The organism is Chryseobacterium tongliaonense, assembly GCF_041224435.1.
Taxonomy (GTDB): domain Bacteria; phylum Bacteroidota; class Bacteroidia; order Flavobacteriales; family Weeksellaceae; genus Chryseobacterium; species Chryseobacterium tongliaoense.
In genome coordinates, this window is sequence record NZ_JBGFFD010000001.1 from 173,014 (window position 1) to 230,684 (window position 57,671).

A 57,671-nucleotide genomic window follows, 5' to 3' on the forward strand; every position below is an offset into this window, starting at 1 on the left:
GGGAGAGATCATCACACCTACGCTGTAAACGAAGTAGCCGATTATTATTCAGATAATCTCCGTATGGATTATGATAAGATCTATTTTGATTTTCATACCCCTACAGAAACAATAAAAGATTTCATCTGGGAAATTCCGGGCATTCATAATGTGGAAAATGCTACCGTTGCACTGGCTATTCTCCACAATTTAGGTGTTGACTTTGAAACATTGAAAAAAGCGATCGCCAATTTTAAAGGAATTAAAAGAAGATATACCAAACATAATTATCAAAACGGTAAAATCTATATCGATGACTATGCGCACCATCCCACAGAGATCAATGCCGTAGTAAGCTCGATAAAGACATTTTACCCGGATAAAAAGCTCCTGGTGGTTTTCCAGCCGCATTTATTCAGCAGAACAAGAGATTTTGCAGATGGTTTTGCAGAAAGCCTGAGCAATTCCGATGAACTGATCTTACTGGATATTTACCCGGCAAGAGAACTTCAGGAAAACTTTGAAGGAATTACTTCAGACTGGCTGTTGGAAAAAGTGACACTGGATAAAAAACAAGTATCTGCTTTATCAGATGCATTTGAAAAAATAAAAGAAAAAGATTTTGACATCCTTCTCACCGTAGGCGCAGGAAATATAGACACCCTGTATGATCCTATCTGTGAATGGCTAGGTTTTGTACAAAGTACATTGTAAAATGTATTTTGTATAAAAAGTGAAAAATAATAATATAACATAATTAATACATTGTACTTTTTACATTATACATTGTACATAAAAATATGAAGAATAAATACAGAATATTAAAAATTGCTATCACAGTAATCATTCTAGGATTCCTGCTGAGTTTCTCGTTGAAGAGATTCAGTGGTCAGAAGATTACGGATAATAAGATTTCTGTAAAAATGAATGAAAAAACTCCGGTATACTTCATTGATGAAAAGGATATTAAAGAAATTGTAAAAAAAGAAAACCCGTCTGGAAAAGTAGGAGAATTGAATATTCCGGCTCTGGAAAAGAAAATCAATGCCCTTCCGGCAGTGGACAGTGCCAATGTATATTTGAACCTGAATGGAAAGCTCAATCTGGATATCAAGCAAAGAGTTCCGGTTTTCAGGTTGAATAAAGACGGAAAAGATTTTTATGTAGACGGAAAAGGAGTGGAATTTCCGATCTCCAGAACCTACTCACATCCGTGTATGCTGGTAACCGGAAATGTAAATCCGGATGAATATAAAAAACTGGCTGAACTGGTTGGGAAAATTGATAAAGATGATTTCAGTAAAAAGTATTTCATTGGAATATCAAAATATAAAGATGATTACAATCTTTTGACCAGTGAAGGAAATTACAGAGTGGAAATCGGCGATTTAGACAATATTGAATTTAAAGTAAAAGGCTTTAAAACATTTGTTGAAAAATATCTGGTCTATCAGGATCCTCAGAAATACAATATGGTCTCTGTAAAATACCAGAATCAGATTGTAACCACTTTAAATCCTTACTTCAAAGAAAACGACAGTATTCTGAAAGCAGGAAATAAAGAGCTGGCAAAAGCTCCGGCGTCGGCAGCTGTAAAGAAAACAGAAGTAAAACCAAAGCCGGCAGAAATAAAAAAATCAGGTTCTGCTTCATCAAAACCGAAGGAGAGCACAAAACCTAAAGCAACAAGACCGAAGGAAACAAAAAAAGCAACGGAAAAGAAACCGGCAGCAAAGCCGAAAGCAAAAGTTAAAATAGAATAAAAGAGTCCTGAAAGGACCATTTAATAAAAAATAGGATGCAAACCCTATTAACAGAATAAAAAATCAAATCGATATAGACAAATGGAAAATCAAGAGTATTCAGTAGGTCTGGACATCGGGACAACAAAGATAGTCGCGATTGTCGGAAGAAGGAATGCACACGGGAAAATTGAAGTTCTCGGTGTAGGGAAGGCCAAAAGTCTTGGAGTTCATAAAGGGATTGTGAATAACATTTCACAAACCATTAATTCAATCAAAGCGGCTGTGGCTGAAGCACAGTCCAGCGCAGGAGTTCCTATCCGTAAAGTAACGGTAGGTATTGCAGGAAAACACATCCGTTCACTGCAGCACTCCGATTATATTATGCGTGAACATCCGGACAAATTTATTACAGATGACGACATCGAAGCATTAAAAGATCAGGTCAAGAAGCTGGTCATGCTTCCCGGTGAAGAAATTATCCATGTACTTCCTCAAGAATATAAAGTGGATTCCGAAGGTGAAATTCAGGAGCCTGTGGGTATGCACGGTAAACGTTTAGAAGCTAATTTCCACGTTGTAGTAGGACAGATGGGAAGTATCCGGAACATCGCAAGATGCGTAAGAGAAGCCGGACTGGAAATGGAAGCCCTTACTTTAGAACCGTTAGCCTCTTCTGAAGCCGTTCTTACAAAAGAAGAAAAAGAAGCCGGAGTTGCCATCGTAGACATTGGTGGCGGTACTACTGATATCGCTATTTTCAAAGACAATATCATTCGTCATACCTGCGTAATTCCTTATGGTGGCGGGATTATTACTGAAGATATCAAAGAAGGCTGTTCCATTATTGAGAAACATGCAGAACAACTGAAAGTAAAATTCGGATCCGCAGTTCCGGAACTGGAAAAAGACAGCACTTTTGTAACCATTCCCGGGCTTCACGGCAGACCGGATAAAGAAATTTCCCTTAAAACCCTTGCTCAGATTATCAATGCAAGAGTAGAAGAAATTCTCGAAATGGTCAATACTGAGCTGAAAGCTTACGGAGCCTTTGAACAGAAGAAAAAACTGATTGCAGGAATCGTTCTTACAGGAGGTGGTTCCAATTTAAAGCATCTTCGTCAGCTGGCAAACTATACAACAGGTTTTGACAGCAGAATCGGTTTTGCCAACGAATATATCGCCAACGATAAAAACCAGTATCTGAAAGGTCCGGAATTTGCAACTTCCATTGGATTATTAATGGAAAGTTTAAAAATCAGGGATAAAAAGCAGAATATAATAGATGAAGAAGAACCAATTCAGGAAAAACCTCAGCAGGAAACTGTCGTAAATTCTCCTGAAACTTCTGCAGCTATTCAGCAGACAATGCCGGTTCAGGAACAGGAAGTTGTCAACCAGCAACAGGAAAACAAAAGAGCGAAGCTGACATTCGGCCAGTCGCTAATGGAAAAAGTAAAAAAATTCTTTGAAGAAGTAGAATAAAAATAGATGATGAATGATAAAAGATTAATGATTCTCTCATCAACTATCATTTATTATTTATCGATTATAAATTTTTAAAAATTATAATTATGGAAAATATAGGGACACAAGGATTTTCATTTGATTTACCAAAAGGAAATTCATCGATCATAAAAGTAATTGGTGTTGGTGGCGGTGGAAACAATGCCCTGAAACACATGTACGAAAAAGGGATTCACGGTGTTGATTTCGTGATCTGTAATACAGATGCCCAGACTTTAGATAATAATCCCGTTGCCAACAAGGTTCAGCTGGGAACTACAATCACAGAAGGACTTGGTGCAGGCGCCGATCCTGAAGTTGGAGAGAAATCTGCGATCGAAAGTATCGAAGAAATCAAAGCTGCCATGGGACAAAACACCAAAATGGTTTTCATTACTGCAGGAATGGGTGGTGGAACCGGAACCGGTGCAGCTCCTGTTATTGCAAAGGTGGCAAAAGACATGGGCATCTTAACGGTAGGAATCGTTACCGTTCCTTTCAGCTTTGAAGGTAAAAGAAGACTTGAACAGGCCGAAAACGGTCTTGATAAATTAAGAAACAACGTTGATTCATTAATCGTAATCAACAATGATAAACTGAGACAGCAATTCGGAAACCTTGGTTTCAAACAGGGATTCTCAAAAGCCGATGAAGTTTTAACCAATGCCGCTAAAGGAATGGCAGAAGTTATTACCGGTTACTTTGATGTAAACATTGACTTTAGAGATGCTAAATCTGTACTTCAGAACTCCGGTACGGCCCTTATGTCTACAGGTACGGCTTCAGGAGAAAATAAAGCCGAAGAAGCAGTAAGAAAAGCTCTTGATTCCCCGTTATTGAATGACAATAAAATTACAGGTGCCAAGAATGTATTGCTATTGATCAGAAGCGGTGCGGAAGAAGTAACGATGGACGAGATCGGTATCATCATGGATCATATCCAGAAAGAAGCAGGAAATACTGCAGACATCATCTTTGGAGTTGGTGCCGATGAAGAATTAGGAGATGCAGTAAGCGTACTTGTGATTGCTACCGGTTTTTCAAATGATAACCAAAAGTTTTCAGGACCGACGGAAAAAATCAGAATCGGTTTAAATGACAGATTGGAAGCTCCTAAAACTTCCCCTTTTAAAACAAGAGAAGAAAGAGAAGTTGTTCCTGAGCAGGGATATGATTTTGGAGGGAAAAACCTTTTCAGATTAGATGACGAAGACCAGGAGAATCCAAAATTCACGGTTACGTCTACTGAAAAAAAAATGATTATCGAGGATGAAGACGTTAAAACGGAAATAAAATCTTTTGATAACGAAGAAGATACACTTGACAATCCCGTTCAGAGCTGGAGAAATGAAGACGTAAGCGAGGACGACTCTTATAACTTATTCTCTTTTGATGAAGACCATGATCCTAATGATTTAGAGATCCAGTCGTTCTCATTTGAAACAGAAGAAAAGAAAGAAGAGCCTAAAACAAATACTTTCACCAATACTTACTCTGAAGAAAAACCGGTAGAGTTCAGCTTCTTTGTGAATGAGCCTGTCAGCAATGAGCCTAAAACCGATTTTGGACAGCCAAAAGCCGAGTTTAATGCTCCAACTGCTGCTGTTACTCAAATCGCAGAAGAAACTACTCAGAAAGTCGAAAGTTTCTTTCCTGCAAAAGAAGAACCTAAGGTAGAAGAAAAGCCTGTTTTTGAAAATAAAACAGAAATTGAAACTCCAAAGCCTTCTGAAAGTGAATTCACTTTTGTGAATAAAACGGTAGATCAGGAAAGAGTAATAGAAAGAAGAAATAAGTTAAAAGAATTCAATTCCCGTTATCAGAGCTTTGATGCAACGAATGAGTTCGAATCTGTTCCCGCTTTCAAAAGAAAAAACATCTCTATTGACGGAACGAATGCTTCAGACCAGAATATCAATACTTATCTGTCTGAAAATAATGGTTCCATGCAGGTGAGAGAAAACAGATTTTTAAATAAAGACGTAGACTAGAATTAAACGTATTAATGTACTTATGTAAAATGTATTAATGATCTTAAGTACTTATTTTACATATTTAATCGTTACTACATTAATACATTTTACATAATACAAATTGAATAAATGAGTTTAGAAAATACCATAAGTGAAGCCATAAAAACGGCAATGAGAGAAAAAGACAGAGTAGCTCTGGACTCTCTTCGTGCCGTAAAAGCCCAGATCCTTCTTCTGAAAACGGAAGCCATAGGTGCTGAAGTTTCAGCAGAACAGGAAATAGCAATTTTACAAAGAATGATCAAGCAGCGTAAGGATTCTTACGAGCAGTTTTCCGCACAGGGAAGACAGGATCTTGCGGAAGTAGAAGAAGCTCAGATGAAAGTTATCGAACAGTTTCTTCCAAAACAGCTTTCTGCAGAAGAACTGGAAGCTGAAATGAAGAATATTATTTCAGAAACCGGTGCCGAATCAATGAAAGATTTAGGAAAGGTAATGGGAGTTGCCTCAAAAACATTAGCCGGAAAGTCAGATGGAAAAAGTATTTCCGAAATGGCTAAAAAACTCCTTTCATAGTTGAGGATTAAAAGTTGAGAGTTGTCGGAACCTTTCTTTCAACAATCAGCCGGAAAGAATCAATTATTTTAAAAAGGATATTCAACCTTTGCATATCGATTTGATTAAAGAAGCCCGGAACTTGTCAGTTCCGGGCTTCATTTTATTAAAAGTTTTCGATTTAATCTGCTTTCTTATACAGAATTAAATACGTCATTAGGTCGAGGGAAGGGGTTAAATACTTTTTTCATGGTTATTTGTTTTCAGAATCATTTCAAATTTAATAATAAATTTTCACTATTCATAGTATTAATTCATAATATTTTCAATATAGTTAAGTAATCATCAGAACGACGGTTTTTTGTCATTCTGTTTTCCTAACGATTTAATAGTTTTTATAAATTGAAGAAAAGTAAAGAATTGTTTAACTTTGCATTGATTAAAAAACAAAAATATGTATCCAACAGATTTAGTAATGCCGATGAAGGCTGAACTTACAGATAAAGGTTTTGAAGATTTAACAACTCCTACACAGGTAGAAGAAGCTTTAAAACAATCAGGGACTACTCTATTAGTGATCAATTCCGTATGCGGGTGTGCAGCAGGAGCAGCAAGACCGGGAGTTGTATATTCTTTAACCGGAGATAAAAAACCTGATCATTTAACCACTGTTTTTGCAGGCTTTGATACAGAAGCTGTAGTAGAAGCAAGAAAACATCTGGCACCATTTCCTCCAAGCTCACCATGTGTGGCGCTTTTTAAAGACGGAGAATTGGTTCATATGTTAGAAAGACATCATATTGAAGGAAATCCTGCAGGAGCTATTGCAGCCAACCTTCAGGCAGCTTATGATGAATACTGCTAAGAAACAATAAATCCAGATATTTGACCGTTACATATTTTGTAGCGGTTTTTTATTTTTCACAATAAAAATTCGCTGAAAATCCAAATATCATTATATTTGTTGTAATGGCAACGAAGGCACTTTTCAATACTGTGGTTAACTGGTTTATCCGCCAAAGGATAGATCAGATACAGAATTTCATGAACCATCCTATTGAAACCCAGAAAGGTATATTATTTTCACAGTTATTTCATGCTGAAGATACTGAATACGGAAAACTGTATGGATTCAACTCTATCTCAAGTTATCAGGACTTTAAAAACAAAGTTCCGGTTGTTACTTATGAAGATTTTGAACCTTATATTGAAAAAGCCAGACAGGGTCATAAAGATGTAAGCTGGCCCGGCAGCATCAAGCATTTTGCTAAATCTTCCGGAACCACCAATGCCAAAAGCAAATTTATCCCCATTTCAGCTGAAAGCCTTGAATATTGTCACCTGAAGGCGGGAAAGGATATGGTTTCCATCTATGCCAATAACCATCCTGAAAATCAGCTTTTCACCAATAAAAATTTACGTTTGGGCGGAAGCTCTGAGCTCTACGCTGATTTTAATACAAAATTCGGCGATTTATCCGCTATTTTAATTGATAATCTCCCGTTCTGGGTAGAAATTACTACGACTCCCAGTAAAAAAGTTTCGCTGATGGGTGAATGGGAAAGTAAATTAAGAGCAATTATCTCAGAAGTTAAAAATGAAGATGTAGGAAGTATCCTGGGAGTTCCAAGCTGGATGATGGTTCTTTTACAAAGGGTTTTAAAAGAAACTGATGTTAAAAATATTTCAGAGCTATGGCCTAACCTGGAGGTATTTTTCCATGGCGGAATCAGCTTTAAACCTTATAGAGAGCAATACAGAAACATTATCGGAAAAAACATCAATTACTATGAAATCTATAATGCTTCCGAAGGCTTCTTTGGAATCCAGGACAGATCTGACAGTGATGAAATGCTTTTAATGCTTGATTATGGTATTTTTTACGAATTTATTCCGATGGATCAGTTTCATTTTTCCAATCCGAAAGTCGTAAACCTGGAAGAGGTGGAAATCGGGAAAAATTATGCAATGGTCATTACCACTAATGGCGGACTGTGGAGATATTTAATCGGAGATACCGTTATATTTACCTCCATCAATCCTTTCAGAATAAAAATCACGGGAAGAACCAAGCATTATATCAATGCTTTTGGGGAAGAATTAATGATCACCAATGTAGAATCAGCTCTTTCAAAAGCTTGTGAGGTAACGGGTGCCTGTATTACAGATTTCACGGGAGCGCCTGTTTTTATGAAAGAAAATGAAAGCGGTGCTCATGAGTGGATTTTCGAATTCAGTGAAAAACCGAACGATTTAGAATGCTTTATCGATTCTTTTGACCAGCATTTAAAAGCCATCAATTCCGATTATGAGGCTAAAAGATATAACAGTATGACCCTAAAAAGACCGATCGTGCATATTGCAAAGCCTAATTTATTCTATCACTGGCTCGAATCTAAAGGAAAGCTCGGCGGACAGAATAAAGTTCCGAGGTTAAGCAATGATAGAGAATATATCGATCCTTTATTGGAATTAAACAAATAAAAAACCGCAGTCAATTCTGCGGTTTTCTTTTATTTCTTTAAATCCTCTTTTAATTTTTTCGCTCCTTCCTCTACTTTTGAAGCTCCTTTGGCCGCAGCATCTTTTACGTCTTTTCCTACTTTGTTGGCTTCGGTCTTAATATCCTGCCCTGCTTGATGAAGATCTTCTTTCGTCTTGTCTGCAGTTGCGTCAATCTTATCTTTCGCTTTCTGAGCAGCCTCGTCTATCTTATTTCCGGCTTCATCAACTTTGGTCTGAACATTTTCTTTGGCCTGGTTAATTTTTGCCGTATCAACACCTACTCCATCTTGAACGGTTGTTGTGGTAGTGGTAACCGATCCGTCAGGATTTTCTACCTGTTCCGTTTTTGTTGTTGATTTTTTACAAGATACAACGATTACTGAGATCATTAGCGCAGTTAAAATTTGTTTTTTCATACTTTTATATTTAATGTTTTTATTTAAATTAATGAAAGCTTTATTTAAGTGGAAGCTCCCGGTTTCTGAGCCAGCTGTTTTTTCTCCTGCTCATTTTTCTTTTTTTCTTCTTCCTGCTTTTTCTTATTCTCTTTTTCCAGCTCTTCTTTGATACGCTTTTCTTCTTCCTGAAGTTTTAAGGCTTCTTTTACCGAATCCTGGTATTTCTGGGAAGACATTCTGATCTGGCGTACAACATCTATGGAAGTTGCTCCCGACGAGAAAGAATCAATCGCAGTAGTATCATAATGCACTTTTACCTCTTGTCCCATATCTACAGCTGCCGACTCTTTTTTAGAACAGGCCGTAAGCAAAACGAAAAAAGTAAAGGCTGCAAATAGCAAATTTTTCATGGAACTAATTTAGCAGAAATTCCGCAATTACCGGATAATGATCAGATAATTTAACAGAGCTGTCTACTTTGTAGCTTAAAGGAATGATATCTTTTGAAGTAAAGATATAATCTATTCTCAAAGGAACTTTATAATCATGAAAGCTGGATGACTGCCCGTTTCCTACTTTTAAAAAAGCATCTTCCAGGTTTTTCCCTAAATTATAATATTCATAGGAATTGGGAACTGAATTAAAATCACCCGCCAAAATCACCGGATACGGAGAATAATCTACCGCCTTTCTGATTTTTTTAATCTGATCTTCATGAGCTTTAAACGTGGGCGTCATATGAGAAAGCAGTGTCCCTATCTTTTTCGATTCCTTTTCAAAGCCATTAAATGCAAACATAGATTTATTGAGTCTGAATGGCTCCAGATAGATATTTACGACCCTTACAATCTTGCCATTAATATCTACATCGGCATAAAAAGAATTCCCTCTTGATTTATCATCTATCAGCTCTTCCTGTCTTACGATTTTATGCTTCGTTTTTAAGATTACCGTTGGATATTTTACCATATCCTGTCTTAAGGCCCTGTTGGTATCTTTTTCCTGAATCAGAATAATATCTGCATTCTGATCACGGATGTATTTCTTAACCTTATCCCAACCGAATTCTCCGTACTTCACATTAAAGGTTAGCACTTTGATATCCCGTATTGATTTATAATTTTCGCTTTTTGGAGAGAAATTAATCCATCGTCTTATAGGATTGTAGAAAATAAAAGTTCCCAAAAGAAAAACTATAGCAATTTTTTTTCTTTTGAAAGCCCAAACCGCCGTTAATATAATGTGGGCAAGAATCAGATATGGAAAGCCAAGAGAAAGCAGATTCAGGTTCCCTAAAATATTAGGTGGCACCCAAGCATTCCCTAAAGTACACAAGAGTAAAACAATAATTGCAATATGTGAAAATAGCAGTATCTGATTCGGCTTCATGAAAAAACGGTCTAATTCCTTATTTTTATCAAAAACCCTACCATTATTTTAAAAGTTAACTAATTTTATGAAAATCAATCATTTAATTTAAAATCAGCAATTACAGGATAGTGATCGGAAAGCTTTACAGAACGGTCTACACGGTAGTTTATGGGCTGTATCGATTTTGAGGTGAAAATATAATCAATCCTCAACGGAAATTTATAATCATGGAAACTGGTTCCGCTTCCTCGTCCTACCTTAAAAAAGGCATCTTCCAAACCTTCCGACAAATGATAATATTCATAAGAATTCGGAACGGAGTTGAAATCACCGGTTAAAATTACCGGATAAGGAGATTCATCTATTCCTTTTCTAATCATGGCAACCTGCTCCTGATGCATTTTAAATGTCGGAATAAGTCGTTTAACAATATTCTTCAGTTTCTGCTCATCTTTATCGCTGTCTCCATTCAGTTTAACCATGCTTTTTTCAAACTTAAACGGCTGCAGATAGGTATTGATAAAACGATAAGTTTTCCCTTTTATTTCAATATCCGTCTGATCTGCAAAAACATTATAACTCTTATAATCTCCTATTAGTTCCTTCCTTTCAACAATTTTATATTTTGAATAAATGGAAACAGCTGCCATTGTTTTGTCTCCTGTTCTTAAATCTTTAAACCCATATTCTTTACCAAAATCTTCCTGTAATAACAAAATATCCGCTCCCGAATGATCAATATATTCTTTAATATTTTTAAGCCCGAAAGTGCCTCCCTTTACATTGAGAGAAATAATCTTAAGATTGGGAGTCTCTTTAGGTACAGAAGAATAATTAACCCATCTTTTAACGGGATTTATAAAAAAGAGGCCTAAAAGCATAAACAGGAAAACTCTTTTTTTCCAACTGAAAAGCCAGAAAACAGTTAATAAAATGTAGGTTATCATTAAAACCGGAAATCCCAGCGAGAGTAAATTAAACCATGGAAATACTTTCGGAGGGACATAAGCATTAAGCAATACGCACAATAAAAGAAGGAATATCCCTGAATGAAGTATTAAAAGTATGAGTCTGAAAACTTTCACAAGATTATTTTTAATTAAATCTGTATAAATGTTTTCTCCATATTCTGGCCAGTAAGAAACCTACTATAGCTCCTCCTACATGGGCTAAATGGGCAATACCCCCGGCATTTCCGGAAATACCCAAAAAGACAGAAACCACAATAACAATGGGTAACAGATACTTTACTTTAATAGGAATAGGAATAAACATCATCATAATTTTTGCATCAGGATACAACGTAGCAAACGCTGCAATAACCCCGAAAATTGCCCCTGAAGCACCCACCATCGGCGTTGACATTATAGCTTTTAGGTTTTCTACCAATCCTTGTTGCTGAGTAATTGACTCAGCGGTCCCTGTAAATCCTACATGTGCTCCTGACAGGAAACCATCAACATTAAATCCAAGGCTGTTTAAACTTGATGAGATTTGCTGAACTTCAACAAAATTCCATAAATTAAAGAGAAAGAAAGCTCCCAAACCACTCAGAAAATAAAGAATCAGGTATTTCTGTCCGCCCAGCCTCTGTTCCAGTATAGGACCGAAGCTCCACAATGTCAGCATATTAAACAAGATATGCATGAGGCTTCCGTGCATAAACATGTGTGTGATAATCTGCCATGAATGGAAGAAAGGCGAAAACGGATAAAAAGCAGCTAAATAAGCGATTAACCTATCCTGAAGTATAAAATTGGCAACAATAAATACAATCACATTGATAATGATGATATTTCTTGTAATCGGTGGTATATTGTTAAACATTTCTCTTTAAAATTTGTTTTTAATATCGTTAAACGGAACTTCATAAAAGCATCTTTTCCCGTTCGGTAAAAATTCAGGGAAACCTAATGTAGTGAAGTCTTTGATCAATTGTTCCGCATCTTTTTTATAAATGAAATCAAATCTCGACTTAGACTGCATCTTATGCCATTGGTTCTGATAATACTGCATAAATTCGTCTTCCGTTTTATATTCCAGAACCTCAAACAGGTTTTCCAGGAACTTCATGACCTGTGTTTCCTTTAGTCCTTCAGGAACCATGTCAATCCTTAAAACGTTTTCATGGGCGATTTTCATATCAAACCCAAGCTCAGGAAGGTATTTTTTGATTGATTTATATTTATTCTTCTCAATTTCATTCATATGATATTCCAGAGAGAAAAGCAGCGCATGACCGTTTGCACTTCCTTTTTTTACCGGTTTGGTACTTTCGGAAACAACCAGCCTGTGCATTCTTCCCAGATCCAGCATCAGCGTCCGGTCTCCTTTATTGAACAGCCAGTATCCGTTCGGCAGCCTCATCAGGTCCTCATCAAAGTCTTCATCTTCAAATAAATTAATTTTTGACGGCTCTGCAGAGATATTCTGATGGTACATTTCCGCAAGATTCTGGATTTCAGACTGTTTCACGCCTCTTTCTTCCAAAAACGGGTTGTAGTCTTTATCTACAACAATCTCAGGCATTTTGATGCTTACATTATTTCCTTTACTCGGAAACGATTTCTGCATCATTTCATCCAGCTGCGGATCTCTTTCAAAATCCAGACTTGGGGCCACATTGTAAATTCCTAATGATCTTTTTATGGTAGACCGGATCAAAGCAAAAATAAGATGTTCATCTTCAAATTTCACTTCTGTTTTCTGTGGGTGAATATTCACGTCAATTTTCTCCGGATCAAGCTCAAGGAAAAGGAAAAAAGTAGGGATATATCCAGGTAAAAGCAACCCTTCAAATGCTTCCTGAACAGCTTTATTAAAATACGGACTTTTAAAAAACCTCCCGTTAACAAAAAGAAACTGCTCGCCTCTTGTTTTTTTGGCGCCTTCAGGTTTTGCAACAAACCCGTGAAGCTGACACCAGATGATGTCTTCTTTTATCGGAATAAGCTGTGGCTGAAGTTTTCTTCCGAAAATATCTACGATACGCTGCATCTGACTTCCTTTTCTCAATCTGAAAACCGGCTCATCATCATGAAACAATGAAAATTCCAGATTTTCATGGGCTAATGCAACACGTTGGAATTCATCAATCACATGACGGAATTCGATATTGTTGTTTTTAAGAAATTTTCTTCTTGCCGGAACATTATAGAAAAGATTTTTAACCAGGAAATTAGATCCGTCGGCAGTCTGTACAGGATCCTGAAACTGAAAGACTCCGGCTTCAATATAGATATTGGTTCCTATTGTTGATTCTTTCTGTTTCGTTTTCAGCTCAACCTGGGAAACGGCAGCAATAGAAGCTAAAGCTTCACCACGGAATCCTTTTGTTGCGATTTTAAAAATGTCTTCCGTTCCTTTGATTTTAGACGTGGCATGTCTTTCAAATGCCATTCTTGCATCCGTTTCAGACATTCCTTTACCGTCATCCACCACCTGAATAAGGTTTTTCCCGGCATCCCTTACAATGAGTTCAATTTTGGAGGCATCTGCATCGATGGCATTTTCCAAAAGTTCCTTCACAATGGACGCAGGTCTCTGCACCACTTCTCCTGCTGCAATCTGGTTAGCTACATGATCCGGTAAAAGCTGAATAATATCTGACATAAAAAAACGAAAATCAACTTACAAAAATAGTCAATGAAAACGGGAATAAAAATAATAAAAACGGGAATTAAGATTTAATTATCAACAAATCAACAATCTTGCCGTAAATCTCTGCAAAGCATATCTCTTTTTTACCCGGGTTTCAAAAAAAGTCAATCCCCTAATTGACTTTTACAAATAGAGGATTGATTCACAGCTAGTTTACACAAAATTAATACTGATCGTATTTATATTTTATCCGTCTGAGGATATTTTCAATCATCAAACACAAGTTTTCTTTTTTCTTGTCTTTTTTCTTTTATTTCCGGAATTCCGTGAATTTTGTCATACAGATAAGCAAAAACGCTCTGCTTTTTATAAATCCTGCTGTGTCTGTATTGTGTATTAAAATGCCTTAAGTGAATTTTATAGGCATCATATCCGATCACTACCAAAAGACACAGGCTTATCAGATAAAACACCCTGAATTCCAGATAATAATACGTTAATCCTGAAAATACCGCTCCTAAAACATAAGCGATCATGATGCTTGTAAGCAGTTTTGCCCGGGCAATCAATTCGCCGTTTTTTCTGAATTTTTTCTGCGTAAACATTGAAAAAAGGATGCCAAGATCAGTAGTGGTCCCGGTAAGATGGGTCGTTTTTACTGAAAAGTTGGAGATGCTTGCAGTCAGTCCGTTCTGTAAACCCGTTGCAAAAAGCATCAGGGCAACTAAATATTCCGTTTCTTCCAATGTTTTCTGATAGAAAAACTGTCCGTAAATTCCTACAAACAATAAGCATATTATTTCCAGGACAATTGGCATTGCATGGGCAAAGTATTTACTTCTTTTATTAAAATTGATGACAATGAAGTTGGATAAAAAGCTTCCGAAGAAGAAAAGGAAAATCCATCCGCCTACGATACCAACCTGCGCCCAGTTTCCTTTACTTATTTCCGCGGCCAGAATAGCATAATGCCCCGTTACGTTTGAGGTAAAAGAGAGAAATATTAATAGAGATGCAATATTTATAGTTCCTGCCGTGAAGGCGGTCAGCGTCCCCAACCTGATGTTATCTCCCAATGTCCTGCTGTTACTATAATTTCTTAACATTTTTTAATTTTTTAAAATATTGTTTATTTCCTAAACCTCAACGAAGATCTCAGCCAGTCTTCCTCTTTCAGGAAGCCTTTCAGTAGTTTCAATTGCGATTTCGCGGGATTCCAGGTCTCTGCATTTAATGATGTAAGGAATCATATCGAATTTTCCTTTGCTTTTACTTTTAACCGATGAAGAATAATAAGCTTCTTCAATGTTTTCAGCCTTTACATAATTATTGAATGTCCTCTGAAAGCTTCCGGTAAAAACATCACAGGTAATTTTGGCGATCAGATGCGGGTATTTATTCTGAATGATCCCGTAAGCATCACAAAACTCCTGTGGCCTGATCTTGTTAAAGATGGTACTTTTCGTAGTAAACAAAAGATCCCTGATAGAATCTCCCATATCATAACCTGATACCAGAAGAATGTTATATTGATTTGTGTCTTCCGAAGCGTCTTTCTCTTTCAGTACTTTTTTTAATATATTCAAAGATTCAAGAGAATAGTCTGTGGCAATTAAAATTGTTTTGGTCATATCTTTTAGATTTAGTTCCGTGTTATCTTTTGATGATACAAAACTATAGCGACCAAATTAGAAGCTCTTTGGAATGGAATTAAAATGTCATTAAAGAGATTAAAATGAGATTAGAAAATTGTTAAGGCCTGTTAATATTGAAAGAGTGAGGCGAAAGGCGGAATTGCTGAATTGCTAAATCGTAAAACTGTAAAATTGCTAAATTGCTTTTATAACAGGACGTTGGGAACGTTCTCTTCTATACTGTTTTTTCTTCGGTCTGTGTGTTGTAGAAATTAGGAAAACGCATCTGCACAGTGGTTCCCTGATTTTCGTAAGAGCTTACGATGAGCTCACCGTGGTGCATCCTGACGATATTGCGGGCAAGGGGAAGACCGATTCCGTAACCTTCATAGTTTTTGGTATTGGATGCCCTGAAAAACGGATCGTAAATTTTATTCATTTCTTCTTCAGGAATTCCTATTCCATAATCTTTTACAATAATATAAACATCAGTATCCGTAGCACCCAAAGATACTTTCACCTGCTGGAAATTAGAATATTTACACCCATTCTGAATAATATTGGTAACGGCAAGGTGCAATAACTGTTCATTCCCCTGTACTTTCAGCTTTTTGGGGTTGTCCGGCAGCATGCTTACATCCAGATAGATATTATTCCGGGTATCGATTCTTCTTAAGGTTTCAATCACATCCCAAAGCAGCTGATCAATACGTACTTTATCCATTTTCTGGATTTTACCGTCAAAGCCGGTTTGGGCGATCATTAATAAAGCTTTGATCTTTTTATCTAATTTTTCGGCTTCATCCAGGATAATTTCAAGGGTTTCTTTGTATTCATTGCCCGTACGGCTGATGGAAAGGGCAACATCAGCTTCTCCCATGATGGAAGTTAAAGGGGTCCTCAATTCATGGGACACATTTCCGATCAGGTGATTCTGGGTTTCAAAAGAGGTTTCGATACGGTTGAGCATATCATTAAACGTATCTACCAATTCATTCAGCTCCTTATTATCCGGCTGGGCTTCGAGTCTCAAATGAAGGTTTTCAGAGCTTATTTCCTTTACTTTTCCGGTAATCTTTAAAATAGGTTTGAATAAAGTTTTCGATAAATAAAAAGAAAAGATCATACTGAAGAAAAGCGAAAGCACGATACAGGTGATCAGTGTCCTTTTCAAAAATCCTAAATAATAAACCACATAATGGTTTTTAGCGGAAGCTATTGCAATGTATTCTTTATCATCAGATTTGAAAGACTGCCCGATATAATAAAATTCTTTGTCATTGTAATTGGACTCCCCATTTTTTATGATATTTTTAAAAAAATAATCCGGAATATGTACTTCCTGAGAGATCTTTTTAAAATTGGAATCTGTGGGAACAGCAAATACATAATCTTTTTCCATTGGCAGTTCCTCGTCATTCAGGCTGTTCAGAACATAATTTTCAGGAAGATCAAGGTGTTCTTTGCTTTTTTCAATCTGTACAATCGTTGTGGTACGGATTTTAAGCAACTCATAAAATCTCTGATGTGAAAAGTTAACAATAGAGAAATACACCAAACCACTGAACAGCAAAATAATGGCGGTAAAAACCAACATTAAAAGCACCATCGTTTTGGTCTGATTTGTAATCACTTTATAAGGCATCCTCTACGGTTTTTTCAGCACATATCCCATTCCGATAACGGTATGAATCAGCTTATTATCTTCCTGCTGATCGAGTTTTTTTCTTAAATAATTTACGTAAACATCCACCACATTGGTGCCCAGCTCATAATTGACTCCCCAGACCGCATCAAGGATTTCTGCACGGGAAATCACTTTCTCAGGATTAGTAAGGAAATACATCAGCAATTTATATTCCGTGGAAGTAAGGGAAACTTCTTCTCCCGCCCGGGTCACCTTTTTGGTGTAATTGTTAACCATTAAATCGGAGAATTGAAAAACGTGCTCATTATCGATTTCAGGTTCGGCAATTTCCTGTGCCGGGTTGTTATTGCTTCTTCTTAACAGCGATTTTACACGGGCCACCAATTCAATAAACTTAAATGGTTTTACCAGATAATCATCACCTCCGCTTTCGAGGCCGAGAACAATATTTTCTGAAGTGCCCAGTGCTGTTAAAAAAAGAATCGGAACATGTTTATTCGTTTTTCTTATTTCTTTACAGACATCCAACCCATTCATTTCCGGTAACATAATATCCAGAACGACGAGATCGAAATCGTTTGACTGTACCAATTGTACTCCGGTACGGCCGTCAAAAGCCACAGAAACTTCGTAGCTATTTTCCTGCAGTCCTTTTTTAATAAAAGATACCACACTCGTTTCGTCTTCGATCAGGATTATTTTTTTCATAAGTAACGAATATCACAAAAATAGCAAATTTTATTTTGCCCGGAAGCAGGGACCCGGAAGAAGGGAAGATTAAAATCATTCTTTTTTGGAGGTCTAAAATTAAAATATCTTTCCTTGCTAAAATCCATAACTCCATTATTCTTAAGGGTTAAGAATTTAAAAATCAATATAATAATTTTAGTTAATGATTCTAAACTTTGTAAAACTATATAGAATTAATGCTACATTTGCGGTCACTAATAACGATGAAAATAATAAAGGTTAAACCTTAATGAGTATGAATGATTTTTTAATAGGTATCGGAAAGAGATTAAAGGACATTAGAAAAAAAAATAATTTAACCATTCATGAACTCGCGTTCAAAGCCAATGTGAGTAATGGATTGGTTTCCCGGATTGAAAATGGCAGAACGATTCCCTCTCTTCCCGTTCTTCTGGATCTGATCCAATCCCTGGAGATCGATGCCAGCTATTTTTTTGAAGGCGTAGAAAAAAAATCAAATGCTAAATTCATTCATCTTCCCAAAGAAAGTCAGCAGCTTATTGAAAAGGAAGTAGAAGCAGAAGGCTTTAAATACATGCATATTTTCAGTAAAAGCCTACATTCACTGGGTTTTGAAGCTGTTTTATTAACCCTTGAGCCGAATTCCAGAAGGGAAAAGGTAATTACAGACGCCTGGGAATTCAAATATGTTCTGAAAGGAAAAGTAAAATATGTGATTGATAATGAAGAGGTCTTTTTACGAGAAGGCGATTCTCTCTATTTCAACGGGAAATTTCCACACGTTCCTGTGAGTATAAGCGATGAAAATTGCATCATGCTTGTTCTTTATTTTTATTCTGATAAATAATACATTTGGGAGGCATCTAAATTCAAAAGTTTACAAATATTCAACTTTTGCTTTTTTAACATACTTCAGAATTAATATACAATTAACCGGAACCACTTAATTTTTTAAGTGGTTTTATGAGTTATTCTGTTTCTCAATTATAGTCAAAACTTCCTTTAAATATCTGTTTTAAAGAGCTTTTATTATTTTCTTCTTTTTTCAATGAAAAATTTAATGTTAACCCATTTGTAGTTTTCCCTTAAAAATTATTAAACATTACTTAATATGAAATTATTACATATATTAAAATTAATAGCTTGTTTTGCATAAAAAATTTAATATATGTAAAAATGAAAACAAAATTAGAGAAATTACTTATTCTTGTTTTTGTGTGTATGATTACTTGGGTTTCTGCACAAAAACAATCTATCATAGGAATCATCCTTGACGAGAGCCAACCCCTTCCCGGCGCCTCTATAAAAATAAAGGAATCTTCCAAAACAGCATCGACAGATGTTGACGGTAAATTTTCCATCAATGATGTAAAAGCCGGAACTTATGATCTGCAGGTAAGCTATATCGGTTATGAAACCTCAAGCATCAATGTGGAAGTAAAAACAGGAGAAACCGTAGATCTGGGAAATGTAAAGCTGTCCCAGAAACAAAAAAATATTGATGAAGTTGTTGTCACAGGTACTTTAAAAAATACTGAAGCAAGGGCTTTAAATCTTCAAAAAAATGCAATTAATATTACCAATGTTATTGCATCGGACGGTATCGGAAAACTACCGGACAGAAATGCAGCAGAAACGGTTCAACGTGTTCAGGGAGTTTCCATAGAAAGAGACCAGGGCGAAGGAAGATTCGTTTCTCTCAGAGGGCTTCCTCCATTCTGGGCATCGACAACCATCAACGGGAACAGGCTTCCGACAGCGGAAGAAGAAACCACTTCCAGAGCAACAGCATTTGATTTTTTCCCGACGGAACTTATTTCCTATGTACATGTAAATAAATCTTTTACTCCCGATATGGAAGCGGACGGAATTGGCGGTGGTGTTAATTTCATCACCAAAACACCTCCTATGAAAACCGAGTTAAAAATCACATTAGGAAGTGGTTACAACGCCAAATCGGATAAAGGCGTTTACAATTTGGGGTTACTGTACGGTGGAAGAACAAAAGATAAAAAATTCGGGTATTTATTTAACATTGCCCATTTCACCAGAAACTGGTCTACCGATAATTTTGAAGCGAGAAGAAGTGGTGATGAAGGAGTTTTCAGACTGGAACTGCGTGATTATAACGGGGTAAGAAAAACTACCGGAATCAATACTGCCTTTGAATATGTTCTGTCTCCTAAAAGTACTTTTTATCTAAAAGGAATGTACGGAACATTAGCCGATGATGAAACCCATTACAAACACAGGATCAGATTTGATAAATTCAGCTCAACCAATAACACGGCAAGAGTTGAATTGCAAAACATTCACAATCTATTGATTACAGAATTAACATCCGTTTCATTAGGTGGAAATCACCGTTTAAATAAAGGAAAAATTGATTGGGATCTCTCTTATTATGACAACCGGTTTAAATATGGAAACATCCCTGACAAACAAAATAATTCTTATTACGTAATAAAATATACCCAGTCCGGTGTCGGGATCAACCCGAATTATATCGCTGATCACGGAAACGGACCAAGAGCTTACTGGAAGGCAGACGGCGGAAAATTAGATTATAAAGATCCGGATGCATTATTCGGTTTTTACAGCAATCCGGATTTTAAAATGGATGCTTCACAGATGAAATTTACCGATCTGGAATTTTACAAAGTTTTCGTGGAGGAAAAAGATAAAATTGTAGCCGCCTTCAACCATGAGATCAATGTTTCTGATCAACTCACTCTAAAATATGGTTTCAAATACCGCGACAAGGAACGTAATGCAAGGTTCTCAGATATTTTTTATAACTGGAACAACGGGAATGCCCCTTTTTTATCTGATTTCGGACAGTACATTACAGCCCAGCCGAATGGTACAAAGTATTTAAGTGAAATGAATGCCCACATCGGAAATACATTCGGTCCGGTCTTATCAACATCCGGAATGGACCAGTTCTGGTATCAGAATCAGGGAAATTTAAAAATAAATACTGCGGATTCAGAAGCACTTGAATATAATAAAGCACTGGGAAGAAATTTTGATGTTTTTGAAAAACACGCCGATGCCTTTGGAATGGGAACGTATAAAATCAATGACCGGATTACCGTCCTGGGCGGGATCAGGTTATCAAACACGCATACAAGAGTAAAGGGTTACAACGTCATTGAAGATGTTTTAACACCTGTTGAAAACACTAAAAACTATCTTGCTGTTTTACCGATGCTACATCTGAAGTATACATTAAATGATAAAACGAACTTGCGTTTTGCAGCAACAAGAACTTTTTCAAGACCGAATTTCGGTGATTTAACTCCTGGCGGAACTTATATAGAAGCTGATAATGAATTTAAAGGCGGAAACCCGAATCTGAACCCAACGTATTCATTAAATTTTGACCTGATGGGTGAGTATTATTTCTCGAATGTAGGGATCCTGAGTGGCGGAATATTTTATAAATCTATTACAGATCCTATATTCCAGGATTCTTTCATCAGCTCTTATAACGGAATCAGCGGGGTACAATTCACAGCTCCAAATAATGGAAAAAGAGCGTGGCTGGGCGGTTTTGAACTGGGAATTAACAGAAGGTTTGACTTCCTTCCCGGATTCCTGCAGTATTTCGGAACCCAGCTTAACGCCACCCTGATGACTTCCGAAATGGAAAAACCAGGCGGAAGAAAAGTAGCACTTCCCTATCAGGCTAAACAGCTATATAATGTGCAGCTTTTCTTTGAGAAAAAAGGATTCAATGCGAGGCTGGCCTATAATTATAAAGGAAAATATGCGGTGGAATATGCGGAAGAAGACCTCAACGATTCTTACTACGGAAAATACAGCAGTCTTGATTTCGGCGGATCTTATCAGTTTACAAAATATTTAATGCTGTACGCAGATGTAAACAACATCCTGAATAAGCCATTGATCTATCATTTCGGAAAAAGTGAGGACCGTCCTGAGCAGGTAGAATATTACGGGGTAAGATTCAATCTCGGCATAAAGCTTAATTTCTAATACAATAAAAATGGCTGAAAACAATAATAAAAACATAGGAATAACTCTGAAAGCGGCATTTGCTGCTTTCGGGGTCTACTTCTGCATGTATGGTTTTAGAAAACCGTTTACTGTGGCTTCGTTTGAAGGTCTTTCTTATTTCGGGGTTGAGTATAAAGTACTGATCATCATTGCTCAGGTCATGGGATATTTCATCTCAAAATTCATCGGAATCCGTTTTATTTCTGAATTAAAACCTGAAAAGAGAATCTCTTATTTATTTATTTTTATTGTCATTGCAGAGCTTGCTTTACTTGGGTTTGCCGTTGTTCCGGCTCCTTATAATATTCTTTTTATGTTTATCAACGGGATGCCGCTGGGAATGATCTGGGGAATTGTCTTCTCCTATATTGAAGGAAGGAAAACAACGGAGATCATCGGCTTATTTCTCTGTTCAAGTTTTGTCGTCTCTTCAGGATTTACAAAATCTGTCGGAAAATTTTTAATGGATACTTTCGGAGTTTCGGAGTTCTGGATGCCTTTTACCACAGGATTGCTTTTTATCATTCCGCTTATTATTTTCGGTTTTATGCTGGAAAGAATTCCCCAACCTACAGAAGAAGATGTTTTACTGAAAAACAAAAGACACCCGCTTCATAAAAAAGAACGAAAAGCTCTGATCCGTCAGTTTTTTATCCCTATTATCTGCATCACTTTTCTATATGTAAGCCTTACTGTTTTGAGGGATTTCAGAGATAATTTCAACCGTGAGATCTGGGACAATCTGAATATCAGGTTTGACAGCTCTATTTTCACCATAACCGAAATCCCTATTGCCATTATGGTATTGCTGGTCTTGAGCTTTATGGTGAAAGTAAAGAACAATAAAAAAGCATTTGCTTATTATCATTATATTCTTTTTACAGGAATAGGAATTGTAGGCCTTTCAACCTATCTTTTCCAACATGGCTTAATGTCGCCTTTTTTGTGGATGGTACTTTCGGGTTTTGGAATGTATCTTTGCTATATTCCCTTTAATGGAATTTATTTCGACCGGATGATTGCTGCTTTTGAAATCAAAGGAAATGTGGGGTTCCTGATTTACTTTGTAGATTCTTTCGGGTATCTGGGAAGTGTTCTGATCCTGCTTTATAAAAACTTCGGATCAGCCAGAACTTCATGGCTTAATTTTTATATCCATCTGAATTATATTATCGTCATCATTGTTTTCATCTCATCTTTGATTGCTTATTTAAGCTTCAGAAAAAAATCAAGACCCAAATCAAACCATAATAATCCATACATCAATTTCGACACCCGGTCGAAAATGATCTAAAAAAATACAGTAAAATGACAACAAAATTCGATTTAATCGTTGTGGGCGGTGGAATTTTAGGAACATTCCATGCTTATCATGCTTTAAAAAGAAACCTGAAAGTAGCCTTGCTTGAAAAAAATTCTTTGCCACAAGGTGCTACGGTAAGAAATTTCGGACAGGTAGTTCCATCCGGAATGGATCTGAAATGGCAGAATTTCGGAAGAGAAAGCTTAGCCCTATATAATGAGTTACAGGCTCAAACCGACATGACGATCCGGAAAAACGGCTCGGTTTATATTGCATCCAACGATGAAGAAATGCAGCTGATCCATGAGCTTTATGAAATTAATAAGAACAATGGTTATGAATCTGTTCTTTTATCTAAAAATGATTGTATTAAAAAATACGATGGCTTGCGTTCCGATTACTGCAAAGGCGGATTATTTTTCCCGCAGGAATTATCAGTTGATTCTGCAGAAATGATTGTGAAACTTCATGAGTTGCTAAAGGAAAAATCAGGTTTAAAAATATTCTACAACACTACAGTTGTTGAAACATATGAAGATGATCGTCAAAGCATTGCCATCACGGCAGAAGGAACCATATTCAATGCAGAAAAAATAATCATCTGCGGCGGACATGAGTTTAAAACATTATACCCGAAAGTGTTTAATGAAAGTGATCTTGAAGTAAGCAAACTGCAGATGCTTCAGACAAAACCCCAGGGAATTTATTCTTTACAGGGCAATATCCTGACCGGATTATCCATCAGACGGTACGAATCTTTCCAGGAATGCCCTTCCTATGAAAAGATCAAATCGCTTGAAAAACCGAATTCTTTTGAGAAAAAATACGGAATACATATTTTATTCAAACAGGCTCTCGACGGTTCCATTATTTTAGGAGATTCCCATGAATATGCCAATGCAAAGGATTCCGATGCTTTGGGATATGACCTTAATATGGAAATTGACGAATTTATGATCAATGAAGCCCGGAAGATTATAGACCTGCCGACTTACGAAATTCAGAGAAGATGGTTTGGCGTCTATTCTCAATGCAAAACCAAAGACCTTTTTGAGTACAATCCGTCACCTAATATTCATTTTGTAACCGGGATCGGTGGAAAAGGAATGACCGGAAGCGGAGGGTTTTCAAAATTTAATATTGATAAAATTTACACATAAAATAAATGAAGAACATAGAATTATTGGTTCTGGATATGGCCGGAACTACAATTAATGAAGACAATGTAGTATATAAAACACTGATGAATGCCGTAAATGATTACGGATATCAGGTTTCTTTAGAGAAGGTTTTATCCAGCTGTGCAGGCATGGAAAAGCTGGAAGCAATCAGCAACCTATTAAAGGAAATCGGTGGGAAAGACGAAGAAGCACCGGCTATTTTTGAAAACTTTTCGGACCAGCTGAAGGAAGCTTACCGGAATCTCAATGTGCAGCCCATTAACGGTGTAGAAAATTTCTTACTGAAAATGAGGTCCGGGAATAAAAAAATTGTTCTCAATACAGGATATACTTCTGAAATCGCTCAACAGCTTTTAGACAAACTCGGCTGGAAAGAAAATGTACATTACGATGCCCTGATTACAGCAGATGATGTATCAGAAAGCCGTCCCAGTCCTGAAATGATACACCTTGCGATGAAGAAATTTAATATTCTTGAGCCTGAAAGAGTTTTAAAAGCAGGGGATTCAGTCATTGATATTGAAGAGGGAAAAAATGCAGGTTGTGGATTAACCATTGCCGTACTTTCGGGAGCTCAAAGCAAAACCGAACTGGAAAAATCTAATCCGGATTATATTTTTAATACCATCTCTGAGGCTGAAGAAATTCTTTAACTTATTCTTTCAAAAATCTATTGATTCAGCCTCTTTAGTTTAAACATTTTGGTTAACCACTGATAACACGAATTATTCACAAATGACCACAAGTTTTTTATTGTGCTATTTGTGAAACACATTTGTGTTACCTTGTGTTTTAAGACATAACATTTTAATTATCAATTAATTAACCTTCCGTTCATACTTGTTTACAAATAGTAAATTAATTTTACAATTATTAAATTAAAATTACTATTTGTAAACTTTTTTATTTTTAAAACAATCCAAACTCATGAAAACAAAACTCTTTTCTATGGCAGTCCTAATGAGCTGCTTTCTAAGTGCTCAGACTAAAAAAGTTCTTTTTATCGGTATCGACGGATGCCGGGCTGATGTAATGATGTCTGCCAATACTCCTAACATCCATTCTTTGGCGAATCAATCCATTTATTCTTTAGATGGCCTTTGTGCTGCTCCTACCTGGAGTGGAAACGGCTGGAGCACCATGCTCACCGGAGTATGGCATACCAAGCACAATGTTCAGGATAACAATTTTACCAACCCGAATTATGTCAACTATCCTGATTTCCTGACCAGAGCAGAGACTTACAATCCTAATTTAAAGACCATTTCTTTAGCACACTGGGCACCCGTTAATGATAAGATCGTTCAAAATGCGGATGTACAAACCAATTTAAGCACAGATTTAGCGGTAAAAAACGCAGCAGTTAATGCTTTACAAAACGATAACCCGGATATTCTGTTTATTGATTTTGATGATGTGGATCATGCCGGACATTCATATGGCTTCTCATCAAGTGTTTCGCAATATGTTTCTTCAATACAGACCACGGATGCTTATATCGGAGAGATTGTAAATGCCATGAAAAACAGGGCAACCTATCAAAATGAAGACTGGCTGGTGGTTTTAACAACAGATCACGGAGCAGTAGATAACGGCCATGGAGGAGGAAATCTTTCGGAAAGAAATATCTTCACGATTTATTCAAACCCGAATTTTACTCCGCAACAGATCAGCAAAACAATAATTGACGCCAATAAAACCTATAATCAGCTTAATCTTCCTGCAGGAACTTATGCAAAGCCTGCCAATCAATCACCATTTAATTTTGGAGCAAACCAGGATTTTACGATTGAATTTTGGGTAAAGCCTAATGCAAACTACTCCAGTGATCCGGTAATGATTAGTAATAAAAACTGGAACAGTGGCAAGAATAAAGGTTTCGTCATTTCAGGATATTCCGGGCAGACTTTTAAAATGAATATTGGTGACGGAACCAACAGGATTGATCTTGTAGGAGGAAAAGTTGAGACAAATAAATGGAAACATATTGCGGTAAGCTTTGACAGAGACGGTCTTGTAACGATGTATGAAGACGGCGTTCCGGTAACTTTTGCGAAAATGAATACAATCGGGAATATCGATTCCGGGCTTCCGCTTACGATCAATCAGGACGGAACCAATGTTTACGGACAAAACCTGGCAGCTTCTTATAAAGACATCAGAATCTGGAAGTCGGCGATCCCCAATGCTGTTTTAGTAAACTGGGCAAATCAGGACATCACTGCTTCTCATCCTTATTATTCACAATTACTGGCCAACTGGAAATGTAATGAAACTTCTGGAAATACCCTGACAGATTCAAGTCCGAACAGCAATAATTCTACGATTACAGGAAACCCGACAAGATCTCTGAATACTGCCACAAATTTTAAAATCTATAATTATCTGTCAACCACAAGAGAAACGGATCATTTACCAACTGTATTAAACTGGTTATGCATTCCTGTTCAGCCTTCGTGGGGAATAGATGGAGTCAACAGAATTCCTGAATGCTCACTGGGGAACTTAGCATCCAGAAATATTGAAGCTCCGGCCAATGATTTTACGGTTTATCCTAACCCGGCCCAAGAGAATATCAACATAAAATTCAAATCAGAAGATAAAGAATCAAATGCTGAGATCATTGATTCAAGAGGAAATGTTATCGATTTTAAAAAATTGAGATCTTCAAAAGGGTATTATGACGAAAAACTCAATATTGAAAATCTTCCTGCCGGCACCTATTTTATAAAAGTGACCGGTAATAAAAAATCTCTTTCAAAAACCTTCATTAAAAAATAAAATTTTATGATTTAATGATTAACACATACTAGATTTAAATTTTGATATTAGAACAAAGACCTGCCGATCTGCGTTCTAATATCTTTTTTTTCTGAAAACCCCGAATTGTTTAAGATATTCTGCATCCTGTTTATAGTATCTTTTTTATTTATTAACTAAAGTAAATTTAATAAATAAAAAAGATTTTACAATAAGCTAAAACACTGATTTTCTGTTAGTGATATTCCCCTTCGGTAATTACGGAGTCTTCGTCATACAAAACACTCAATTTAAAAATTAGAAATTTCTACGCTAAAAACCGCCTTTTTTTCAACGTTACTTTGGATTGTTCAAACGAAGCTTCAAAACGGACAAAAAACAACGGCCAATTCCGAAAAGCCGATAAGAGAGTAGGAAAAAACCGCAAAAAACTAATCAATCATGAAAAACCCAACAGACGTTTCTCCTTTTGTAGAAGCAGAAGAAATCATCGCAGAATTACAGAAACAGGCTAATAGTATATTTTCATCAATCCTGAAAACCCCGCTTTCCCAACTTACTATTACTGATAAAGGAAATTTTCCTTATTACTGGCAGAATCCGACCAATTTAGCCTTTAATAATAAAACGTACAACTGGATCGCTTCTAACCTGAAAGCCAATACCACTCCGGTACAGTTAGACCAGGTTTTCACTAACTTTTATACTCAGGTTTTATCTAAAGTGGTATATTCTTTATCCACAAGCGATACTGCGGCACTGAACACAGCTCAACAGAATGCCGTGAATCAGCAGGTGGCCTTACTTAATTCCTGGAAACAGGCGTACGGAAGCCTTCCTCCTGCAACTCCTACCATGCAGCCTATTGATGTCATCATGAATACGATTGCAACACAGTGGGCGTCTCCAAAAACCACGCTTAGTGAAATCCAGGTAAGCAAAAATTTAAATAAGCTTTTAAATAATACGCCTGCAAGCGGAAAAGTTATTCTTCCCGTACTGGCCAATTACCTGAATGCATTAGGAGCTTCCGTAACGTTACAGAATAATGTAACAATGAATAACGGTTATGTAAGCACAGCCTTAGGGAACGTTCAGTCTCCTTCAGCAGACAACGGAGGATTAACGTTAGATAACAACACTACGGTTCCGGCCTTCCAGATGACCACCCAGATCAGTGATATTCTCAATGGCTTGAAAAATACCTCACAAGCCGTAAATCTTGCCATGGAAGTCAGCCGCGAAACAAGCGACAGATTTACAGTATCCGTAAGCGGAAGCACTGGTTTTTCTATTCCTATACTGGACTTCTTAACGGTAGGGGTAAGTGGAAATGCAAAATATTTCTCAGACAGTCTTGCAACATCAGAAAATAAAATAAGCGTATCCATGTCATTCACCGGAGCTACTTTAGTCAACTTCGGACCTTCAAATTACAATACAGCAACCGGACTGAACTGGGCATGGTTTGCTCCGATTCAGGAAGCCATTAAAAACGGAAGCAAAGATGTGACAGGATTTAAATTCTCTCCAAATCCAAACATCGATTTTTCTCAAAACGGTCCTTTCGGAGTGTTAAACGGAGTAGCTATCTCAAATTATCCGACGATCGTTATTAAAGTAACAAGCAGCAATTACCAAAGCATTCAGAAAACCTTCGAACAGTCTTCTTCTGTGAAAGTGTCTTTCTTAGGAATTCCTTTGGCAAGCGCATCAGAGTCTACTTATTCTTCATCCACTTCTGTAGACAGCTCGTCTTCTACAATTACGATTACCTTAAATCCTCCACAGGATCTTATTGCCGGAAACAGCGTAGATTCTTTAGGGTGGGTTCTTGGAGCAGTTTTAGATTATCCGGGAAACTAATTCAGGAAATTAAATCTAAATAATAAACATTTAAATTTCAGGCTGTCTTTTTATTAAGGCAGCTTTTTTATTTATGAATTTATGAAGGCAAAGGGAATAATTCAGGATTAAATATAACACAAAAGGGGAATTTTATTTTTTAGGGATTTATTATAAATTCGTCTCAACAACAGGCCTTATTAAAAACTAAACAACTGATAAATAAATATAACCATGGAAAATATTCAAGGACAAAACGACGTATTTCACGTCGGCATTACAATGGCAGGCGCTATTTCTGCCGGATGCTATACAGCCGGAGTGATGGATTATCTTTTTGAAATCCTGGAATTATGGGAAGAGGCAAAATCCGGAAAGCTTCCTGAGGGATGGGATCAGGATATGCTCAATTATATCCCGAAGCACAAGGTGATCATTGATGCTATGGGTGGCGCTTCGGCAGGGGGAATGACGACAATGATGTCTGCAATTTATGCTCTGAAAGGAAAAATAAACCCGGTAAACAACCCTTCAGATCCTTCCTCCAAAAAAGGAAATATGCTTTATGACAGTTGGGTTTTGATGGGTGAGACTGAGGATAACCCGGAGAAAATATTTGAAAAGGCATTATCCGCAGACGATTTGAATAATGGGAAGATCATTTCTCTGCTCAATTCAGATTTTATTGACAAAATCTGTGATAATGCATTTGCAGATGATGTTGAAGAAAAAAAATTGCCTCCATATGTATCTTCAGAACTGGAAGTTTTATTATCTCAAACCATGTTGAGAAGCGTGCCTTTACCTATAGACTTTTCAACACCATTCGGGAGATTAAAAAAGGATGCCGATCTTCCACAATACAATACATTTGAGCATTTTGTTATTTCTCATTTTAAACTGGATTATGACAAAAACAATCCGCTTCACAAAGATTTTTATTTGCCTCTGGCTCCTTTCAGCGATGAAAAAAATATTGTAGACCGTTTAAAGCTTACCACAAAAGCAACGGGAGCTTTTCCTATTGGTCTTCGCTTTAGAGAGTTTTTTAAGAATGAATTCACGGTTGATTATATTAAAAATAATTCCAGAAAATTACTTTACAATAAGATAAAACCGGAAAATATCCCTACTGATCTTCCTATTGAATTCAAAAATGTTTCTGATCCGTTCAATTTTATCGGGGTAGACGGAGGGGCCATCAACAATGAGCCTATCGGAGAGGTATTAAATATTCTGAAAGAACGTTACGGAGAAAAGCAAAACGCTGATGATCCTGATAAATATGCCCTGATCATGATCGATCCTTTTCCCGATCACATCTACAGTAATGACTACACTCAGCCTGATGATATATTTTCTGTTATTCCATCAATCCTGGGAACGTTACAGGATCAGGCAAGAATAAAAAGAAAAGAGATGCTTGATTTTCATACGAGAAAATATTTTACAGGAGAGATTTTCCCGACCAGATATAACAAACATAATAAAAAAGAAGAGCATCCGATTGCCTGCTCATCCGTTTATGCTTTCGGTGGATTCTTAGACATCAGTTTCAGGCATCACGATTTTTTTCTGGGTAGAGACAATGCCCGGAATTTCTTTAAAATTTATTTTTCAATTGAATATGACCCTGAGAATAATAACGTCCATCCTATCCATAAAAAATGGACCCCGGAAATGATCAATCTCTTTAAGATTGAAAAAAAGAGAATAGGAAAAGTTTTTCTACCGGTAATCCCGGACCTCTATTTATTAAAAGAAAAGATGGAAGATCCAAAAGACCCCAACCCTTTTGAAAGAACTTTTAGTAAATGGCCGGCATACAATCCTGAAACCCTGCTTAAACTATCCCCAAAAATTGAAAACAGAGTCATAAAGATGATTGATCTGGTATATGACAAACTGACCAATCAAAAAATAGACTCTCAACATCCAATTACTGAAACAATAATAAAAAAACATTATAAAGAAAATGTATTTAGCCGCATTTCAGGATGGATAGGAAATACCGTATTGATTACCTTCTTTAAAATTAAAAAAGCTTCAATCGCCCGTAAAGCCTCAAAAATGGTTATTGAATATATTCTTAAAGACCTTGAAGATAAAAAACTTTTAAAATAACCGCCATGCCCTATTACAAACCCCTTGATCAGATTAAAATAACCGAACGTCTGCATATTATTGAAAATCTCCAGAAACTAAGACAGCAGATTAAAAATGAACTCCCGGAAAGGACCAACCGGAGCTCTTTATTGCTGGCCACCTGGAACCTGAGAGAATTTTCAAATTCAGAGAACCGTCTGGAAGAATCTTTCTGGTATATCGCTGAAATCATTTCGTCATTTGACTTGATCGCTGTTCAGGAGATCGGAAACAATATGTCTGCACTCACAGACCTGATGAGAATTTTGGGTTATAAATATGAATATATCGTTACCGATACCCCTAATGCAGAAGGAGGAAACGAACGAATCGCCTTTATCTATAATACAGGCAAAGTAAAATTTAAAAACATTGCCGGGGAAGTATACCTGGATTCTAAAGAAAGAGAGAAATTCAATCTGCCTTACGGGTTTGCACGTCCCCCATTTATGGTTGCCTTTCAAGCCAGCTGGTTTAAGTTTAACCTTTGTAGTGTACATGTCTATTATGGTTCTGAAGCAAAAATTGCAACCGGTGAAAAAGATAATATAAGACGAAAAAATGAAATTGCAGCGATCGCTGAAAAACTCGACTTCAGAGCAAAAAAGGAAGATGTAACCTATGTATTATTGGGTGATTTCAATATTGAAAAGGCAGGAGATGAATTTTATACTGCTTTGGTAGGCACAAAGGAAAATCCTACAGGTTTCTATCTTCGTCCTTTTAATGAATCTCTTTATACCAATGCCAAAAATGACAGGGCTTTTGATCAGATTGCTTTCAATATGCAAAATCTACGGCTTGAAGACTTAGACATTCATGAAGAAAGTAAAAGCGTAAAAATGGGTGTACTTAATTATTATGATTCTGTTTTTAACAATGAAGAATATTACAAGCTTATTGCTGAAGAAAAATACAGGGAAAGAGGCAAAGAATTCCCACCGACCTGGAAGCTTGAAAGCTGGCGGACTTTTCAGATGAGTGATCATTTACCGCTCTGGATAGAATTAAAGATTGATTTTACAGACCAATATCTGGAAACTCTTAAAAAGAGGCCGGATAAAGAACAAGATATTAAAACTGAGATTCCTAAAGAATAAACTATAAACAAGATTGGCCTTATTTTATAATCTCCATTCCTGATATTTAGTTCTAAAAAACAAAAAACCCTCCGTAAAAAATTACAGAGGGTTTTAGTACCCCGGGCGGGACTTGAACCCGCACGCCAAAAGAGGCACAGGATTTTAAGTCCTGCGTGTCTACCAGTTCCACCACCAGGGCATGGAGTGGAGCGAAAAACGGGATTCGAACCCGCGACCCCAACCTTGGCAAGGTTGTGCTCTACCAGCTGAGCTATTTTCGCATACTGTGCGGATGAAGGGACTCGAACCCCCACGCCTCTCGGCACCAGATCCTAAGTCTGGCGTGGCTACCAATTACACCACATCCGCGTTGTTTTGTTAAGTTTTATTTTAAAGAGCTTGTTTCGTTTTTGTGAGTGCAAATATAGGACATTTTTCTTTAGTTGCAAGACTTTTCAAAGAAAATTTTAAAAATCTTATATTTTTTTTCCTGACCCCCTTTTATTACATTTCATTTTATTACTTTTACATCGTTAATATTTATGATATGGAATTACAAGGAACGGTAAAGAAACTTTTTGATGCTCAGACATTTGCGAGCGGTTTTCAGAAAAGAGAAATGGTTATTTTAACCCAGGAGCAGTATCCACAGCCGATAAACATAGAGTTTTTGTCTGATAAGATCAGTTTATTAGATAATCTTAAAGAAGGAGAAAATGTAAAGGTAGGAATCAATATCAGAGGAAGAGAATGGACTTCTCCGCAGGGTGAAACCAAATACTTCAACTCTATTACAGGTTGGAGAGTGGAAAAAGTATTCGATAATGGTTCTGAGCCTACTCAGGCTGCACCATCACAATCTGCATCCCCGGTTTCTAACGAAAATCCTTTTGCAGGAGACGAAGATGATGATTTACCTTTTTAATCAGAGATAACAATCAAATATAAATCCTGCTTTATTAAGTGGGATTTTTTTTCCTGTAATGGTTCGATTAGACGAAAATGATATATCATTCCCCGATCCTGAGCTCTATGACGGGCATGAAGGAGTCATTGCTTTTGGAGGAGACCTTTCTGTGGAAAGGATTTGGTTTGGATACCAATTAGGGATCTTTCCGTGGTATAATCCGGGGGAAGAAATTCTCTGGTGGTGCCCCGATCCAAGATTTGTTTTGTTTCCTGAAGAATTAAAAGTCTCAAAATCCATGCGGAAAATATTAAATCGAAATATTTTCACTTTCACCGAAAATCAAAACTTCAGGGAAGTTATCCGCAATTGCCAGCAAATCAACAGAAAAGAACAGACCGGAACATGGCTTTCGAATGAGCTGATGGAAGTTTTTGTACAGCTTCACCAATACGGATTGGCCAAAAGCATTGAAGTCTGGCAGGAAGGAGAACTGGTCGGTGGGTTTTACGGACTTCAAATCGGGAATATTTTCTGTGGTGAAAGCATGTTTGCAAAAGTAAGCAACGCTTCAAAAGCCGGCTTTATTCATTTTGTTGAAAGCAACAAAAACACATTAGATCTCATTGATTGTCAATCTCATACAGAGCACCTTGAAAGTCTGGGCGCCAGGATGATTCCTAAAAAAGAATTTTTAAAACTTTTACATAAAAACAATGAACGCAGATAAAGAAAAATGGATCCTTTTACTTGTACTTAGTATCATTTGGGGTTCTTCTTTTATTTTGATAAAAAAATCTTTGGAGCATTTCAATCCATTTCAGGTAGGAGCTTTACGGGTATTGATTGCGGGAATTATTTTATTTCCCATCGCCATTTCAAAATACAAACTGTTTCCAAAAAAACATTTAAAGTGGCTGATTTTAGCAGCTTTTACGGGAAATTTCATCCCGATGTTTTTATTTCCCATAGCGGAAACGGAGGTCAGCAGCAGTATCGCCGGAATTATAAACTCCATGATGCCTATTTTTGTGATTATTGTCGGAGCATTGATATGGAAGTTTGAAACGACAAAGAAACAGATTATCGGTACCCTAATAAGCTTTACGGGTGTTTGTTTACTGGCTTTCGGAGGTGAAGAAGGCGGAAAGTTTAAACTTATCCCGATTTTATTATTGCTTCTGGCCACATTATGTTATGCCATCAGTACAACGACCGTAAAATCTAAACTTATGGAAGTTTCTTCTATTGTTTTATCAGCCTTTGTTTTTTCTTTTGTTTTATTTCTGCCCTCAATAGTTTCCCTGGCATTGACCGGATTTTTCTCAGAATTTCATTTTTCTAAAGATAATATGCTTGGGCTGATGTTTGTAGGTTTGCTATCGGTTTTCGGGACCGGGCTTGCAATGACGATGAATTACAGGCTGCTGAAAGTATCTACTCCTCTTTTCGCATCAACGGTTACTTTACTAATGCCGATTGTTGCCATTATCTGGGGTATTCTCGATGGTGAAAAACTGACGATCCTACAGTTTGCAGGAGCAAGTATCATCATTGCAGGATTAATCTTCTTAAGATCAAAGCCGGCTGTTATAAAAAAATAAATCCTGCCTTCCGGCAGGATTTTTATTTGAAATATTCTGTTCTTAATTTTTCTTCTTTACTTTAGCCTTAGCTCTTTTCACTTCTTCTTTAATGAAAGGATATTTTTTCTGCATATCCTGAACAAGAGAAGGGTCTAAAGCCAATGCATTCTGAAGCGATTCAATTCCTTTTTCCTGATTTCTTAGATTGAAATAGCAATTGCTCAGCTGATAATACAATTCCGCTCTGTGATGTGATTTCAAAGCTTTATCCAAAATCACAACCGCTTCTTCGTATTCTCCCAAAAGCATCAATACTTCCGAATACGCATACCAGTTGTAAAATCTGGAAGGTTCTGCATCAACCAGTTTTTTGAGACAGGCAAGGCTTTCTTCAAACTTCCCTGAATCGATGAATAAAAACGCTAATCTTTTCTGATAATCAAGATTGTTTTCATTCAGATGAGTGGCCTCTTTTGCAAAGTGCAGGGCTTCGGTCATTCCGCCCATTTCTTCGTACAGGTAAGACTGTTCCATCATTGCAAGATAAAACTGAGGGTCTTCTCTCAACGATTTCTGAAATGAGTTTAAAGCGACAATCGGCTGTTTTAAAGCTTTATAGCACAATCCGATTTTATAGAATGTAAATGCTTTGGTATATTCCAGCTCAAGCATTTCTTCATATACTTCGATCGCTTTTTTATACTGTCCTAATGCCTCATAGCAGGCTGCTTTATTGGCATACACTCCTACAGAACTTGAATTAATCGCCAATAAATAGTCATATCCTTTTATGGCTTCTTCATAATTCTTCCGGTTAAAATAGAACTGCCCATATTCAAACCATGCGGTTTCAGAGTAAGCAAATTCATCTAAATATTCATTAAGAAAGGCAATCGCCTCCTCACTCTTATTCAAATCACTGAAGCAAATCATACAGTTTTCCAGCGAATATTCATCCGTAGGATCTTCTTTCAGTGCTTTTCTGTAATGTTTAAGAGCGTTAAAAGGATCTCCTAAATTTACATATTCATCTGCAATGAAATTGTGAAGGAAGTTTTCTTCTTCTTTCAGTTCTAATGCAATTTTACAAATTTCAATGGATTTTCTAGGATTTCCTAAATTCGAATAATACTTCGCGTAGCAAACCAAAAAGTCGGTGTTCTCCATAGAAGCACCTTTAAGCTCATCGATAAGCTCCTTCGCCGCATTATATTCTTCCCATTCTAAGAGTACCTCAAGTTTTTTGATCTTGATCTCTAAGGAATTGGGATGAAGCTTCAGCCCATAATTTACTGCATTATCAGCATAATTAAAGTCGCCAAGCTCCAGATAATAAACAATAATGTCTTCCAATTCTTCTGTATCAAAGTAGAATTCATCATTATTTTCCATCATTTCTTCGAACTTTTTTACAAGTTCATTTCCAAAATACTCTTCCAATACGTGTAACCTTCGTCGGCCCAATGTCTGAATTTTCTTGCAGACCTCGGCAAACTTCTTAAATTAATATTACTTCTGAAATTTAATATTCAAAATATATGCAAAGTTGCGAATTTTTTTTGACATATATTTTCGTAAATTTCTATCCTAAAGATAGTAAAAAGAACATTCAAATAAAAGAATTGTGGATAAAAAAAGGGGAGTTATTATTAAATTAACACAATTAATCTCTTTCTGTTGGCAATTTCGCGTTCCCAGATTGTTTCGATATCTTTAAGATGAACGGTTTCCGTATCAATTTTCAATTTTCCGTTAACGGCTGCCTGAAACATCTCCGGAATAATCTCAGAAAGAAGCATTTTCACTTCTTCTTTTGTCCAGCTTCCCAATCCCGATCCGGAAATCTGAATATCCGTTCCCCGTAAAATCTGAGAAGATAACTGAATCGTATCGCCGCTCATTGCGCCAACAGAAACCAAGCGAGTTTTGTGAGAAAAAGTTCCGTCCCCTTTTAAAGCTGATAAAATGTTTTCCACCGAATGCCCCCAAACATAATCCAGGACAATATCAATCGGTGTTTCATTGTGGATATCTCTAATTTTTTGTTTAAAACTTTCATCGTCAGCCTGTAAAGAAATTACTTCATCGGCTCCCAATCTGACCAAAGACTGCAAAGCTTCTTCGTTTCTTCCCGTTGCAATAACCTTTTTAGCACCTAATAATTTCGCTACCTGAACCGCAACTTTTCCTGTGATTCCTGTTGCCCCATTAATAAGAACGGTTTCGCCTTCTTTTAAATCATTTTTAAATTTAAGTCCCATTGCAGAACCCATAATTGCATTTGGTAACGCCGCTGCAATCGAAAAATCCAGTTCATCAGGAATAGGAACGATCATATTTTTGTCGGCAACGGCTTTTTCAGCAACGGTTCCTTTTTTACTGAAGAAATAAACCTTAGAACCATTTTCCAAAACTCCTACTCCATCGCTTCCAACAATCGTTGATTGATGCTCTTTATTTTCAGTTGAATAATGTTTTCCGCTTGCTCTTGCTATGTCGAGATGCTTGATCGAAGCTGCTTTTACGAATATTAAAGCTTCATTTTCATTATTAATAATTGGATCAGGAAAATCTGCATATTGAGGAGTTGCTCCTTTTTCAAATACTACTGCTGCTTTCATTTGTTTTATAATTTAATACAAAATTATTTCGAAAGTATTTCAAAGTGCAATAACATTTGTTATCGGTTGGGTTGGAAATTGGAAGGAATATGAAACAAAACTTCCATCTTCAAGCTCCCATCATCCATCCTTTCAAAGCCCCTCTTTTAAAATCTTACTTTTAATTCTGCTCAAATGAACAGTGGTAATTCCTAAATATGAAGCAATATAATGTTGTGAAACTCTTTTGATAATATCCGGTTTGTCTTTACAAAGATTGAGGTAACGTTCCTGTGGACTGTCTTTGATAAAGGAGAAAAAATGTTTCATATAATCAAAAACCCTTTCAAAAACAGAATCCATGAATTCATTTCTGAGTTTCGGATCTTCATAGACCTCTTTTAAAATTTTGTCGACGCTTGTTTTATCAATCTTCCATAAGATACAAGGTTCAACTGTTTCCACCGAAAGCATACTCGGTAATCCCTTCCTGAAACTTTCCAATGAAGAAAACATAGTATTTTCCATGAAAAACTGAAAGGTAATGTCTTTTCCGTCGTTGTTGTACCATGCACGAACAATTCCCTTCTCAATAAAGTAGGCGTTGAATGAAACTTCACCTTCCTTTAAAAGAATTGTTTTGGCCGGAACTTCAATTCGTTTGAAATTCTTTCTGAACTTTCCCCAGGTTCCTTTCGGGAAAGAGAATCTGTTTTGTAGACGTTCGAACATTTTGTGTAAAAAAAAGAACGAGATAAAAGCCCCGTTCCTTATATTTTATTAAATCAAACTTTTAATTTTTGCGATGATATCGTCTCCTAATCGATCTGCTTCTTCTTGCGATTTTGCTTCAGTATAAATTCTGATGATCGGTTCGGTATTCGACTTACGAAGATGAACCCAGTTGTTTTCAAAATCGATTTTTACTCCGTCAACTGTAGAAACCTCTTCATTCTGATATTCTTTTTCCATTTTAGATAAAATATCATCTACGTTGATTTCCGGAGTCAGCTCGATTTTCTTTTTACCCATAAAATAACTTGGATAGCCTGCTCTTAATTCTGAAACGGTTTTATTTTCTTTAGCCAGATGGGTTAAGAATAAAGCGATTCCTACTAAAGAATCTCTTCCGTAATGTAAATCAGGGTAGATAATTCCGCCGTTTCCTTCACCTCCGATCACTGCGTTTTTCTCTTTCATTAAGGTAACCACATTCACCTCTCCCACTGCACTTGCAAAATATTCTGAGTTGTGCGATTGGGCAACGTCTCTCAACGCGCGGCTTGAAGAAAGGTTTGAAATGGCCACTCCGTTTTTATTTTTCAGCAAATAATCTGCAACAGCAACCAATGTATATTCTTCGCCGAACATTTCTCCTTTTTCATCTATTAATGCTAATCGGTCAACATCAGGATCAACCACCACCCCGAAGTCTGCATTTTCTTTTTTTACAAGCTCACAGATATCTCCCAGGTGTTCCTTTAACGGTTCAGGATTGTGTGGAAACTGGCCATTCGGTTCACAATATAATTTTACGGTTTCACAACCCAGTTTATCCAATAGCATTGGAATAGCAATTCCTCCAGTTGAATTCACCGCATCTAAAACTACTTTAAAATTTTTCGCTTTAATTGCTTCGACATCTACCATCGGCAAATCAAGAATCTGCTGGATATGAATATCAAAAGCATCATCTCTTGTTGTGTATTGTCCCAAATCGTCTACCTCAGCATAATTGAAATCTTCACTTTCTGCCAAAGCAAGAACATCAGCTCCGTTTTCACCACTGATGAATTCTCCTTTATCGTTTAATAATTTAAGGGCATTCCATTGTTTTGGGTTGTGAGAAGCAGTAAGGATAATTCCTCCGTCTGCATTCAGTTCGGGAACCATTATCTCAACGGTAGGCGTTGTAGACAGTCCTAAATCAACAACATTGATTCCTAAACCCTGTAAAGTAGCCGTCACTAAAGAAGAAACCATTTCTCCTGAAATTCTGGCGTCTCGTCCTATGACAAGGGTTAAATTCTTTTTATTCTTATTATTCTGAAGCCAGGTTCCGAATGCGGAAGCAAATTTTACCACATCAAGCGGCGTTAAGTTATCATTTACTTTTCCTCCGATCGTTCCCCGGATCCCTGAGATACTTTTTATTAATGACATTCCTATTTTTACTTTTTCTTTGTTTCTTTTAATATTTTTTTTTCATCACTTTCCAGTTTTCTTTGTACTTTTTTACATCTTCAAGTGACGGGAGGTTTTCCGGCTTTACCCCTCTTTCTCCTAACATTTTTCTTACAGCCAGATTATTTTCAACATGTTCATTCGTAATTTGATCATCCCCATTTAAATCTTTTTCAACCACATTATGACTTGTAAGCTCCGTTGCAAAGTCTTTCGCCTTGATTGTCAGCGTGGGAAGAAAATCGGCTAATGGCCTGCTTGGCGGAACCCTCATTTTCTTTTTCATCTCATTCGTGGAAAATCCACCAAATAACGCGTGGTCTCCTTTTGAACGAATTATTGAAAAACTTTTCTCGTCAACTCCTCTTTCATAAATTATGCCAGAAAGAATCTTTTCAGACTTTGACAATTTTTCTCTCGCTGCTACTCTTGCTACATCTAACAGTCTTTTCTCAATAATCTCCTGCTTTCTCGTCTGAACAGCAAAATAGGTTTGAGCAAAGGCAACTTCGTTTTTAGCTGTATCTCCGTTTTGTGCAATTAAATAACAGGCATATCGGGTCAAAGCAATATCGTGAATTTCTCTTTGAGCTCCTTTTGCTAAATCGATCATTTTCCCGATATCGGCAAAATGATCCAAAACGTTTCCACCTGCATTTTCACAAGATTTTTTTGCTTTATCTATAACTTTTAAGAAATTATCCCATTTGGAGTATCCTAAAATTTCCTGCAAATTCCTTGCGCTCCAACATTCAATGTTATCAACAAAATGACGGGCGTTTTCAAATTTTAGAAAGAGCTCCTCTATCAATTCTTTTTTCATATTATTTGTGTTTGGTTAAACAAAAATAAGTAAAAATTGATCTCTGAGAACTTTTAGCTTCTGTGAGAAACATTATTTTTTTATGAACAACCGCAATCTTTATCGCAGTTCGTTCTTTTAGAATCAAATTTTTTAGGGGCAAAGTTCTTTCTTATTACTTTAAATAAGGAATAACAAGCAAATGCTACGATAAGCAGAACTAATATGTACTGAAAAATTAATGATGAGTTCATTATTATTTTAAGATTTGATAAACTAACATCGACACAAAATATGCCAAACCTGTCATCATCACCACCTGAAAGCCGGTCCATTTCCAGCTTTTGGTTTCTCTGTAAACTACTGCAAGCGTGGAAACACACTGCATTGCAAATGCATAAAATAAAAGCACTGAAATACCGGTAGCAAAATTAAATACTTTTTCACCATTCGGTTTTACATCATGTCTCATTTTATCAATCACTTTCATTTCCGGGGCATCGTCATCCAGACTGTATAAAGTAGACATTGTTCCTACGAAAACTTCTCTGGCTACAAAGCTGGTAATAATTCCCACTCCCATTTTCCAGTCGTACCCGAGAGGTGCGATAACGGGCTCAATCGCTTTTCCCATTTTGGCCAGATAAGAGTGATCAAGCTCGACATTGGTGGCTACTACCTCACTTGGTTTTTGTTTCGGGCCGAAATAGCTCAGGAACCAGATAATAATACTTACGATGAAAATAATTTTCCCTGCTCCGGTAATGAAATCCCAGACTTTTCCTAAGACCATTTTAAAATCATACCCGAAAAGCGGTTTTTTATAGGTAGGCAAATCCATCACAAGATAGGTTTTGCCTTTACTTTTTATAAATCTTTTAAGAATCGATGCTGAAAATAAAGCAACTAAAAATCCCAGAAGATACATTCCCATCAGAACCAGCGCTTTATATTTGATTCCCAAGAAGGTTCCGTCGGAAATAATCAGCCCGATAATGATACTGTACACCGGAAGTCTTGCCGAACATGTCATGAAAGGGGTAACTAATATTGTCAGCAACCTTTCTTTTACATTTTCAATATTTCTTGTGGAAATGACAGCCGGAATGGCACAGGCTGTTCCTGAAATCAATGGGACAATGCTTTTCCCATTTAATCCGAAAGGGCGTAAGAACCTGTCCATAAGGAAAATAACTCTCGCCATGTATCCTGAATCTTCCAATAAGTACAGGAAGTATAATAGAATCCCAATCTGTGGTGCAAAGACGATGATTCCTCCCAAGCCGGGAATAATTCCGTTTGAAATCAAAGAATTCACGGGGCCTTCCGGAAGATGTTCTGATGTAAAAGCTGACAGCCATGAAAAAAAATCATCGATCCAGTTCATCGGATATTCTGCAAGGAAAAAAACACTCTGGAAAATGATTAACAGAATAAACATGAAAACCACATATCCCCAGAACTTATGAACGAGAACTTTATCCAGCTTTTCGGTCAGTAATTCTTTGAACTGAGGTTTTTTAGAAATAACATCAGCTAAGATCTTATCTACATTCTGATATCTCCTTACTGTTTCCTGAACCTGTAATCTTTTAGGAACCAGACTTTTGGAATCCGGCTCATTCATCTGCTCAACGACAGATTCAATTCTGCCCAGATCTGAACCTAAAGATAAGCTCATCCAGGCTTTATATTCATTTTTTATCCCTTTATGGGAAGCAAATTTGTGAAGGAAGTCTTTGTGTTCGGTTGGGGTTTCAAAAGAAACTTTATCTGTTTTTACAAATTCATTGTTTAAAACAGCTTCTTTTATTTCGTTTATTCCGATCTGTTCTTTAGCATTGGTCTGAATAATCTTAATATTCAGCGCTTCGGAAAATTTTTGGACATCAATAATAATCCCTCTTCTTTCAGCCTGGTCAATCTGATTGACTACCAAGATCATGGGAATTCCAAGATCCTGAATCTGCTGAAATAACAGAAGTCCTCTTTTTAAGCTTAATGCCTCAAGAATATAGATAACTCCTGCATAATTTTTCTGCTCGTCGATAAGAAATTTGGAAAAAATAGCTTCATCCTCAGAACTCGGATAAATGCTGTATGAACCCGGTAAATCGATTACCTCAACATCTTCATTTTTATAGGTATAGTTTCCTGAATGGCTTGCTACGGTAACTCCTGCATAGTTCCCGGTTTTCTGTTTTTTATTACAAAGTGTATTGAAAACCGTAGACTTTCCTACATTCGGGTTTCCTACCAGAAGTACCTGTTTTTTTTGAGTATCCTGCATTAATTCAATTCTTCAACAATGATATATCTTCCTTCTTCCTCACGAAGAGCAATCCGGCTTTTTTCATCTCCAAACTCCACATACATAGGACCACTGAACGGCGCCTGGTACAAAATCCGGAAAACGGTTTCCGGCAGAAGGCCCATTTCTATGATTTTGTTGGGCATTTTAAGATGATCATTATCATAACCCAATATCTTCCCCATTTTGTTTTTGGGAAAGCCACTTAATTTATGTAATTCATTTACTTCCAAAGCCTGCTTTTTTGTACATGCAAATATACGCTATTTAAATTTAATCTAAATAACCTTTTTTGAAACAATAAACCCAAATGCATGAATACATTTGGGTTTATCAGATAAATATAATTTAGTTGAATGAATGTAATTTTTTAATCCTTTTCTTTTCCTACTTTTTCTACGTTCCCAACCTTTAATTTTTCATAAGGAGGTTCAACAGGATTGTCGTTTGAATTGAAAAAATCTTTGTACTGTTTTTCCTGTTTCTTCATCATATCTCCAATTGTTCCATCCATCCCGGGAATTGTTTTTGACATCATTTCCTGCGTCATCATGGGTCTTAGTGTTGCAAAAGGGTCTTTCTTGAAATCATTGAATGTTTTTTCGAATTTTTCTCTCGGCAATTCATTTATTTTTCCGCCTTTTGCCTGCATCAGATTTTCGATATATGAAAATTCGGTATAGTCTTTTACTTTTTTATTTCCCTGAAGAATCCACGAGTAGTTTTTTCCTTCATCTTCTATTTTTACAATCAGACCCGGAAGCCCTGAAAATTTATAAGGCCCATCCTGGAACGGAAGATCAGTACTGAACCATGCCGTCCATTTTTTTCCACCAAATTCGGTAGTTGCTTTCTGCGCATTGTACTCTCCTATTTTTTGTTTTTCATTCGAGATATTCCAGTTAAATTTAGGTTCTTCACTGTATCCGATATTACTTGGTGTAAATCCGCTGGCAATTTTTTCTACGTACTGCACCTTCATACTTGGATAAGATTTATATATTCTCGCAGAAATTTTCGGAGACTTTAATGATTTTGATAAATCTTTCATGATTCCTGCTTTCTGCATTGCTTCTATTTCCACTTTCATGATGGAATCCTGAGCAATGATGGTATAATCCTGATAAATAGATCTGTTTTTATCGGTGATATCCAGAATTGTAATTACCTTCTCCATTTTTGCAGAATCCTTTTTAGGCTTGTAGGTAAGCTCATAAAAGAACCGGTTTGCAGTTTCTTTAGATTCCTGCGCATTGGCAAAAGCAAAAAGAGCGATAAGAAATACTGAAAATAGTTTTTTCATTTTGAAACGTTTATATAATTAGTTATCACTTGGTAAAATATGTTACAGATTTTTTTTGATTTTTATTTTTAGCCTGATATTTTTAGTTACAGACTGGATCTGTAAAAATAACGGGAAGTGGGTCTTTTTAAAATTTATGATTCTGTTAAAACATTTTCATTATTAAAATTTTTAACTTTAAACTGCTTAAAAACAAAATATTATGGACCCTTTATCTCAATTAAAAAACGAGCTTCAGAAAGAGTATCAGACCACCAGAAAGTTTTTTGAAGCTTATCCTGACAACAAAAATGATTTTGCTCCTCATGAAAAAAGTATGAAAATGATGCATCTGGCGACTCATATTGCAGAAGTTTTTGAATGGCCTAACACGATACTGAAAACATCAGAACTTGATTTTGCCAACAATGATTATAAGCCTAAACAATTATCAACAAAAAATGATCTTTTAAATGCTCTGGATGAAAATTATCAATCGGGAGTTAACGCATTGGAAAATACAAAAGAAGAAGAGTTGGATAAAACATGGGCACTGAAGAATAATGGCCATGAATTGGCAAAATGGTCAAAATATGGTTCGATCAGGCATAGTTTAAATCAGATTACACATCACAGAGCCCAGCTTGGTGTTTATTACCGGTTAAATGATATTCCTCTTCCGGGAAGCTACGGCCCCTCTGCAGATGATCAAAGCTTTTAAAAATGATTTAATAAAGTTTGTAAATAAAAAACCAACCTCATTGAGATTGGTTTTTCTTTTTTATTTAAAGTTGAATTTTACGGTAAACATTACCTGGCTTGGCCGAAGCTGGATTCTTGTGTATCTGATGGCATTGTACTGCCCATCCAAATCATATGTTTCGAAAACTCTGCGGTTTCCAACATTCATCCATTTAAGCTCAAAATCAATTTTCTTTTTAGCCCATGAAAACTGATAAGATATGTCGTAGAACGGATTGTTATATTTGTTGGTTCCATTGCTGGTATTTACCTGATCCCAATTGAATCCTATCGTATGGTTTTCTATCGGATAGAAAAATACTGCAAGGTTATGGTTGTACCCTTTATTTGTTCCTAAATTTCCTCCACGGCTATCTTGTTTCGTTCTTGAAAGGCTTACGTTATAGTCAAGACTCATCCATTCAAAATAGGTATTGTTAAGTTTGAAGCCGTATGTTTGAGAATTATTTTTATTTTCAAACTGCTCTTCGTCTAAGAATGCGTCTGATTTGGTTGTTGTATTACCATAGCTAAGTGATGCATTTGTTTTAAACTTAGGGAAATATTTTCCAACCTCAACACTGAATCTGTTGCTCTTTGCATGGTTTTCCTGGTCTTTATACTGCATTAATGTAAATCCGGTCGCAGGATCAAGGATCGGAGCGGCAAGGAGGTTTCTTTTACTGTCACTTAATGAATAATTTACATTAAAGAATAAGTTGTTTAACGGGTTTCTGTATTCGATTCTTGACCCTGCACTCGATGTCGTTGTTTGCGGAATCGGGTTATTTGGATCCATTACATTAAATCCTGTTGGTGATAATAGCATATATCCTGCATAAGCCGATTGAATATCTCCAAAGTTATTGTTGATATTTCCGTTTACACTTGCTTTCCAGAAAGATGCAAAGGTATATTGTGCAAAAATATTCGGTGTAAATGTTGTTTTGTTTAAAGATTTTGAAACTCCTCTTAAATCATCTTCTGCTTTAATGTTATTAAAGTTCACAGGGAAATTTGCAAATAAGCTCCATGCTTCGGATTTATAATTAACGCCTAATGATGCAGAAGGGTTGATTTCTGTAAATCTTAGACTATTTTCATATGCAGGGCTATTGAAATCAGGTTGCACATCTCCAACATTTACTGGAGTTGCTAGCCCATCAAAATTTGTATCTAATTTATCTGTAGAAAAATCAAATCCAACTTGTGGCGTAAATGTCCATCCTTTTGACGAAAAACTGATGTTAGCAGAATGAGAAGTGTCTAATGTTTTAAGTCTGAATCTTTGTTCCGCAATCGTTCCCGGGGCAAAATTAATATTTTTAATAGAATCTTTACTTACTTTATAAGGAATCACCAAATAACTAGCGGGAGACACCTGGAGCGTTTGTCTGTCATCCTGATAATTAATGAATGATTTAAAATTCACCATTTTTTCTTTCCAAGGAATAATTGTACTTAAAGAGTTTTGGAATGATGACGTCGGTGATTCTACAGATTCATTTCCTGTTCTCCCTTCTCTTACTGCTACAGCCCTGTCCCCGTTCCAGAATTGGCTGAAACTCGTTGTATTTTTAAAGAATCCCTTTTTAGCATTTTTTGTGAAGATTAATTCACCCTTTATTTTATCTGTATAAAAGTCATTTCTTGTGCTATTGATCACTTTTGATCCTGCAAGAGTTCCAGTTTGGTAGGTCGTTTCTTTATAGTCTTCTCTTTCAACCGCATTGTTTGTATAATTAGCATTGGCTTTTAATTCCCATTCTTTTTTATTATCAATGTTCGTGAGATAATTTGCCGACAGATAATGTACACTATTCATTAGATACCTTTTCACCGGCGTATTAGGAGTTCCTGCCGTTTCCACATTTAGCCAGTCATTTTGTGAAGCATTGATTCTTCTTCCTTCCCATCCGCTTCCGAAAGCTAAAATATTTCCTTCATTTTCTACCTGCTCACCTACATTATTGGTTTTATAATTTACTACCCATTGGCTTTTTTGTCCAAAAAACATTGGAGTCAGCTTAATATTCCATAAAAAAGGATCCGCTCCAATTCCCACTTCTCCTCTCCCCGTCATCGTTACGGAGTTTTTAAGCTTGATATTAATGGCAGCCTGATCTGAAGGCACTTTATCCTGAAGGATTTTTACCGGCTGGTGGTTTTCAAGGACCTCAACTTTCTGTACCGCATCTTTGGGAAGAGAGTTATTGATGGTTCCGTAGCCTCCTTCCATCAGGTCTTTTCCGTTTACATAAAATTTATTGATGGCATTTCCCTGATAAAGAATAGTTCCGTCTGTATTGACTTCAATTCCGGGAATTTTTTTCATTACATCAGCTAATGTCCTGTCGCTTTTACTATCGAAAGCTTTAAGATCGTACGCAATGGTATCTCCTCTTGCCGTAATCATTTTGGTTTTCAGCTGAACTTCTTTTATCTCTGTTGCTTCAGATTCCATTTTAAAATTCAGATTCTGATCGCTGTTGCTGATTTGCTTTGTTAGCGGTTTCTGGTTGAATGCTTTTACTTTCAGGTCTACATTTGATTCTGCAGAAGTAAAGCTCACTTTATATTCCCCTTTCGAATTCGTAATCCCGTAAGCCAGAATCGCATCTTTTCCCGGCTCTTCAACCGTTACACTTGCGCTCGGAATCGGGACTCCATCTTCATCTGTAATTTTCCCGGTAACCGACTTCTGTGCGAAGGTAAGTACAGAGAAAAAAATCATCAGAAATAAAGAAATATTCTTTTTCATAGTTTATTATTTGAGTAATTAGTTAGTGTCACTGGTTTTTTGTTACACATTTATAAAGATCCGTTTTATAAGGAAAAGTTAAAAGCCTAGCTATCACTATGTTTATAGTGATGTATTTTTTTTAATAATTTTTCTTTTCTTTTAGTTTGTCACTAATTACGCTGATCTATCATGTCTTCTTTTAAAGAAAATATTCTTTAAAAATTTTTGCTTTTATGCATTAAATAGAGAACCATTTGATTTCCTTATTTAGAATGGATATAAAAAATTGATTAACATCATAGATTAAAAAAAAATTAAACTCTGCTTCATAAGCATTTATTTAATAATTTTGTAACATTAAAATTTTAACAGAATGGGAATTAATTTAAAGCCTATAGATATTGTAGATGATATTACCAAAGAGGAATTCTATGAAAAATATCTAAAGCCCAGAAGGCCCGTTGTCATTAAAAACATGGCAAAAAAATGGCCTGCATACCAAAAATGGACAATGGATTATGTGAAAGAGGTTGTGGGAGATGTAATTGTTCCTTTATATGATAGTAAAAAAGCAGATCCTGCAGCTCCTATAAATACTCCGACAACAGAGATGAAATTTGGGGATTATATTGATTTAATCCAAAAAGAACCTACAGATTTAAGGATTTTCTTTTTTGATCCTATTAAGCATGCCAATAAATTATTAGATGATTATATTTCTCCAAAAGACCTTATGGGCGGCTTTTTAGATAAATACCCTTCTATGTTTTTCGGAGGTAAGAGTTCTGTCACTTTTCTGCATTATGATATAGATCTGGCTCATATCTTCCATACTCATTTTAACGGAAGGAAGCATGTACTCCTTTTTGAATATAAATGGAAAGAGAGGTTATATAAATTACCTTATGCTACTTATGCCCTGGAAGATTATGATATTGAAAATCCTGATTTCACAAAATTCCCTGCTCTGGATGGTGTAGAAGGTATTGAATGTTTCCTTGAGCATGGTGATACTTTGTTTATGCCAACAGGATGGTGGCACTGGATGAAATATCTTGACGGAAGTTTTTCTATTTCTTTAAGAGCCTGGGATAAATCATGGGCCGTAAAAGCCAATTCTTTATGGAATCTTACCGTACAGCGTAAGTTTGATGATATCATGAAATCTAATTTCAAGAAAAGGTATATGGACTGGAAAGAGAAAAAGGCCATCCAAAGGGCTGAAATCGCCCTTAAAAGAGGGCTACCAAAATAAATAAGAAAGCCGTTTCCATTGAAACGGCTTTTTTTAATTATAATATTCTGTAAATAGGATACTGTCTGAACGTCTTTTCTTCGAAATAAGGAGAATGTTTGTAAACCCAGTCCAGTTGTGCTTCACCGTCTTCTGCAAACTTTTTGTCAGAAGCTTTTTTCGCTTCAAAACCATCTTTCAGTTTCTTATCTTTTTTCAGCAATTCTGCGGCAGTATCTTCAAAAATATAGGCTGAATAATATTCTTTCTGGGCTAAAATCCCGTCAAAGAAATTCCAGTTGAAAAAAGAATCCAGCGCTTCAGGCTCCAGGGTTTCAATGATATATTTCACTCCTGCCTGTTGAGTCGGAACCAGATAATCTCCGGCGGAGAAAACTATTTTTTTACCGGATTTATCTACTGTTGTCTCATAATGCAGATAATGTCCTTCATATGGATTTTTCACTGTTTTGAAATCATTAATTTTATAAGATTCTACGGCAATTGTACTGTCTTTCCGGATCGGTTTCATCTGAATCTTATTTCTTTTAAATTCTTCAATAATCCGGTATTGGGACTGAGGAATTACATAATATTCAGGAATGGTGATATAACCTGTCGGTTCTGCCGTTGTAAACAGTTTTATTTTCTTTGTGAAAAGTTTATTCCTGTCATAATACAACCGGGGCTTTCCTGAAATATCGCTGGGTTTATATTTTCCTTCATAGCCTTTAAAATCCATGGTAGAAAATCTAGTAGAGTCAATTTTCCAACGGATTCCGTATTGTTTTCCTGGTTGGTATTGCTTTAAATTTTCGAGACGGAGCTCTTTGATCTTTTTATAATCCTTATCTAAATTCTGAAGGTTAACCAACATATATTTATACGTTGCATCTACTCTTTTATCATAAGGTTTCAGCATATGGGTTTCGGGAACGGTTCCCAAGGAATTAAATAAAGATGTATAGCCTGTAGAATATCTCGGGGAATCTTCAAAAGCGGCAAATCCTATTTCCGGAACATCCCCGTGAATATTAACGTAAGGAGCGCTTTCGTAACCCAGCTTTTTTAAATCTTCAAGGTTTTTAGTCTGGTAATCATTATAAAAATAATTTCCGAGCACATTTCCCAATCGTTCTTTAAAAGTGGAAATATAAGTGAATGTATATTGGTAATCTGCTCCGTTGCTCACATGGTTGTCGATAAAGACATCAGGTTTCAGCCACTGGTAAATTTCCTGGAAACTTCTGGCATTTTTGGAATCTGCCTTGATAAAATCCCTGTTTAGATCATAATTCCGGGCATTCCCTCTGAAGCCATATTGTTCCGGCCCGTTCTGATTGGCTCTGGAATAAGAACCTCTGTTTAGCATTCCACTGACATTGTAGGCTGAAATGGCTGCAATAATAAAGTTCTGCGGTGTTTTAATCTTATGGGTTGCAAGGTCATGCATCAGCATCATTGTGGCATCAATTCCGTCCGGCTCACCGGGATGAATTCCGTTATTTACAAATAGAACGGCTTTATCTTTTCTCAGTTTTTCCAGATCTTTTTCAGGAAACGGATTGTAAATAACCACATAAATAGGTTTTCCGTTATCATCTTCCCCTTTTTTGAGATATTGGATGCTGTTGGAATTCTTTGCCAGATCCTGGTAATAAGCATTCATTTCGTCATAAGTAACGGTCTGGTTACCATTTCCTTTTTCAAAAGGAGTCTGAAGTGAATTTTGAGCAAAAAACAAAGATGAACTTAGTGAGAATAGCAGATATTTCAGTTTCATTGATGTAAAATTTCAGAGCTTAAAATTACTGATCTTTTGCGAAAAGGTGAAAGCAAATAAATTAATCTGCCTTCACCTTTATCTATTTCTTCCTCTTTCATTTGGATATAAAGAAGGAAGCGGGTCGCTCTGCCAGAATTCTTTGGTATTAACATCCATGATTGATAAAGCCCCGGAATAGGCCGCTCCCGTATCTAAATTCCAGATATTAGCTTTGTTTAAGGGATATTGTATACCCAGATCTAATGTCGGAGTGTGGCCTATAAAAATTTCATTGTATAAAAGCAGCCTTTTAGGATACAGCTCTGAGTCTTTTGACAGCTTTTTATCCATTGCAACAGCAGTTTCCCAGAGCGTCCTGTCCCAACGGTAATTGCTTGAATACACCTCTTTTTCGGGACCGTGCATGGAAGAATATCCCGCATGGATAAACAGTCGGTTTTTATCATCTATAAAATAATTTTTCATCCGCTGGAAGAAATCCAGATGCAATAGTTTTTCTTCTGAAGAGTATGTTGTATAGCTTTCAACCGTGCTTTTTCCACCATTAAACAACCAAACCTCCGGAGTTGCTTCCATAGAAAGCCAGTCTTCACACCAAACATCATGGTTGCCTTTAATAAAAATACATTGCTGTTTTTCAGAAAGCTCTATTAAAAACTGTATGATCTGAAAGGATTCACTCCAGCCGTCAACATAATCACCCAGAAAAATCAACTGATCTTCCTGAGTAACCCCGGCTCTTTCAAAAACCTGCTTTAAGGCTTTAAATCCGCCGTGAATGTCTCCTATTACTAATGTTCTTTTCATTTATTATTTTGAAATATATTTTGCATCCACAAAATCTGTCAGCCAGACTCCGTTTTCCGAAAGGTAAAACAAAATCCCGTCTTCCGTCATTTTTCCTGTTCTGACGGTAAGAATCACAGGTTTCCCGTGCCTCATTCCGACAGCGGTTGCCGTTTCTTTATCTTTACTTAGGTGCACATGTTGCCGGCTCCTTTTTTCAATCCCGCTTTCCAAAATTGAGGAAATGTTTGTTTCTGCGGTTCCGTGGTATAAGAATTCCGGAGGCTGTTGCGGAATCAAAGCCAGATCAATGTCTACCGAATGTCCCTGACTGGCTCGTATCCTTGTTTTATCTTCGTTAAAGGCAAAACGTTTTTTATTGTTGCTTTCCACCACCTCATCCAATTGTTCCGGGGTAAAGTGTATTTTATTTTTTGCTGACTTTTCAATCAGTTCATTAACTTCTGCCCAACCGTTTTCATCCAATTTCAAATGAATGGTTTCCGGCTGATGCCTGAGAATAAGGCTCAGAAATTTGCTTATTTTTTTCTTTTCTGGTTCATTCATGGTTTGTGTATTATTTCATTAATTTTTTCTCGAGTTTATCACATAGGTTTTTAATGTCTTCTTTTCTTACAAGCTCTGAAATCCATTCTTCAGGAATATTTTCAAACCCGTAATAAATTCCCGCAATCCCACCGGTGATAGCTCCTGTTGTATCGGTATCTTCCCCTAAATTAACTGCTTTCAGGACACTTTCGGAATAACTTTCTGAATTCAGGAAGCACCACAGAGAGGCTTCTAAACTATGTAAGACATAGCCGCTGCTTTTAATTTCATCTTCTTGATAAGTGGAAATATCATGGGTTAATATTCTTTGAAAAAGCTCAACTTCTTTTGGATTAAAACCGTTATCTTCCGCATATCTGGAAACCGAGGTCTGCATCAACTTATAAGATTCTTTTTTATCTTTTCCTTTTATCAATTGAATTGCAAAGACCACATAGATAAAGCAGGCAAATACTGAACGAAAATGCCCATGAGTAATTGCTGAAACTTCTTTTACCGTCTTATATATTTTCTCAATATCCTCTTCTTCTTTGAGATAAAAAGCCAGAGGAAGAATCCTCATTAAAGATCCGTTCCCATTATCTTCTTCCAATATATTCCCTGAAAATCTTGCACTTTCTCCTTTAATGAGTCTTGCGATGGAATGTCTTGTAGTTCCACCAATATCGAAAAGCCGTCCATGAGCCGTCCAGTGTCCATATTTATTCCATTTCACAAAGCTTTGTCCGATTTTCTCCAAATTGTATCCTTTCGTCAATTCATCAGCAAGACAAAGTGTTAATGAACTGTCATCGCTCCAGGTTCCTTTCGGCTGATTCCATGACATATATTCCAAATATCCGTTTACGGGAGATTTTTTTAAGTCTTCTCTTTTTTTAAACTCTACAGGAACTCCCAGAGCATCTCCGATGCAAAGCCCGAAAATTCCTGCCTGAATACTATTTTCCATTATGCTAAATTAACAAGTTTATCAAACAACAGCTTCATTCCTCTGGTTGCTGTTTCTTTCATGACTACTGCTCTTTTTCCGTAACCGAATTCTGTTTCATTAGGATTAATCACGATCAATAAGCAATCATCTTTTATCTCATGGATCAACCCTGCTGCCGGATATACCTGCAGGGAAGTTCCGATAACGATCAGGATATCCGTCTCTTTTACTTTTTCTCTCGCCGTGTGATACAAAGGAACATCTTCCCCGAACCAAACGATAAAAGGCCTTAGCTGCGCTCCGTCTTCCGCTTTGTCTCCAATATTTATATCTTCTTTCTGTTCGTAAATCAGGTTTTTATTGTTGCATGAGCATGATTTGAACAATTCTCCATGGATGTGAAGAATGTTCTTGGAACCTGCTCTTTCATGCAGATCATCTATGTTCTGTGTAATAATCTGAACATCAAAATATTTTTCCAGATCCGCAATTAACTGATGAGCATCATTGGGCAGAACTTCATGAAGCTGGCGTCGCCTCTGGTTATAAAATTCCAAAACCAAGGCTCTGTCTTTTCGCCATCCTTCCGGACTTGCCACATCGGTTACATTATGATTTTCCCAGAGCCCGTCTCCGTCTCTGAAAGTTTTTATTCCGCTTTCGGCACTGATTCCGGCACCGCTTAATATGGTTAGTTTTTTCATTTTTTTTCTTTTAATAGTTTTTTGTAAATCTCTTCATTCTCCTCATCAAAGCAGACAAAAATAACTTTCTCCATGACTTCAGACTGAAAATTTTCAACTTCCCGAACCGCTATTTCAGCAGCCAGTTTTTTAGGAAATCTGTAAATTCCTGTACTGATATTTGGAAAGGCTATTGTTTTAACATTCAGGCTTTCTGCCAGTTTTAAAGAGTTTTTATAACAATTTGCCAAAAGTACAGATCCTTTTTCTTCATCACCATTCCAAACAGGACCTACGGTATGAATAACATATTTTGCAGGAAGATTTCCGGCTGAAGTTACTACCGCTTCTCCTGTTTTACATTTCCCTTGTTTGTTTCTGATTTCGACACATTCTTCAAGAATTTGCTTTCCACCTGCACGATGAATTGCTCCGTCTACTCCGCCACCGCCCAATAAGGAAGAGTTGGCAGCATTTACAATTGCATCTGCTTTTATTTTGGTGATGTCTGCTTTTATTAATTCAATATCCGGTTTCATCTAATCTCAATTTTCTATTCAAGTCCTGATCTTTGAAGATCAAAGGTTTCTCATCAGGAATTATAAGGTTTTGATCATTTTTTTAATTGATTACCAAAACCGCTTCTTCATCAGAAAGCCTGATTTCGGCTGTTGTTCCGCTGTTGAACTGTAAAAAATCCTGCTCGATTCCGTCACTAAATATAAAACCATTATTTGGCATTAGAGATTCTATTATAAGCTTATTTCCTCTTTTAATAACTCCGCCACAGATATCAGTCTGGGTTCTTTTGCTTTTAAAAGGTTCCCGCACCGCAAAGTATAAATCATCTTCATTCAGTTGCGGATATCTGAGTTTTTTAGAACCTAAAATTCCATAGGACATATTAAAAATTGAACTCAGCCAGCCTGTACTTCCTGTTTTTGTGGAAACGATGATTCCGCTTGAAGAATGCACTTCTTCTTTTCCGTTCAGCATAATTTTATATCTTGCTGAACTGTGGGAAGAAATTCCGATAAACAGATCATTCACAGCCAATAGTTTTTGTCCGTCATTCAATACTGCCTCTGCAAACCTCATCTTCTTTGAACTAAAGTTTTCGTTGATTACAGAATTCACTCCATTCAGAAAGTTTTTAACATTGAAAGGAAGCAATATTCCGTCATATCGTTCTTCATCAGGGTTTATGGCTATGATCGGGATATTTTTAGAATATTTGGCTACATTCGCCACCAATCCGTCCTGTCCGATAACAACAATCAGATTCTTTTCGGAGAAAATATAGGAGGGTACAAATTCTCTTTCCACTACTTTGTTTTTCATGACTTTTGAAAGCTTTGTCTGAACTTCGAGAAAAGACTGATAGAACTTATCATGCTCAGCCACATATTCCTGAAAATCCCCTCCTGAACTTTCAATATAAAACTGAGCCTGGGCTTTGGTATTGAATCTCTCAATTAAAGACTCAAGCCTTGTTTTATTTTTAATGATGATGGTGTATTCTGTTTTCATTTTTTTAATTTGTATAATGTATAATGTAAAAAGTATTAATGATTTAAGCAATTAAGTATGTGAATTTTCAAATCTCAGAAACCTTCAGCTTCAATTTCATTTTACATCTTATTTTAAAAGATTTTCCAGCAGATCCGGACTGATATTCAGATTTCCGATTTTTCCTGCATTTTCGGCCAGTTCACGGAAAGCAAGGGCAATATTTGATTTTGCATCCTGGTTTCCGCTTAAGGCACTTAAAACCCGCCAATCCATTTCTTTGTAAGGTTTTAAAGAGGTTTCCAGTATATAACCCTGAGTTTCTGCTTCTTTCCTGTCATTTTCCGTTTTCTGTCCGATCAGCTGTTTTCTTTGGTTTTCAACTGAAATGTCTGCAGCAATTTTCATTTCTCTTAAAATTCTGTTGTTTTCTTCCTGCTGAACTTCAGTTTCCATTCTTTTCTCTTCGATCTGCTTTTGCTTTTCTTCAACAGCAATTTCCGTATTCAGTTCAGATTCCTTGATCTTTCTTTCCTGCTCTACGGCAAAATTCCTTCTTTCATAAATTGCTTCATCAGCCTGCTGCTGCAGTTTTTCACGGGTTTCGGTTTCTAACGCCCTTGCCATTTCCGGAGTTGTCTGAACAGCCAGAATATTAGCTCCCAAAATTTCAATTCCCATGGTTTGAATTGCTTCTGAAGCCATTAATCCTTCCAGAATATTTTCTTCGATATTTTTTGCGGAACGGATGGCTTCTTTAAGATTCAATCCATGAATAAAAGAGGATGTGGAAGTCTGTGCGAGATTGATAATTCTCTGGTTTAGCTTTTCGATATCATTTTTTTTATAAACTCCATCTTCGTTCACTGTGAAATCCAATGTATTTGAAAGTGCTTTCGGATCGGTAATTTTACAGCTTATCTGCCCCTGGATCTTTACGGTCTGATAATCAAAGGTATTTTCATTGAAAATAAACGGCAGGTCATTACTTCCCATCGGAATAGCAGCAATGGAGCTGTTCGGAGCGAAATAAAAGAATGATAAACCTCTTCCTTCTCTTACGATATTCCCATTTTTAAAATGTAGAACGTAAGTCATTGAATCAAATTTGATGTGTCTGAAACCAAACATAGCTTTAAGTTTTAAAAATTATTATTTGTGTTATATATACGCTAATTGAAAATTACATAGTTTTACCTTAATCCTTTTACGGATTATCTTTTGTAAGAATACATTACATCGGTACGCAAAACATATTTTGTTCCATCAATTAATGTTTTCCCTTCATGTCTCAACGGGTGATAAAAAACCAATGCCGACCCTTTTTTGGGAGCTACTGTAAACAGGTTTTCAAATTCTGTTTCACCGCCTTCAAAATCATCATTCAGATAGTGTAGAAACTTTTTTGATTTTCATTCCTGATATAGCTTCCGTCCCTGTGCATTTTGAATCTCTGTCCCGGGGTGTATTTATAGACTCTGAACATTTCATTAAAATCTGCGATTGCATAGTTTTCATGATTTTGCGGGAGAAATTCTACTGCTTTATCAAATAGTTTTTCAGCCAGATCCTTATCAAAAATCATCAGTCTGTCATTATTCCGAACTCCTTTATTCATCAGTTGTCTCCCATGCATATTAATTTTAGCCTGTTCGAAAACTTTATTTTCAGACATTCTGATATATTCTTCACATTCTGCCGGGGACAGAAAATCTTCAATTAAGAATATTTGTGGATGTAAATCTATTTTTTTCATGATCAGTTATTTTGTGATTGTATTTAATCTTTTAATTCATCTCTTACTTCCATCAAAGCAAATCCCAAAAGGTTTTCCCCTTTCCAATGTGCAGGATTTTCCACCTTGGGATCTGATTCCAGCATTCCTATTCCCCAGATTCTATCATAAGGACTGGCCTCTACCAAAATTTTATCACCCGTTGATAAAAGGAAATCTTTAAGATCCTGATTTTGTGAAAACTTCAGAAAATTTCCTCTTTTTACAATTCCATATTTTTGCTGCTCCCAAAGCTGATGATCAAAGTTTTTTATTTTTCTTCCTAAATCTTTTGCCTCTTTCGGGGTTTGTGAATCCAATATTTCAATTAAGGTTGCATTATCTTTAAATAGCCTTGCCTTCTTTACCATCATATAGTGTTCTGCTGTTTTATAGGTAAGATAGTTCTCCTCAAAAATGCTGGGAAACCATTGACTAAAACAGGATTTTGTAATTTCATCTTTTATGGTATGTCCCCAAAAGAACAGAAAATCAATTCTTTCTTTTTTCTGAAATTTTTCTATTGTATTTTGTAATGTGTATTTCATTATTGCGTTATTTTTACACAAATTTAAAAGAATATGAACTTATTAACAAAATTTATTTGTGTTAATTTTACGCTAATAAATTTAAAACACTGATAATCAGCGGTAAAAATTTCATTTGCGGTCAATATAATCCATTCACAATGGAACAATGAAAATGAATCATTTAAGTTTCGGCTAAAGCCAATGGAATATTTATTAATTAAAAGAACGGGCTAAAGCCTGTTCCTATTGATATCAAATTGTGATTATATTTTATTTAGATATTTCTCAATCCTTTTTTAGGTTTAAAATATCTGTGTTATTCGTGTAGAAATATTTGTGAATTTTGTGTTTAAAACTATTTAATCTCAAAATAAAACCCCTGTTTTTCAAGCTCCTTATACTTTTCCTGATTGAAAGTAAAAAGCTTTCCGGGTCTTCCGCTGCCTTCTTTTTTAACGTTATTGGTTTCATTAAGAAGTTCGTAGCTCATGATTTTTTTACGGAAATTTCTGCGGTCAATTTCCTGTCCGATAATGGTTTTGTATAGATTTTCAAGGTCTGAAAAAGGAAATTCTTCATTAAGAAGATTAAAGCCGATCGGCTGGTATTGAATTTTGGTGCGAAGTCTTTTCAACGCAATATCTATGATCTTATCATGATCGAAAGCCAATTTGGGAAGTTTATTAACACTGAACCATTGGGCATCTTCGGCATCAGAATCAGCAAAGAGCTCATGATAGGAAGGATTTAC

At 36.4% G+C, this 57,671-nt stretch carries 51 protein-coding genes, 3 tRNA genes and 1 pseudogene (2 of these 55 only partly in view); 21 read left to right on the plus strand and 34 right to left on the minus strand.

The genetic code is table 11. The features are described 5' to 3' along the window. The 7 genes from murC to AB8P06_RS00865 all read left to right on the plus strand — a co-directional run. Positions 1-693, plus strand: the 3' portion of a protein-coding gene (gene murC / locus AB8P06_RS00835; protein ID WP_369836601.1) for a UDP-N-acetylmuramate--L-alanine ligase. The gene continues 678 nt to the left of window position 1, outside the view; the window shows 693 of its 1,371 coding nt (coding positions 679-1,371); its start codon lies off the left edge, out of view; its stop codon occupies positions 691-693. 86 nt (positions 694-779) lie between these two features. After that, complete coding sequence (locus AB8P06_RS00840) at positions 780-1,742, plus strand: cell division protein FtsQ/DivIB (protein ID WP_369836604.1); 963 nt, start codon at positions 780-782, stop codon at positions 1,740-1,742. Positions 1,743-1,823: 81 nt separating this feature from the next. Further along, positions 1,824-3,206, plus strand: a complete 1,383-nt coding sequence (ftsA, locus tag AB8P06_RS00845; protein ID WP_369836607.1) for a cell division protein FtsA — start codon at positions 1,824-1,826, stop codon at positions 3,204-3,206. A gap of 89 nt (positions 3,207-3,295) precedes the next feature. Further along, a complete protein-coding gene (ftsZ, locus tag AB8P06_RS00850; RefSeq protein WP_369836610.1) occupies positions 3,296-5,218 on the plus strand; it encodes a cell division protein FtsZ in 1,923 nt (640 codons plus the stop codon). A 111-nt stretch (positions 5,219-5,329) separates the two neighbouring features. Further along, positions 5,330-5,776, plus strand: coding sequence for a GatB/YqeY domain-containing protein (locus tag AB8P06_RS00855; protein ID WP_369836613.1), 447 nt, complete (start codon positions 5,330-5,332; stop codon positions 5,774-5,776). Positions 5,777-6,209: 433 nt separating this feature from the next. Then, positions 6,210-6,620: a BrxA/BrxB family bacilliredoxin gene (locus AB8P06_RS00860; RefSeq protein WP_090000116.1), complete on the plus strand. Its 411-nt coding sequence runs from the start codon at positions 6,210-6,212 to the stop codon at positions 6,618-6,620. A gap of 104 nt (positions 6,621-6,724) precedes the next feature. Next, on the plus strand, positions 6,725-8,239 hold the full coding sequence (locus tag AB8P06_RS00865; RefSeq protein ID WP_369836615.1) for a GH3 auxin-responsive promoter family protein: 1,515 nt from the start codon (positions 6,725-6,727) through the stop codon (positions 8,237-8,239). 29 nt (positions 8,240-8,268) lie between these two features. Here AB8P06_RS00865 and AB8P06_RS00870 read toward each other — a convergent pair whose 3' ends face one another. The 10 genes from AB8P06_RS00870 to AB8P06_RS00915 form a co-directional block, all read right to left on the minus strand. Continuing rightward, positions 8,269-8,676, minus strand: coding sequence for a hypothetical protein (locus tag AB8P06_RS00870; RefSeq protein ID WP_369836618.1), 408 nt, complete (start codon positions 8,674-8,676; stop codon positions 8,269-8,271). A gap of 44 nt (positions 8,677-8,720) precedes the next feature. After that, on the minus strand, positions 8,721-9,068 hold the full coding sequence (locus tag AB8P06_RS00875) for a hypothetical protein (protein WP_369836620.1): 348 nt from the start codon (positions 9,066-9,068) through the stop codon (positions 8,721-8,723). Between the two features lie 4 nt (positions 9,069-9,072). After that, positions 9,073-10,047 carry an endonuclease/exonuclease/phosphatase family protein gene (locus AB8P06_RS00880; protein WP_369836623.1) on the minus strand — a complete coding sequence of 325 codons (975 nt, stop codon included), beginning with the start codon at positions 10,045-10,047 and terminating at the stop codon, positions 9,073-9,075. Positions 10,048-10,121: 74 nt separating this feature from the next. Next, complete coding sequence (locus tag AB8P06_RS00885) at positions 10,122-11,114, minus strand: endonuclease/exonuclease/phosphatase family protein (protein WP_369836626.1); 993 nt, start codon at positions 11,112-11,114, stop codon at positions 10,122-10,124. 10 nt (positions 11,115-11,124) lie between these two features. Then, positions 11,125-11,856, minus strand: coding sequence for a rhomboid family intramembrane serine protease (locus tag AB8P06_RS00890; RefSeq protein ID WP_369836629.1), 732 nt, complete (start codon positions 11,854-11,856; stop codon positions 11,125-11,127). A 6-nt stretch (positions 11,857-11,862) separates the two neighbouring features. Further along, positions 11,863-13,641 (minus strand): DNA mismatch repair endonuclease MutL, encoded by a 1,779-nt coding sequence (gene mutL / locus AB8P06_RS00895; RefSeq protein WP_369836632.1) that lies wholly within the window; start codon positions 13,639-13,641, stop codon positions 11,863-11,865. A 254-nt stretch (positions 13,642-13,895) separates the two neighbouring features. Continuing rightward, the gene (locus AB8P06_RS00900; RefSeq protein WP_369836635.1) at positions 13,896-14,735 is read right to left on the minus strand and encodes a YoaK family protein; all 840 of its coding nucleotides are present in this window, start codon (positions 14,733-14,735) and stop codon (positions 13,896-13,898) included. A 30-nt stretch (positions 14,736-14,765) separates the two neighbouring features. Then, complete coding sequence (locus AB8P06_RS00905) at positions 14,766-15,260, minus strand: hypothetical protein (protein ID WP_369836637.1); 495 nt, start codon at positions 15,258-15,260, stop codon at positions 14,766-14,768. Between the two features lie 238 nt (positions 15,261-15,498). Beyond that, positions 15,499-16,908 (minus strand): sensor histidine kinase, encoded by a 1,410-nt coding sequence (locus tag AB8P06_RS00910; protein WP_369836640.1) that lies wholly within the window; start codon positions 16,906-16,908, stop codon positions 15,499-15,501. Positions 16,909-16,911: 3 nt separating this feature from the next. Then, positions 16,912-17,619: a response regulator transcription factor gene (locus AB8P06_RS00915; RefSeq protein WP_369836642.1), complete on the minus strand. Its 708-nt coding sequence runs from the start codon at positions 17,617-17,619 to the stop codon at positions 16,912-16,914. Positions 17,620-17,896: 277 nt separating this feature from the next. On the opposite strand from AB8P06_RS00915, the gene AB8P06_RS00920 reads away from it, so the two are divergent. The 9 genes from AB8P06_RS00920 to AB8P06_RS00960 all read left to right on the plus strand — a co-directional run bounded on the left by AB8P06_RS00920 (position 17,897) and on the right by AB8P06_RS00960 (position 31,979). After that, positions 17,897-18,469, plus strand: coding sequence for a helix-turn-helix domain-containing protein (locus tag AB8P06_RS00920; RefSeq protein WP_369836645.1), 573 nt, complete (start codon positions 17,897-17,899; stop codon positions 18,467-18,469). A gap of 329 nt (positions 18,470-18,798) precedes the next feature. Beyond that, positions 18,799-21,624 carry a TonB-dependent receptor gene (locus tag AB8P06_RS00925; RefSeq protein WP_369836647.1) on the plus strand — a complete coding sequence of 942 codons (2,826 nt, stop codon included), beginning with the start codon at positions 18,799-18,801 and terminating at the stop codon, positions 21,622-21,624. 10 nt (positions 21,625-21,634) lie between these two features. Then, positions 21,635-22,939, plus strand: a complete 1,305-nt coding sequence (locus AB8P06_RS00930) for a DUF5690 family protein (RefSeq protein WP_369836650.1) — start codon at positions 21,635-21,637, stop codon at positions 22,937-22,939. Positions 22,940-22,953: 14 nt separating this feature from the next. Then, positions 22,954-24,108 carry a TIGR03364 family FAD-dependent oxidoreductase gene (locus AB8P06_RS00935; RefSeq protein ID WP_369836652.1) on the plus strand — a complete coding sequence of 385 codons (1,155 nt, stop codon included), beginning with the start codon at positions 22,954-22,956 and terminating at the stop codon, positions 24,106-24,108. 5 nt (positions 24,109-24,113) lie between these two features. Continuing rightward, positions 24,114-24,782, plus strand: coding sequence for an HAD-IA family hydrolase (locus tag AB8P06_RS00940; protein ID WP_369836655.1), 669 nt, complete (start codon positions 24,114-24,116; stop codon positions 24,780-24,782). 274 nt (positions 24,783-25,056) lie between these two features. Further along, positions 25,057-26,910, plus strand: coding sequence for an alkaline phosphatase family protein (locus AB8P06_RS00945; protein WP_369836658.1), 1,854 nt, complete (start codon positions 25,057-25,059; stop codon positions 26,908-26,910). A 420-nt stretch (positions 26,911-27,330) separates the two neighbouring features. Further along, positions 27,331-28,755, plus strand: coding sequence for a lamin tail domain-containing protein (locus AB8P06_RS00950; RefSeq protein ID WP_369836660.1), 1,425 nt, complete (start codon positions 27,331-27,333; stop codon positions 28,753-28,755). Between the two features lie 213 nt (positions 28,756-28,968). Further along, entirely contained in the window at positions 28,969-30,858 is a 1,890-nt protein-coding gene (locus AB8P06_RS00955; protein WP_369836663.1) for a hypothetical protein, read from the plus strand. 5 nt (positions 30,859-30,863) lie between these two features. After that, positions 30,864-31,979 (plus strand): endonuclease/exonuclease/phosphatase family protein, encoded by a 1,116-nt coding sequence (locus tag AB8P06_RS00960; protein ID WP_369836666.1) that lies wholly within the window; start codon positions 30,864-30,866, stop codon positions 31,977-31,979. A 97-nt stretch (positions 31,980-32,076) separates the two neighbouring features. On the opposite strand, the gene AB8P06_RS00965 is transcribed toward AB8P06_RS00960, so the two are convergent. From AB8P06_RS00965 to AB8P06_RS00975, 3 genes are all read right to left on the minus strand, one after another. After that, a tRNA-Leu gene (locus tag AB8P06_RS00965) sits at positions 32,077-32,160 on the minus strand. A 6-nt stretch (positions 32,161-32,166) separates the two neighbouring features. Then, positions 32,167-32,242: transfer RNA gene (locus AB8P06_RS00970), tRNA-Gly, on the minus strand. Positions 32,243-32,248: 6 nt separating this feature from the next. Further along, a tRNA-Leu gene (locus AB8P06_RS00975) sits at positions 32,249-32,330 on the minus strand. A 178-nt stretch (positions 32,331-32,508) separates the two neighbouring features. On the opposite strand from AB8P06_RS00975, the gene AB8P06_RS00980 reads away from it, so the two are divergent. Genes AB8P06_RS00980 through AB8P06_RS00990 form a run of 3 tightly spaced genes read left to right on the plus strand, consistent with a single transcriptional unit; the run spans position 32,509 to position 34,472 of the window. After that, the gene (locus AB8P06_RS00980) at positions 32,509-32,886 is read left to right on the plus strand and encodes a DUF3127 domain-containing protein (protein WP_007840457.1); all 378 of its coding nucleotides are present in this window, start codon (positions 32,509-32,511) and stop codon (positions 32,884-32,886) included. A gap of 58 nt (positions 32,887-32,944) precedes the next feature. Further along, complete coding sequence (gene aat, locus AB8P06_RS00985; protein ID WP_369836669.1) at positions 32,945-33,598, plus strand: leucyl/phenylalanyl-tRNA--protein transferase; 654 nt, start codon at positions 32,945-32,947, stop codon at positions 33,596-33,598. Then, positions 33,585-34,472: a DMT family transporter gene (locus AB8P06_RS00990; RefSeq protein ID WP_369836671.1), complete on the plus strand. Its 888-nt coding sequence runs from the start codon at positions 33,585-33,587 to the stop codon at positions 34,470-34,472. Before aat ends, AB8P06_RS00990 begins: the two co-directional genes overlap by 14 nt. 42 nt (positions 34,473-34,514) lie before the next feature. Here the strand turns inward: AB8P06_RS00990 and AB8P06_RS00995 are convergent, their stop codons facing one another. From AB8P06_RS00995 to AB8P06_RS01030, 8 genes and pseudogenes are all read right to left on the minus strand, one after another. Continuing rightward, complete coding sequence (locus AB8P06_RS00995; protein WP_369838357.1) at positions 34,515-35,894, minus strand: tetratricopeptide repeat protein; 1,380 nt, start codon at positions 35,892-35,894, stop codon at positions 34,515-34,517. Between the two features lie 209 nt (positions 35,895-36,103). Then, the gene (locus AB8P06_RS01000) at positions 36,104-37,075 is read right to left on the minus strand and encodes a quinone oxidoreductase family protein (protein WP_369836674.1); all 972 of its coding nucleotides are present in this window, start codon (positions 37,073-37,075) and stop codon (positions 36,104-36,106) included. Between the two features lie 132 nt (positions 37,076-37,207). Then, the gene (locus AB8P06_RS01005; protein ID WP_369836677.1) at positions 37,208-37,786 is read right to left on the minus strand and encodes a Crp/Fnr family transcriptional regulator; all 579 of its coding nucleotides are present in this window, start codon (positions 37,784-37,786) and stop codon (positions 37,208-37,210) included. Between the two features lie 48 nt (positions 37,787-37,834). Next, on the minus strand, positions 37,835-39,217 hold the full coding sequence (gene glmM, locus AB8P06_RS01010; RefSeq protein WP_369836679.1) for a phosphoglucosamine mutase: 1,383 nt from the start codon (positions 39,215-39,217) through the stop codon (positions 37,835-37,837). An 8-nt stretch (positions 39,218-39,225) separates the two neighbouring features. Next, positions 39,226-40,061, minus strand: a pseudogene (dinD, locus tag AB8P06_RS01015) (DNA damage-inducible protein D). Between the two features lie 235 nt (positions 40,062-40,296). Then, a complete protein-coding gene (feoB, locus tag AB8P06_RS01020; protein ID WP_369836682.1) occupies positions 40,297-42,330 on the minus strand; it encodes a ferrous iron transport protein B in 2,034 nt (677 codons plus the stop codon). After that, a complete protein-coding gene (locus AB8P06_RS01025) occupies positions 42,330-42,584 on the minus strand; it encodes a FeoA family protein (protein ID WP_369836684.1) in 255 nt (84 codons plus the stop codon). The genes feoB and AB8P06_RS01025 overlap by 1 nt, the downstream gene beginning before the upstream one ends. A gap of 137 nt (positions 42,585-42,721) precedes the next feature. After that, a complete protein-coding gene (locus AB8P06_RS01030; RefSeq protein ID WP_369836686.1) occupies positions 42,722-43,654 on the minus strand; it encodes a GLPGLI family protein in 933 nt (310 codons plus the stop codon). Positions 43,655-43,856: 202 nt separating this feature from the next. Between AB8P06_RS01030 and AB8P06_RS01035 the strand changes: the two genes are divergently transcribed. Next, entirely contained in the window at positions 43,857-44,354 is a 498-nt protein-coding gene (locus AB8P06_RS01035; protein ID WP_369836688.1) for a DinB family protein, read from the plus strand. 60 nt (positions 44,355-44,414) lie between these two features. Here AB8P06_RS01035 and AB8P06_RS01040 read toward each other — a convergent pair whose 3' ends face one another. Continuing rightward, complete coding sequence (locus tag AB8P06_RS01040; RefSeq protein WP_369836691.1) at positions 44,415-47,135, minus strand: carboxypeptidase regulatory-like domain-containing protein; 2,721 nt, start codon at positions 47,133-47,135, stop codon at positions 44,415-44,417. Between the two features lie 355 nt (positions 47,136-47,490). Here AB8P06_RS01040 and AB8P06_RS01045 point away from each other — a divergent pair, with 355 nt between their 5' ends. Continuing rightward, a complete protein-coding gene (locus AB8P06_RS01045) occupies positions 47,491-48,372 on the plus strand; it encodes a cupin-like domain-containing protein (protein ID WP_369836693.1) in 882 nt (293 codons plus the stop codon). 37 nt (positions 48,373-48,409) lie between these two features. Here AB8P06_RS01045 and AB8P06_RS01050 read toward each other — a convergent pair whose 3' ends face one another. The 12 genes from AB8P06_RS01050 to AB8P06_RS01105 all read right to left on the minus strand — a co-directional run. After that, positions 48,410-50,134 carry a M14 family metallopeptidase gene (locus AB8P06_RS01050; RefSeq protein ID WP_369836695.1) on the minus strand — a complete coding sequence of 575 codons (1,725 nt, stop codon included), beginning with the start codon at positions 50,132-50,134 and terminating at the stop codon, positions 48,410-48,412. A 78-nt stretch (positions 50,135-50,212) separates the two neighbouring features. Further along, on the minus strand, positions 50,213-50,944 hold the full coding sequence (locus AB8P06_RS01055) for a metallophosphoesterase family protein (protein WP_369836698.1): 732 nt from the start codon (positions 50,942-50,944) through the stop codon (positions 50,213-50,215). Positions 50,945-50,947: 3 nt separating this feature from the next. Beyond that, positions 50,948-51,490 (minus strand): RNA 2'-phosphotransferase, encoded by a 543-nt coding sequence (locus AB8P06_RS01060; RefSeq protein ID WP_369836701.1) that lies wholly within the window; start codon positions 51,488-51,490, stop codon positions 50,948-50,950. A gap of 10 nt (positions 51,491-51,500) precedes the next feature. Then, positions 51,501-52,442, minus strand: a complete 942-nt coding sequence (locus AB8P06_RS01065) for an ADP-ribosylglycohydrolase family protein (protein WP_369836703.1) — start codon at positions 52,440-52,442, stop codon at positions 51,501-51,503. Next, positions 52,442-53,128 carry a Sir2 family NAD-dependent protein deacetylase gene (locus tag AB8P06_RS01070; protein ID WP_369836705.1) on the minus strand — a complete coding sequence of 229 codons (687 nt, stop codon included), beginning with the start codon at positions 53,126-53,128 and terminating at the stop codon, positions 52,442-52,444. Before AB8P06_RS01070 ends, AB8P06_RS01065 begins: the two co-directional genes overlap by 1 nt. Then, positions 53,125-53,646, minus strand: coding sequence for an O-acetyl-ADP-ribose deacetylase (locus AB8P06_RS01075; RefSeq protein WP_369836708.1), 522 nt, complete (start codon positions 53,644-53,646; stop codon positions 53,125-53,127). The genes AB8P06_RS01070 and AB8P06_RS01075 overlap by 4 nt, the downstream gene beginning before the upstream one ends. A gap of 82 nt (positions 53,647-53,728) precedes the next feature. Next, the gene (locus AB8P06_RS01080; RefSeq protein WP_369836711.1) at positions 53,729-54,637 is read right to left on the minus strand and encodes an NAD(+)/NADH kinase; all 909 of its coding nucleotides are present in this window, start codon (positions 54,635-54,637) and stop codon (positions 53,729-53,731) included. 108 nt (positions 54,638-54,745) lie between these two features. After that, entirely contained in the window at positions 54,746-55,714 is a 969-nt protein-coding gene (locus AB8P06_RS01085) for an SPFH domain-containing protein (protein ID WP_369836714.1), read from the minus strand. Positions 55,715-55,830: 116 nt separating this feature from the next. Then, positions 55,831-56,004, minus strand: coding sequence for a 2OG-Fe(II) oxygenase family protein (locus AB8P06_RS01090; protein WP_369838360.1), 174 nt, complete (start codon positions 56,002-56,004; stop codon positions 55,831-55,833). Then, positions 56,001-56,372 carry a prolyl 4-hydroxylase family protein gene (locus AB8P06_RS01095; RefSeq protein WP_369836717.1) on the minus strand — a complete coding sequence of 124 codons (372 nt, stop codon included), beginning with the start codon at positions 56,370-56,372 and terminating at the stop codon, positions 56,001-56,003. Before AB8P06_RS01095 ends, AB8P06_RS01090 begins: the two co-directional genes overlap by 4 nt. Before the next feature lie 23 nt (positions 56,373-56,395). Further along, entirely contained in the window at positions 56,396-56,938 is a 543-nt protein-coding gene (gene ybiA, locus AB8P06_RS01100; protein ID WP_369836720.1) for a riboflavin biosynthesis intermediates N-glycosidase, read from the minus strand. 337 nt (positions 56,939-57,275) lie between these two features. Beyond that, positions 57,276-57,671: the 3' portion of an NUDIX hydrolase gene (locus AB8P06_RS01105; protein WP_369836723.1), read on the minus strand. The gene runs 282 nt beyond the window's last position; only the last 396 of its 678 coding nucleotides appear in the window; its start codon lies off the right edge, out of view; the stop codon is at positions 57,276-57,278.

Coding starts and splice junctions, on each gene's coding strand:
- AB8P06_RS00880 (WP_369836623.1), bottom strand. CDS start 10,047: ATGAAGCCGAATCAGATACTGCTATTTTCACATATTGCAATTATTGTT.
- ftsA (WP_369836607.1), top strand. CDS start 1,824: ATGGAAAATCAAGAGTATTCAGTAGGTCTGGACATCGGGACAACAAAG.
- AB8P06_RS00955 (WP_369836663.1), top strand. CDS start 28,969: ATGGAAAATATTCAAGGACAAAACGACGTATTTCACGTCGGCATTACA.
- AB8P06_RS00900 (WP_369836635.1), bottom strand. CDS start 14,735: ATGTTAAGAAATTATAGTAACAGCAGGACATTGGGAGATAACATCAGG.
- AB8P06_RS01000 (WP_369836674.1), bottom strand. CDS start 37,075: ATGAAAGCAGCAGTAGTATTTGAAAAAGGAGCAACTCCTCAATATGCA.
- AB8P06_RS01050 (WP_369836695.1), bottom strand. CDS start 50,134: ATGAAACTGAAATATCTGCTATTCTCACTAAGTTCATCTTTGTTTTTT.
- AB8P06_RS01055 (WP_369836698.1), bottom strand. CDS start 50,944: ATGAAAAGAACATTAGTAATAGGAGACATTCACGGCGGATTTAAAGCC.
- AB8P06_RS00905 (WP_369836637.1), bottom strand. CDS start 15,260: ATGACCAAAACAATTTTAATTGCCACAGACTATTCTCTTGAATCTTTG.
- AB8P06_RS00935 (WP_369836652.1), top strand. CDS start 22,954: ATGACAACAAAATTCGATTTAATCGTTGTGGGCGGTGGAATTTTAGGA.
- AB8P06_RS00945 (WP_369836658.1), top strand. CDS start 25,057: ATGAAAACAAAACTCTTTTCTATGGCAGTCCTAATGAGCTGCTTTCTA.
- AB8P06_RS01060 (WP_369836701.1), bottom strand. CDS start 51,490: ATGAATGAACCAGAAAAGAAAAAAATAAGCAAATTTCTGAGCCTTATT.
- AB8P06_RS00890 (WP_369836629.1), bottom strand. CDS start 11,856: ATGTTTAACAATATACCACCGATTACAAGAAATATCATCATTATCAAT.
- AB8P06_RS01075 (WP_369836708.1), bottom strand. CDS start 53,646: ATGAAACCGGATATTGAATTAATAAAAGCAGACATCACCAAAATAAAA.
- AB8P06_RS01095 (WP_369836717.1), bottom strand. CDS start 56,372: ATGAAAAAAATAGATTTACATCCACAAATATTCTTAATTGAAGATTTT.
- AB8P06_RS00940 (WP_369836655.1), top strand. CDS start 24,114: ATGAAGAACATAGAATTATTGGTTCTGGATATGGCCGGAACTACAATT.
- AB8P06_RS00875 (WP_369836620.1), bottom strand. CDS start 9,068: ATGAAAAATTTGCTATTTGCAGCCTTTACTTTTTTCGTTTTGCTTACG.
- feoB (WP_369836682.1), bottom strand. CDS start 42,330: ATGCAGGATACTCAAAAAAAACAGGTACTTCTGGTAGGAAACCCGAAT.
- AB8P06_RS00840 (WP_369836604.1), top strand. CDS start 780: ATGAAGAATAAATACAGAATATTAAAAATTGCTATCACAGTAATCATT.
- AB8P06_RS00870 (WP_369836618.1), bottom strand. CDS start 8,676: ATGAAAAAACAAATTTTAACTGCGCTAATGATCTCAGTAATCGTTGTA.
- AB8P06_RS01045 (WP_369836693.1), top strand. CDS start 47,491: ATGGGAATTAATTTAAAGCCTATAGATATTGTAGATGATATTACCAAA.
- AB8P06_RS00860 (WP_090000116.1), top strand. CDS start 6,210: ATGTATCCAACAGATTTAGTAATGCCGATGAAGGCTGAACTTACAGAT.
- AB8P06_RS01035 (WP_369836688.1), top strand. CDS start 43,857: ATGGACCCTTTATCTCAATTAAAAAACGAGCTTCAGAAAGAGTATCAG.
- AB8P06_RS00855 (WP_369836613.1), top strand. CDS start 5,330: ATGAGTTTAGAAAATACCATAAGTGAAGCCATAAAAACGGCAATGAGA.
- AB8P06_RS00915 (WP_369836642.1), bottom strand. CDS start 17,619: ATGAAAAAAATAATCCTGATCGAAGACGAAACGAGTGTGGTATCTTTT.
- AB8P06_RS00920 (WP_369836645.1), top strand. CDS start 17,897: ATGAATGATTTTTTAATAGGTATCGGAAAGAGATTAAAGGACATTAGA.
- ftsZ (WP_369836610.1), top strand. CDS start 3,296: ATGGAAAATATAGGGACACAAGGATTTTCATTTGATTTACCAAAAGGA.
- ybiA (WP_369836720.1), bottom strand. CDS start 56,938: ATGAAATACACATTACAAAATACAATAGAAAAATTTCAGAAAAAAGAA.
- AB8P06_RS00925 (WP_369836647.1), top strand. CDS start 18,799: ATGAAAACAAAATTAGAGAAATTACTTATTCTTGTTTTTGTGTGTATG.
- glmM (WP_369836679.1), bottom strand. CDS start 39,217: ATGTCATTAATAAAAAGTATCTCAGGGATCCGGGGAACGATCGGAGGA.
- AB8P06_RS00910 (WP_369836640.1), bottom strand. CDS start 16,908: ATGCCTTATAAAGTGATTACAAATCAGACCAAAACGATGGTGCTTTTA.
- AB8P06_RS00950 (WP_369836660.1), top strand. CDS start 27,331: ATGAAAAACCCAACAGACGTTTCTCCTTTTGTAGAAGCAGAAGAAATC.
- AB8P06_RS01030 (WP_369836686.1), bottom strand. CDS start 43,654: ATGAAAAAACTATTTTCAGTATTTCTTATCGCTCTTTTTGCTTTTGCC.
- AB8P06_RS01070 (WP_369836705.1), bottom strand. CDS start 53,128: ATGAAAAAACTAACCATATTAAGCGGTGCCGGAATCAGTGCCGAAAGC.
- AB8P06_RS01080 (WP_369836711.1), bottom strand. CDS start 54,637: ATGAAAACAGAATACACCATCATCATTAAAAATAAAACAAGGCTTGAG.
- AB8P06_RS01040 (WP_369836691.1), bottom strand. CDS start 47,135: ATGAAAAAGAATATTTCTTTATTTCTGATGATTTTTTTCTCTGTACTT.
- AB8P06_RS00930 (WP_369836650.1), top strand. CDS start 21,635: ATGGCTGAAAACAATAATAAAAACATAGGAATAACTCTGAAAGCGGCA.
- mutL (WP_369836632.1), bottom strand. CDS start 13,641: ATGTCAGATATTATTCAGCTTTTACCGGATCATGTAGCTAACCAGATT.
- AB8P06_RS00990 (WP_369836671.1), top strand. CDS start 33,585: ATGAACGCAGATAAAGAAAAATGGATCCTTTTACTTGTACTTAGTATC.
- AB8P06_RS01005 (WP_369836677.1), bottom strand. CDS start 37,786: ATGTTCGAACGTCTACAAAACAGATTCTCTTTCCCGAAAGGAACCTGG.
- AB8P06_RS00980 (WP_007840457.1), top strand. CDS start 32,509: ATGGAATTACAAGGAACGGTAAAGAAACTTTTTGATGCTCAGACATTT.
- AB8P06_RS01085 (WP_369836714.1), bottom strand. CDS start 55,714: ATGACTTACGTTCTACATTTTAAAAATGGGAATATCGTAAGAGAAGGA.
- AB8P06_RS00960 (WP_369836666.1), top strand. CDS start 30,864: ATGCCCTATTACAAACCCCTTGATCAGATTAAAATAACCGAACGTCTG.
- AB8P06_RS01065 (WP_369836703.1), bottom strand. CDS start 52,442: ATGGAAAATAGTATTCAGGCAGGAATTTTCGGGCTTTGCATCGGAGAT.
- aat (WP_369836669.1), top strand. CDS start 32,945: ATGGTTCGATTAGACGAAAATGATATATCATTCCCCGATCCTGAGCTC.
- AB8P06_RS00865 (WP_369836615.1), top strand. CDS start 6,725: ATGGCAACGAAGGCACTTTTCAATACTGTGGTTAACTGGTTTATCCGC.